The sequence below is a fragment of the Sphingomonas kyeonggiensis genome (assembly GCF_014204495.1).
Lineage (GTDB): Bacteria > Pseudomonadota > Alphaproteobacteria > Sphingomonadales > Sphingomonadaceae > Sphingomonas > Sphingomonas kyeonggiensis_A.
Genome location: NZ_JACHLN010000002.1, coordinates 1,365,500 through 1,421,433, shown reverse-complemented (window position 1 = coordinate 1,421,433; position 55,934 = coordinate 1,365,500). Strand labels below are relative to the sequence as shown.

The 55,934-nt window shown below is 66.6% G+C and carries 56 protein-coding genes (2 of these 56 running past the window's edge); 22 read left to right on the top strand and 34 right to left on the bottom strand.

From position 1 onward, the window contains the following. The 7 genes in view from HNP52_RS14290 to HNP52_RS14260 are tightly spaced (at most 28 nt apart) and all read left to right on the top strand, a layout consistent with a single transcriptional unit that may run on beyond the window. A protein-coding gene (locus HNP52_RS14290; protein ID WP_184168170.1) for a glycosyltransferase family 10 domain-containing protein crosses the window boundary here: on the top strand, nt 1-735 show its 3' portion. The gene continues 270 nt to the left of window position 1, outside the view; the window shows 735 of its 1,005 coding nt (coding positions 271-1,005); the start codon falls outside the window, past its left edge; its stop codon occupies nt 733-735. 2 nt (nt 736-737) lie between these two features. Next, nucleotides 738-1,739 (top strand): glycosyltransferase, encoded by a 1,002-nt coding sequence (locus HNP52_RS14285; protein ID WP_260396156.1) that lies wholly within the window; start codon nt 738-740, stop codon nt 1,737-1,739. A gap of 28 nt (nt 1,740-1,767) precedes the next feature. After that, nucleotides 1,768-2,895 (top strand): EpsG family protein, encoded by a 1,128-nt coding sequence (locus tag HNP52_RS14280; protein ID WP_184168166.1) that lies wholly within the window; start codon nt 1,768-1,770, stop codon nt 2,893-2,895. Next, entirely contained in the window at nt 2,895-4,202 is a 1,308-nt protein-coding gene (locus tag HNP52_RS14275) for a glycosyltransferase family 4 protein (RefSeq protein ID WP_184168164.1), read from the top strand. Before HNP52_RS14280 ends, HNP52_RS14275 begins: the two co-directional genes overlap by 1 nt. Beyond that, entirely contained in the window at nt 4,203-5,702 is a 1,500-nt protein-coding gene (locus HNP52_RS14270) for a lipid II flippase MurJ (RefSeq protein WP_184168162.1), read from the top strand. It begins immediately after the preceding gene. Nucleotide 5,703: 1 nt separating this feature from the next. Beyond that, on the top strand, nt 5,704-6,756 hold the full coding sequence (locus HNP52_RS14265; protein ID WP_184168160.1) for a hypothetical protein: 1,053 nt from the start codon (nt 5,704-5,706) through the stop codon (nt 6,754-6,756). Then, complete coding sequence (locus HNP52_RS14260; protein WP_311768471.1) at nt 6,753-7,886, top strand: DUF1972 domain-containing protein; 1,134 nt, start codon at nt 6,753-6,755, stop codon at nt 7,884-7,886. Before HNP52_RS14265 ends, HNP52_RS14260 begins: the two co-directional genes overlap by 4 nt. Nucleotides 7,887-7,960: 74 nt before the next feature. Here HNP52_RS14260 and HNP52_RS14255 read toward each other — a convergent pair whose 3' ends face one another. The 5 genes from HNP52_RS14255 to HNP52_RS14235 all read right to left on the bottom strand — a co-directional run bounded on the left by HNP52_RS14255 (nt 7,961) and on the right by HNP52_RS14235 (nt 12,042). After that, the gene (locus HNP52_RS14255) at nt 7,961-8,635 is read right to left on the bottom strand and encodes an FkbM family methyltransferase (protein WP_184168156.1); all 675 of its coding nucleotides are present in this window, start codon (nt 8,633-8,635) and stop codon (nt 7,961-7,963) included. Between the two features lie 27 nt (nt 8,636-8,662). Continuing rightward, on the bottom strand, nt 8,663-9,856 hold the full coding sequence (locus HNP52_RS14250; protein ID WP_184168154.1) for a sugar transferase: 1,194 nt from the start codon (nt 9,854-9,856) through the stop codon (nt 8,663-8,665). A 170-nt stretch (nt 9,857-10,026) separates the two neighbouring features. After that, nucleotides 10,027-10,758, bottom strand: coding sequence for a class I SAM-dependent methyltransferase (locus tag HNP52_RS14245; RefSeq protein ID WP_184168152.1), 732 nt, complete (start codon nt 10,756-10,758; stop codon nt 10,027-10,029). A gap of 155 nt (nt 10,759-10,913) precedes the next feature. Next, nucleotides 10,914-11,687, bottom strand: coding sequence for a metallophosphoesterase family protein (locus HNP52_RS14240; protein WP_260396092.1), 774 nt, complete (start codon nt 11,685-11,687; stop codon nt 10,914-10,916). 121 nt (nt 11,688-11,808) lie between these two features. Further along, entirely contained in the window at nt 11,809-12,042 is a 234-nt protein-coding gene (locus HNP52_RS14235; RefSeq protein ID WP_184168150.1) for a hypothetical protein, read from the bottom strand. 426 nt (nt 12,043-12,468) lie between these two features. Between HNP52_RS14235 and HNP52_RS14230 the strand changes: the two genes are divergently transcribed. Beyond that, nucleotides 12,469-13,515 (top strand): M48 family metallopeptidase, encoded by a 1,047-nt coding sequence (locus HNP52_RS14230; RefSeq protein ID WP_184168147.1) that lies wholly within the window; start codon nt 12,469-12,471, stop codon nt 13,513-13,515. Nucleotides 13,516-13,519: 4 nt separating this feature from the next. On the opposite strand, the gene wecC is transcribed toward HNP52_RS14230, so the two are convergent. Further along, complete coding sequence (gene wecC / locus HNP52_RS14225) at nt 13,520-14,815, bottom strand: UDP-N-acetyl-D-mannosamine dehydrogenase (RefSeq protein ID WP_184168145.1); 1,296 nt, start codon at nt 14,813-14,815, stop codon at nt 13,520-13,522. Then, entirely contained in the window at nt 14,799-15,935 is a 1,137-nt protein-coding gene (wecB, locus tag HNP52_RS14220; RefSeq protein ID WP_184168143.1) for a non-hydrolyzing UDP-N-acetylglucosamine 2-epimerase, read from the bottom strand. The genes wecC and wecB overlap by 17 nt, the downstream gene beginning before the upstream one ends. 114 nt (nt 15,936-16,049) lie before the next feature. Between wecB and galU the strand changes: the two genes are divergently transcribed. Then, a complete protein-coding gene (gene galU, locus HNP52_RS14215) occupies nt 16,050-16,922 on the top strand; it encodes a UTP--glucose-1-phosphate uridylyltransferase GalU (RefSeq protein WP_184168141.1) in 873 nt (290 codons plus the stop codon). A 10-nt stretch (nt 16,923-16,932) separates the two neighbouring features. Here the strand turns inward: galU and HNP52_RS14210 are convergent, their stop codons facing one another. The 10 genes from HNP52_RS14210 to HNP52_RS14165 form a co-directional block, all read right to left on the bottom strand. Beyond that, nucleotides 16,933-18,279 (bottom strand): nucleotide sugar dehydrogenase, encoded by a 1,347-nt coding sequence (locus HNP52_RS14210; RefSeq protein WP_184168139.1) that lies wholly within the window; start codon nt 18,277-18,279, stop codon nt 16,933-16,935. Nucleotides 18,280-18,331: 52 nt separating this feature from the next. Further along, nucleotides 18,332-19,330 (bottom strand): NAD-dependent epimerase/dehydratase family protein, encoded by a 999-nt coding sequence (locus HNP52_RS14205; protein ID WP_184168137.1) that lies wholly within the window; start codon nt 19,328-19,330, stop codon nt 18,332-18,334. Between the two features lie 160 nt (nt 19,331-19,490). Further along, complete coding sequence (locus HNP52_RS14200) at nt 19,491-20,246, bottom strand: molybdopterin-synthase adenylyltransferase MoeB (RefSeq protein WP_184168136.1); 756 nt, start codon at nt 20,244-20,246, stop codon at nt 19,491-19,493. After that, nucleotides 20,243-20,608, bottom strand: coding sequence for a hypothetical protein (locus tag HNP52_RS14195; protein WP_184168135.1), 366 nt, complete (start codon nt 20,606-20,608; stop codon nt 20,243-20,245). Before HNP52_RS14195 ends, HNP52_RS14200 begins: the two co-directional genes overlap by 4 nt. After that, nucleotides 20,605-21,051, bottom strand: coding sequence for a dUTP diphosphatase (dut, locus tag HNP52_RS14190; RefSeq protein ID WP_184168134.1), 447 nt, complete (start codon nt 21,049-21,051; stop codon nt 20,605-20,607). The genes HNP52_RS14195 and dut overlap by 4 nt, the downstream gene beginning before the upstream one ends. Further along, nucleotides 21,051-21,857: an alpha/beta hydrolase gene (locus HNP52_RS14185; protein ID WP_184168133.1), complete on the bottom strand. Its 807-nt coding sequence runs from the start codon at nt 21,855-21,857 to the stop codon at nt 21,051-21,053. The genes dut and HNP52_RS14185 overlap by 1 nt, the downstream gene beginning before the upstream one ends. Beyond that, nucleotides 21,847-23,031: a bifunctional phosphopantothenoylcysteine decarboxylase/phosphopantothenate--cysteine ligase CoaBC gene (gene coaBC, locus HNP52_RS14180; protein ID WP_184168132.1), complete on the bottom strand. Its 1,185-nt coding sequence runs from the start codon at nt 23,029-23,031 to the stop codon at nt 21,847-21,849. The genes HNP52_RS14185 and coaBC overlap by 11 nt, the downstream gene beginning before the upstream one ends. Beyond that, complete coding sequence (locus tag HNP52_RS14175; protein ID WP_184168131.1) at nt 23,028-24,143, bottom strand: hypothetical protein; 1,116 nt, start codon at nt 24,141-24,143, stop codon at nt 23,028-23,030. Before HNP52_RS14175 ends, coaBC begins: the two co-directional genes overlap by 4 nt. Continuing rightward, nucleotides 24,140-25,675 (bottom strand): 2-polyprenylphenol 6-hydroxylase, encoded by a 1,536-nt coding sequence (gene ubiB / locus HNP52_RS14170; protein ID WP_184168129.1) that lies wholly within the window; start codon nt 25,673-25,675, stop codon nt 24,140-24,142. Before ubiB ends, HNP52_RS14175 begins: the two co-directional genes overlap by 4 nt. Nucleotides 25,676-25,790: 115 nt before the next feature. Continuing rightward, nucleotides 25,791-26,522, bottom strand: a complete 732-nt coding sequence (locus tag HNP52_RS14165; RefSeq protein WP_184168127.1) for a class I SAM-dependent methyltransferase — start codon at nt 26,520-26,522, stop codon at nt 25,791-25,793. 178 nt (nt 26,523-26,700) lie between these two features. Here HNP52_RS14165 and mutM point away from each other — a divergent pair, with 178 nt between their 5' ends. The 3 genes from mutM (at nt 26,701) to dnaA (ending at nt 29,705) form a co-directional block, all read left to right on the top strand. Continuing rightward, entirely contained in the window at nt 26,701-27,510 is an 810-nt protein-coding gene (mutM, locus tag HNP52_RS14160; protein ID WP_184168125.1) for a bifunctional DNA-formamidopyrimidine glycosylase/DNA-(apurinic or apyrimidinic site) lyase, read from the top strand. A 119-nt stretch (nt 27,511-27,629) separates the two neighbouring features. Then, nucleotides 27,630-27,893, top strand: coding sequence for a 30S ribosomal protein S20 (rpsT, locus tag HNP52_RS14155; protein ID WP_183994207.1), 264 nt, complete (start codon nt 27,630-27,632; stop codon nt 27,891-27,893). Nucleotides 27,894-28,349: 456 nt separating this feature from the next. Beyond that, nucleotides 28,350-29,705: a chromosomal replication initiator protein DnaA gene (gene dnaA / locus HNP52_RS14150; protein WP_221416290.1), complete on the top strand. Its 1,356-nt coding sequence runs from the start codon at nt 28,350-28,352 to the stop codon at nt 29,703-29,705. Between the two features lie 164 nt (nt 29,706-29,869). Here the strand turns inward: dnaA and HNP52_RS14145 are convergent, their stop codons facing one another. From HNP52_RS14145 to secB, 5 genes are all read right to left on the bottom strand, one after another. Further along, nucleotides 29,870-30,127 (bottom strand): hypothetical protein, encoded by a 258-nt coding sequence (locus tag HNP52_RS14145; RefSeq protein ID WP_184168121.1) that lies wholly within the window; start codon nt 30,125-30,127, stop codon nt 29,870-29,872. 91 nt (nt 30,128-30,218) lie between these two features. Further along, the gene (locus HNP52_RS14140) at nt 30,219-31,265 is read right to left on the bottom strand and encodes a CAP domain-containing protein (protein ID WP_184168119.1); all 1,047 of its coding nucleotides are present in this window, start codon (nt 31,263-31,265) and stop codon (nt 30,219-30,221) included. 275 nt (nt 31,266-31,540) lie between these two features. After that, complete coding sequence (gene trpS / locus HNP52_RS14135) at nt 31,541-32,530, bottom strand: tryptophan--tRNA ligase (RefSeq protein WP_184168117.1); 990 nt, start codon at nt 32,528-32,530, stop codon at nt 31,541-31,543. A 294-nt stretch (nt 32,531-32,824) separates the two neighbouring features. Next, entirely contained in the window at nt 32,825-34,393 is a 1,569-nt protein-coding gene (gene murJ, locus HNP52_RS14130; RefSeq protein WP_184168115.1) for a murein biosynthesis integral membrane protein MurJ, read from the bottom strand. A gap of 154 nt (nt 34,394-34,547) precedes the next feature. Further along, nucleotides 34,548-35,060 (bottom strand): protein-export chaperone SecB, encoded by a 513-nt coding sequence (gene secB, locus HNP52_RS14125; protein WP_184168113.1) that lies wholly within the window; start codon nt 35,058-35,060, stop codon nt 34,548-34,550. Between the two features lie 184 nt (nt 35,061-35,244). On the opposite strand from secB, the gene HNP52_RS14120 reads away from it, so the two are divergent. The 4 genes from HNP52_RS14120 to HNP52_RS14105 all read left to right on the top strand — a co-directional run bounded on the left by HNP52_RS14120 (nt 35,245) and on the right by HNP52_RS14105 (nt 39,525). Continuing rightward, a complete protein-coding gene (locus tag HNP52_RS14120) occupies nt 35,245-35,865 on the top strand; it encodes a Tim44/TimA family putative adaptor protein (RefSeq protein ID WP_409372630.1) in 621 nt (206 codons plus the stop codon). An 11-nt stretch (nt 35,866-35,876) separates the two neighbouring features. Next, nucleotides 35,877-37,205: a murein transglycosylase A gene (locus tag HNP52_RS14115; protein ID WP_184168109.1), complete on the top strand. Its 1,329-nt coding sequence runs from the start codon at nt 35,877-35,879 to the stop codon at nt 37,203-37,205. Then, on the top strand, nt 37,202-37,768 hold the full coding sequence (locus HNP52_RS14110; RefSeq protein ID WP_184168107.1) for a Smr/MutS family protein: 567 nt from the start codon (nt 37,202-37,204) through the stop codon (nt 37,766-37,768). Before HNP52_RS14115 ends, HNP52_RS14110 begins: the two co-directional genes overlap by 4 nt. A gap of 80 nt (nt 37,769-37,848) precedes the next feature. Then, nucleotides 37,849-39,525: an EAL domain-containing protein gene (locus HNP52_RS14105; protein ID WP_184168105.1), complete on the top strand. Its 1,677-nt coding sequence runs from the start codon at nt 37,849-37,851 to the stop codon at nt 39,523-39,525. Between the two features lie 405 nt (nt 39,526-39,930). Here the strand turns inward: HNP52_RS14105 and dapE are convergent, their stop codons facing one another. Then, nucleotides 39,931-41,061, bottom strand: a complete 1,131-nt coding sequence (dapE, locus tag HNP52_RS14100) for a succinyl-diaminopimelate desuccinylase (protein ID WP_184168103.1) — start codon at nt 41,059-41,061, stop codon at nt 39,931-39,933. 14 nt (nt 41,062-41,075) lie between these two features. Here dapE and HNP52_RS14095 point away from each other — a divergent pair, with 14 nt between their 5' ends. Beyond that, the gene (locus HNP52_RS14095) at nt 41,076-41,522 is read left to right on the top strand and encodes a cupin domain-containing protein (RefSeq protein WP_184168101.1); all 447 of its coding nucleotides are present in this window, start codon (nt 41,076-41,078) and stop codon (nt 41,520-41,522) included. Here the strand turns inward: HNP52_RS14095 and HNP52_RS14090 are convergent. After that, on the bottom strand, nt 41,519-42,133 hold the full coding sequence (locus HNP52_RS14090; RefSeq protein ID WP_184168099.1) for a glycoside hydrolase family 19 protein: 615 nt from the start codon (nt 42,131-42,133) through the stop codon (nt 41,519-41,521). The two genes, HNP52_RS14095 and HNP52_RS14090, sit on opposite strands and share 4 nt — an antisense overlap. 87 nt (nt 42,134-42,220) lie before the next feature. Further along, nucleotides 42,221-42,883 carry a glutathione S-transferase family protein gene (locus tag HNP52_RS14085; RefSeq protein ID WP_184168097.1) on the bottom strand — a complete coding sequence of 221 codons (663 nt, stop codon included), beginning with the start codon at nt 42,881-42,883 and terminating at the stop codon, nt 42,221-42,223. 127 nt (nt 42,884-43,010) lie between these two features. On the opposite strand from HNP52_RS14085, the gene HNP52_RS14080 reads away from it, so the two are divergent. The 3 genes from HNP52_RS14080 to HNP52_RS14070 all read left to right on the top strand — a co-directional run bounded on the left by HNP52_RS14080 (nt 43,011) and on the right by HNP52_RS14070 (nt 46,779). Then, complete coding sequence (locus tag HNP52_RS14080) at nt 43,011-44,975, top strand: S9 family peptidase (protein ID WP_184168095.1); 1,965 nt, start codon at nt 43,011-43,013, stop codon at nt 44,973-44,975. A gap of 80 nt (nt 44,976-45,055) precedes the next feature. Beyond that, nucleotides 45,056-45,499 (top strand): MarR family winged helix-turn-helix transcriptional regulator, encoded by a 444-nt coding sequence (locus tag HNP52_RS14075; protein ID WP_184168093.1) that lies wholly within the window; start codon nt 45,056-45,058, stop codon nt 45,497-45,499. Continuing rightward, on the top strand, nt 45,496-46,779 hold the full coding sequence (locus tag HNP52_RS14070; RefSeq protein ID WP_184168091.1) for an MFS transporter: 1,284 nt from the start codon (nt 45,496-45,498) through the stop codon (nt 46,777-46,779). The genes HNP52_RS14075 and HNP52_RS14070 overlap by 4 nt, the downstream gene beginning before the upstream one ends. On the opposite strand, the gene HNP52_RS14065 is transcribed toward HNP52_RS14070, so the two are convergent. From HNP52_RS14065 to HNP52_RS14025, 9 genes are all read right to left on the bottom strand, one after another. Beyond that, the gene (locus tag HNP52_RS14065; protein ID WP_184168089.1) at nt 46,776-48,368 is read right to left on the bottom strand and encodes a methyl-accepting chemotaxis protein; all 1,593 of its coding nucleotides are present in this window, start codon (nt 48,366-48,368) and stop codon (nt 46,776-46,778) included. The two genes, HNP52_RS14070 and HNP52_RS14065, sit on opposite strands and share 4 nt — an antisense overlap. A 37-nt stretch (nt 48,369-48,405) precedes the next feature. Further along, nucleotides 48,406-49,539 carry an acyltransferase family protein gene (locus HNP52_RS14060; protein ID WP_184168087.1) on the bottom strand — a complete coding sequence of 378 codons (1,134 nt, stop codon included), beginning with the start codon at nt 49,537-49,539 and terminating at the stop codon, nt 48,406-48,408. A gap of 281 nt (nt 49,540-49,820) precedes the next feature. After that, nucleotides 49,821-50,159 (bottom strand): gamma-glutamylcyclotransferase family protein, encoded by a 339-nt coding sequence (locus HNP52_RS14055; RefSeq protein ID WP_184168085.1) that lies wholly within the window; start codon nt 50,157-50,159, stop codon nt 49,821-49,823. A 13-nt stretch (nt 50,160-50,172) separates the two neighbouring features. Continuing rightward, a complete protein-coding gene (gene yihA / locus HNP52_RS14050) occupies nt 50,173-50,790 on the bottom strand; it encodes a ribosome biogenesis GTP-binding protein YihA/YsxC (protein ID WP_221416431.1) in 618 nt (205 codons plus the stop codon). A gap of 17 nt (nt 50,791-50,807) precedes the next feature. Continuing rightward, entirely contained in the window at nt 50,808-52,520 is a 1,713-nt protein-coding gene (gene yidC, locus HNP52_RS14045; RefSeq protein WP_184168081.1) for a membrane protein insertase YidC, read from the bottom strand. Between the two features lie 22 nt (nt 52,521-52,542). Then, on the bottom strand, nt 52,543-52,755 hold the full coding sequence (yidD, locus tag HNP52_RS14040) for a membrane protein insertion efficiency factor YidD (protein ID WP_184168079.1): 213 nt from the start codon (nt 52,753-52,755) through the stop codon (nt 52,543-52,545). A gap of 49 nt (nt 52,756-52,804) precedes the next feature. Beyond that, nucleotides 52,805-53,128 carry a ribonuclease P protein component gene (rnpA, locus tag HNP52_RS14035; protein ID WP_184168362.1) on the bottom strand — a complete coding sequence of 108 codons (324 nt, stop codon included), beginning with the start codon at nt 53,126-53,128 and terminating at the stop codon, nt 52,805-52,807. Between the two features lie 26 nt (nt 53,129-53,154). After that, nucleotides 53,155-53,289 carry a 50S ribosomal protein L34 gene (gene rpmH, locus HNP52_RS14030; RefSeq protein ID WP_086128886.1) on the bottom strand — a complete coding sequence of 45 codons (135 nt, stop codon included), beginning with the start codon at nt 53,287-53,289 and terminating at the stop codon, nt 53,155-53,157. A gap of 87 nt (nt 53,290-53,376) precedes the next feature. Beyond that, nucleotides 53,377-53,700, bottom strand: coding sequence for a hypothetical protein (locus HNP52_RS14025; protein ID WP_184168077.1), 324 nt, complete (start codon nt 53,698-53,700; stop codon nt 53,377-53,379). A gap of 82 nt (nt 53,701-53,782) precedes the next feature. On the opposite strand from HNP52_RS14025, the gene HNP52_RS14020 reads away from it, so the two are divergent. Both HNP52_RS14020 and HNP52_RS14015 read left to right on the top strand, forming a co-directional pair. Continuing rightward, nucleotides 53,783-55,444: a glycoside hydrolase family 18 protein gene (locus HNP52_RS14020; RefSeq protein ID WP_184168075.1), complete on the top strand. Its 1,662-nt coding sequence runs from the start codon at nt 53,783-53,785 to the stop codon at nt 55,442-55,444. Nucleotides 55,445-55,523: 79 nt separating this feature from the next. Next, on the top strand, nt 55,524-55,934 hold the start of the coding sequence (locus HNP52_RS14015) for a YifB family Mg chelatase-like AAA ATPase (protein ID WP_184168073.1). 1,098 nt of this gene lie beyond the right edge of the window; only the first 411 of its 1,509 coding nucleotides appear in the window; the start codon lies at nt 55,524-55,526; its stop codon lies off the right edge, out of view.

Here is a 55,934-nt window from a genome sequence, read left to right as displayed (position 1 = left end):
GGGCGCCACCCCGATGCGGTGCGCATCCAGCACTTCAACAACTGGCATTTCGGCTACAACGGCAGCGAGCAGAGCTATCGCTACGACCACGCGGCGCTCCGGGCGCTGCCGATACCGGAGAAGACGCGCGACATCTCGGTCGTGACGTCGAACCTTTCCTACCTGCCCAACCATTTCAAGCGGTTGCACCTGATCGAGCGGTTCCGGCAGCGCTTCGGCGAGCGCATCGACTTTTTCGGCCGCCCGCACCGGTTCGTCGAGTACAAGGACGAAGCGCTGCTGCCCTATCGCTTCCACCTCTGCTTCGAGAACAGCGGCGTGCCGGGGCTCTGGACGGAGAAGATCGCCGATCCGATCCTGGGTTATGCGGTGCCCATCTATGCCGGCGCCCCCGATATCGAGAAATTCTTCCCGGGTGCGGTGATCCGGCTCGATCTGGACGATCCGGCCGCGGCGGAGGCCGTGGTGGCGAACGTGCTCGACCATGCCGAGGAAATCTACCAGACGCGCCTGCCGGCGCTGATCGAGGCACGCCGGCGCCTGATCGAGGAGCATGATCTCACGGCCTTGATCCTGGCGGAGCTGGGCCGCGTCCAGGATGCGCCGCCACGCGCGGTGCGGCTTGCGCCGCCCCAGGCCTTCGCCGATTTCAATTGGCGGGAACTGGGCTCGAGGATGCACCGACGCATGCGGACGCTCGCGACGCGGGCCGCATATCGCCTACGGGGCTGGTGACCATGCCGGAAGGACACAGCCCAGCACCGCAGCGCACGCCGGGGCTGTCGTTCGTGGTCCCGGTCTACCGCGTCGAGGAGTTCATCGCCGCATGCGTGGAAAGCATCATCCGTGAGCCGGAGTTCGCCGATCGGTGCGAGCTGATCCTGGTCGACGACGGGAGCCCCGATGACAGCATCCGCATCGCGCGGGCGATCTGTGGGACGCTGCCGAACGTCACGATCATAACCCAGGAGAACAAGGGGCTCAGCGAAGCGCGGAATACCGGCATACGCGCCGCCCGGGGTGACTATATCTGGTTCGTCGACAGCGATGACGAGGTGCTGCCCGGCGCGGCCGGCCAGATCCTCCATCGCGCAGCGGACGGCGTCGACATGCTGGCCCTGAATTTCGAGACGATCGGCGGCACGCTGGTGCGCGGCGTGTTCAGCGAGAATTGCGAGCAGGCGATCCCGGGCACCGATTTCCTGATGAGCGGCAATCCGCCGATGCCCGTGCAATTCTATGTCTTCCGGCGGGGATTGCTGGCCGAGCATGACCTCTGGTTCGAACCCGGCATCTATCACGAGGATGCACTGTTCACGCCCCAGGCGATGCTCTGCGCCGGGAAACTGCTGAGGATCGAGCGGCCGGCCTATCTCTATCGGATGCGCCCCGGCTCGATCATGGCGGCGAGCAATCCGGTGAAGCATGTCCGCGACATGATCCATATCGTGCTGAAGCTGCGCGGGGTGGCGATGCGGGCGGACGTCGGACGGGCGGGCCGCCAGGCCATCGAGCGACAGATCGGATTTGCGGTCAGCGGCGTGCGATATTATTGGCGCAGGACTAGTGGAGTGGAGCGGCGGGGCGTGAAGCGGGTTCCCGAATTCGTGCAAGCGGTGACCGCGAGTTCGAGCGGCTTCACCGCGAAGCACCTCGGCGTGGCCGTGCTGTTCCTTCCACTGATGAGCGTTCAATGGATTCTCGCCCGGCTGAAGCGGGCGGGCGGCAAGTTGGCGTGACCGCGGCAGCGCTGCCTGGGATTGAGACATGACGCTCGCATATATTGTTTATTTCGGCCTTATCATCTCCCTGGCGCTCGTCTGGCAGTTGCCGCGATGGTACGCGACGACGAGCGGAGGCTTCTCCCAGTCGGGCGCCAATATCGCGTCCCTGATTACCGTCGTGCTGGTCACGGTGGTGATCGGTTTCCGCTACGCGGTGGGCGGCGACTTCTTCGGCTATATCGATTATTACACCTACACCACCATGTACGACACGCCGTCGACGGTGTATTTCGAGCCGGGGTTCCTTTATCTAATCCAGTTCCTGAAGCTCTTTTCGTTCCCGCCCCAGGCGATCATCGCCGCCACCACCTGCGTCCAGTGCATTCTGCTGGTGGCCTGGCTTCGCAAGCGGGTCGATCTCGCGGCGCTCGTGATCTTCTATATTTTCTCCACGCTGCTGATCTTCGAGGTCAACAGCACGATCCGGCAGGGCGTGGCATTCTTCGCGATCCTGGTCGCGCTCGACGCGATCAATCGCCGCAACCTGTTTCTCTTCGGCGCGATGATCTTCCTGGCGTTTCTGTTTCACCGCAGCGCCATCGTCTTCTTTCCGATCGGACTGATGCTCTGGCGCGTCTCGCTGCCACCCGTCTCGCTGCAACTGGGCGGGCTGATGCTCGCCTATTTCATGACCCAGCTGTTCTCGGACCAGGTGATCTTCCTGTTCTCCTATCTCGCCCCGATGCTGGACTATACCTCCTATGGCAGGACCTCCCGATCGGACCTGCTGCTGACGGGGGGCTATGATTCCTATGGTATCGCGGCGTTCTTCTGGATGATCGTCGATATCATCCTGATCCTGTTCTCCCGCAGGACGGCGGCGCGCTGGGCCGATCAGGGCTATGCCCGCTATCACTATCTCTTCCTGGTCGCTGCGATCCTGACGCCGGTGAATACCAGCTGGGGCTTCATTCCGTTCGCGCGCGCGCTGTTCTACTTCAACGGCATGCGCGCGATCTGCCTGGCGTTCCTGACCGCGGACCTCCTGTCGCGCAGGTCGCTTCGGGATGCGAGCTTCGCCGCCGCGCTGCTGGTGATGTTCACGGCGTGGCTGGTCGTCGGCATCGCGCGCGGCGCCGCCTGGGCTTCGCCCTATCAGTTCGCCTTCTGATGCAAGGCCTGGCCGAAACCAGTCCCGATGATCCGCCGCCGCGCCGGCGCGTGCTGCTGCTGGCCTATATGATCTCGCCGCGGCGGGGATCGGAATATTCGGTGACCTGGAATCACATCCAGGCGATGAAGAAATGGTGCGACATCACCCTGCTGTACGGCACGTCGGGGCCGCATATGGGCGATGACGACGATATGGCCGCGGTGCGCGACGTGCTCGACAAGGATGTCGACTATGTCTTCGTCCAGCCTCCGCGACTGGCGTCGATCCTGAACCGGTTCAACCGCAAGGGATTCCTCCTCTACAGCTTCTACCTGGCCTATGCGGTGTGGCATCGCGAGGCGGGCAGGGTAGCCAGGCGCCTTTGCGCCGAGCGCGATTTCGACCTGGTCCATTATCTCGGGCCGATCGGCTATCGCGAGCCGGGGCATCTGTGGAAGCTGGACAAGCCCTATGTCTGGGGCCCGATCGGCGGCGCCACGAATTTCCCCTGGCAGCTGCGCCGCGCGATGCCGGCGAGCGGGCTGGCCAAGCTCTCGCTGCGGGCGATGGTCAACGGTTTCCAGCTCCGCTTCAGCGGGCGGGTTCGCAAGGCGCTCAAGCGCGCCGATTTCCTGTTCACCGCCACGAGCGAGAACCAGGCGATATTCAAGCGGATACACGGCGTATCCAGCCGCTACATGCCCGAGAACGGCATCGTGGGGCCGTTGACGCTGGATACCGGCAAGTTCCCGGCAAAGCCGATCCGTGTTGCCTGGATCGGCAGCATCGAGGCGCGCAAGGGGCTGCCGATCCTGCTCGGCGCGATCGGGCAGCTGAAGGATCGCCACGCCTATCATTTCGACATCATCGGGGATGGCCCGATGAAGGCGTCGATGCAGGAAGCCGCGCTCCAGGCGGGTATCGACGACGTGATCACCTGGCACGGCCAGATCCCGCGGGAGACGGTGTCCGAGCTGTTCCGCAGCGCGCATCTGCACGTCGTGACCGGGCTCAACGAGGGCAATCCGACCACCATCTGGGAAGCGATGGAGAATTGCGTCCCGCTGATGGCCCTGGACCATTGCGGCATGCACGACACCGTCGGCGGCGGCTATGGGATCAAGCTGCCGGTCGAGAGCCTTGATGCGATCGAGCGCAACATGGCGGAAGCGCTGGAGGCGCTGGCGGAGCGCCCGGAGAGGCTCCGCGAGATGGCCGAGGCCTGTGCCCGCGAATGCACCGTGTTCCGCTGGGACAGCCGCGAGAAGGTGATCCTGGAGGCCTATGAGGCGGCGATCGCAACCTATCATGCCAAGGGGCGCTAGATGGCGGTCCAGCTGGATTTCGTCGGCCTGATCACGGTACGCGGGCTGAAGCTTGGCGTCGGCCTGATCACCATCTTCGTGTTCGCCCGGATTTTCGGCGTAAGCGCCATGTACGACGCCTGGGTCTGGTCGCTGGGCCTGGTGAACGCGATCAGCCTGATGGTGTTCGGCCCCTTCGTCGAGACCTTCCGGGCCACCTATGCGAAGTTCCAGCACGGCGAAGGGCAGGCGGCCGCCGACAAGTACATAGCGTCGGTCAGCGTCGGCGTGGTCGTGGGCGCGCTGGTGATCGGCCTCGGCCTGGTGGCGCTGCTGAGCCTGTCGGACGACATGTTCGGGCTCGCGTCCACCGGCGGCCTGACCGGGGACGCGACCAGGTTCGTATTGCTGCTGCTGCCGGGTCTGGTGCTTTCCCAGCTGGTCGCGGTGCTCACCGCCTATATGAATTGCGTCGGCGTGGTCTATCGGCCGGAAATCGCCGGAACGCTCGGGGGCGCGATCGGCACTGCCTTCATCGTGCTCTTTCCGCGACTGCCGGCGGTGGAGCTGCTCCTCGTCTCCTATTATCTGGGGGTCCTCGCGCCGCTCGCCGTCTCGTTCGATTTCCTTCGCACGGTGGTTTCCCGGCTGCGGCAGCTGAAATGGAGCGAGCTGCGCTTCTATGTCAGGGCGGCCACGCTGGTCGCGCTACCGCTGTTCGTGCCCTATCTGCTGGGGCAGGCGAGCGGGCTGCTGGAGCGCCAATATGCGGCGCTCGCCGGCGTCGGCGGATTGTCGGTCCTCAGCTATGCGCTGTTCGCCCGCTCGACGCTGCAGGCGGTGTTCACCAGCGCGCTGGCATCACTCGCGCTGCCCCAGCTCTCCCATGCGTTCCAGCGCGACGGAGAGGCGGCGTTTCGCGGCGTCACCGACATATGGGTGCGGCAGTGCCTGCTGGTGGGCGGGGCCGCGGTGGTGTTCCTCTACGGCTTTTCGGACATCGCCGTGACGGTTCTGTTCGGGAAGCACGGGCTGAGCAATTCCGCGCTGGCGCTCGCGCCGCTCCTGCGCTGGTACGCGCCCGCGCTGGTCTCGGTGATCCTGTACCTGCTGGGCGGGGTGAGCCTGCTCGCGGCGGGGAAGGGGAAGTCCTATGCCTTTGCCGGGTCGCTCGGGCAGGTGGTCTCGATGGCGATGGTCGTCGGCTTCTTCCCGCGGCTCGGCCTGGTCGCGCTGCCGCTCGCCCTGTGCGTGTCGCATGCCATCGCGGCGGCCCTGATGTTCCGTGCGGCGGGGCGCGGGGCGTTGCGGGACCTCGGCGTGCTCGCGCTTCCCCGGCTCGCGGTGATGGCCCTGGCCGCGATCGGCCTGCGCGAGATCGACCTGTTGCTTGCCCTGGATGCCCAGGCGCTGACCGTCAGGATCGTGTTCTCCGGTGTGGTCTTCGTCCTGCTGGCGGGTATTGTCTGGTTCGTCGAGCATCGGATGTTCGCCTCCGGAACCGCTGCGGCGGAGTCCTGACATGCGCGCCGCGATGCCGCCCGTGACTCTGCTCAACCCGTTCGATGCCTATGCGGGCTCGCAGCGCGTGGCCACGCAGCTGTTTGCCGCGTTCGAGGCGCTGGGCGCCAGGGTCCGGGTGCAGCTGGGCTTTGGCGGCCATGGCTTCGTCTCGGACCTGTCGGGCGTGCGCGCGGACCTGGTTTGCGGCTCGGTGCGGGTGCGCAAGCTGCTCTTCCCGCTATGGTCGCTCGCCGTGGCGCCGCTGCTGCTGCTGCGCGTGCTGCGCGGGGAACGGATCTGGGGCAACACCATCTATGCGCTGCCGCCGGCGATGCTCGCGGCGATGGTCCGGCCGCGGCAGGTTTTCCTGCACCTGCATGAGCTGACCTTTCCCGGTGTCTTCCGGCCGCTGCTCCGGCTGGCGATGCGCCGGGGCGTGCGGGTGATGTGCGTTTCCCATGTCCATGCCTCCGGGCTGGGCATCGACGCGACGATCCTTGCCAATCCCGTGGCGGTGCCGGCCGTGCTGCCGGCTTCGGCGCGCGATCGGTTCCTGTACATCGGCACGACGGCGCCGATGAAGGGGTTTGACCTCTATCTCGACGTCGCGGCGCGGCTGGGCGGGACGGGTCTGCGGCCCGTTGCCTATCTGGCCGATCTCGAGCGGCACGACGCCGGGCTGCTGGCGAAGGCCCGCGCGCTTGGCGTGGCGGTGCATTTCGGCGAAACCGCGCCATCGACCTTGTTCGCCGACGGTTTCCTGACCCTGCTGGCCACCGATCCCGGACTGTGGGTGGAGACCTTCTCGCTTGTAGCGGTCGAATCCTGCGCGTTCATGGTGCCGGTGGGAGGTGCGGGAGCCGAGGTGCTCGACGAAGTGCTGGGCCCGGCGCTGGCGTTCAACGTCGCATCCCGGGATCCGGCGGAGATCGCCGCGCGGATCACGGCGCTGGCCGGAGACCCGGCGCGACAAGCCGAACTGCGCGCCGCCTGCGAGGTCCGGCGCGGGCTTTACACCATGGGCCGTTTCCGCGAGGCGCTGCGCGTGATTTTGCAGGGGGGAAGAGCGTGAATAGGGCACGGGCGCGCCGATCGAGGCGCGTTTCTCTGGTTGGCACGGTGGGCGTTCCCGGCCGCTATGGCGGCTTCGAGACGCTGGCCGAGCAATTGTGCCGGCATATCGAGCCTGGCCGGATGACATTCGCGGTCTATTGCGAGCGCAAGGTCTATAGCGAGGACCTGTCGGAGGATTTCTGCGGCCATAGGCGGGTGTTCATCCCGCTGCGGGCCAATGGCCCCATGAGCATGTTGTACGATGCAGCCGCGCTGCTGCACGCGCGCTTCGTCGAGCGCAGCCCGGTCGTGTTCCTGTTCGGCTATTCCGGCAGCTGGATCCTCCCGCTGCTGCGCCTCCTGTCGCCTTCCACCTGCTACATCACCAATGTCGACGGCATGGAATGGCGGCGCGACAAATTCTCCGCCTCCTCGAAGCTGTTGCTGAAGGGGCTCGAATATTTCGCGGCCGTCTTCAGCCAGAAGATCATTGCAGACAATTCGGCGCTCGCGGAGATCTTCGAGGCGCGATACCGGCGCAAGGCGGCGGTGATTGCCTATGGCGGCGATCACACGGTCCTGCCCGAGGCGCCGGTGCCTGCCGATGCCGCGCCGCTCGATGCGCCGCAGGGGGTATATTATCTCGCGGTCGCGCGCATCGAGCCCGAGAACAACACGGAAATGATCCTGGAGGCTTGCGACAAAGCGGGCGCGGGCCTGGTGTTCATCGGGAACTGGAACGGAAGCGACTATGGCCGCCGGTTGCGGGAGCGCTTCGGCGCCAGCACGCACCTGCGGCTGCTCGACCCCATCTATGACCAACGGGTGCTGGAGCGCTACCGGCGCGGCGCGATCGGCTATATCCACGGGCATAGCGTGGGCGGGACCAATCCGTCGCTGGTCGAGGCGCTGTTTCACACGGACAGGCTGCTCAGCTTCGATTGTGCCTTCAATCGGGCCACGCTCAGCAATGCGGGCAGCTATTTTGCCGATGCCGGGCAGCTGGCGGGGGCGCTTGCCGGCGAAGCGGTCGTGTCGATCGATGCGCAGGCGCTGGCGGCGCTGCGTGACACCTATCGCTGGGGTATCATCGCGGACCGGTACTTCCAGCTGGCCAGCGAAGGCCTGGGCGCGGATAGCCAAGCCTGAAACGCCGATGGCGCAGCCGGGCAGGCTGCGCCATCGCGGATACCGCAAGCGGCTGTCGATACCCGACGCCGGGTTCAGCCCGGCTTTCGCTCCCAGCCTTCCCAGACGAAGCGATAGCACCACTGCTCGTCATGGGTTTCCGCCAGCTTTGCGCGAATGGCGTCGCGCATCGCATCATAGTCGCCGACGGTATGAAACTGGATCTGCAGGAAGCGGATGCGGGGCAGCCAGCCCGCCTCGATGAGCGCGGGCAGCACGGCAAATTCGCCGCCCTCGATATTGAGCTTGAGCAGGTCGATATGATCGAGCCCGAGCGCATCCAGCGCGGCGGGGGCCGAGCGGAGTTCGCAATTGATGTGTGAATCCGATTTCTCGAGGCTGACGAAGCTGGAGGCATCGCCATCGTCGGTGATCGCGAAGGTGCCGTCCTTGTCGCTCAGGCCATAGCGATGGGCGTGCAGCTTCGGCTTTCCGGAGAAGCGCTCGACGCAGGTGGCGTGGAGCGACGGCACCGGTTCGAAGACATGCACGGTCGAGCCATAGCGTTCGTGGATGTCGAGCGCCCATTGGCCGATATAGCCGCCCAGATCCACGACGATGCTGTCTTCATCGAGCGGATAGTCCAGGCGAAGCGTCGTATCGCCCTTGTCGCGGAACCAGCGCTTTGCCTCCAGAAGGGGGCCATCGCGAAGTACTTCCCGGCGATAGAGATTCTTGAGGCCGCGGGCCACACGTCGAAAAGTGATCATCTTCAAGCCTTTAGTCTGATCGAATGGCTAGCGCGCACCAGTGCCGGTGAACATGGTGTGGACGGTTCTGAGGATGATCAGGATGTCCAGCCAGAGCGAAAAGTTCTTCACATAATAGAAGTCGAGGTTGAGCTTTTCCTTGATGGCCTCAACCTCGGAGACGTGACCCTGGTTGATCTGCGCCCAGCCGGTAACACCCGGCTTGATGATGTGGCGATAGTGGTAGAACGGGATTTCCTTCTCGTACCAGCTTGTCAGCTCGGCCGCTTCCGGGCGCGGGCCGATCAGGCTCATCTCGCCACGGACGATGTTGATCAGCTGCGGCAGTTCATCCAGGCGGCTCTTGCGCAGAAAGGCGCCGAGCCGGGTGATCCGGGGGTCATTGGCCTGGGTCATCGCCCGCCGGCGTGCCTCCTCGTCGCTCGAAGCGGCAGTCGCAATGCGCATCGTGCGGAACTTGTAGATCGTGAACGGGCGGGCGCGGAAACCCGTCCTGCACTGGCGGAAAAGGGCCGGGCCAGGGGAGTCCAGCCGGATCAGCACGGCAATCAGCAGCATCGCCGGGGACAGCACGATCAGCATGCAGAGGGCCGCGAGGATATCGACCGTCGCCTTGATCTTGAAGAAGACGTCGTTCGGGTTCAGCGAGCCCAGGGTGTTCTCGGACAGATGATCGACTTCGACCCGGCCAGTGAGCTGCTCGATCGCCTGCTTCACATGATAGACGGGAGCGCCCTGGAGCACGAAGGACGTGATCCGGCTATCCCATGCGGCGCTATGGTCGGCGCTCAGATCGACGACCACGCCGTGCAGGGGCGGGGTGGGGGCGTCCGGCGTCTCGATATGATGCCAGGTTACCGAGCCGAGCTGCGGGAGCCGGTTCGTCCTGCCGCCCGGGATCACGCCGAAGCAAACCCTGCGACGTCGCCGCACGATCAGGTGGATGAGCGTGAAAATCACCGATGTCAGCACATAGCTGATGGCGAACTGGACGCGGCTGTAGTCCAGGCGAAGGACCACGAGCATCGTGGCCAGCATGGCGAAGGTGAAGGAGACGCTCGCCACGATATATCCGCCGGCGGTAATGCCGGGAAACACATGCAGCCGCCGATAGCCGAGATAGCCGAGTACGAGGGCCAGCGTTCCGCCCGCCGCGGTGTTGAACTGGTTCGGCGACGTCACCGCCGCGCCAAACCAATATTGCCGGAGCACCACAGGCACCAGGATGGCAATGAGGAAAGCCAGGGCAACCTGGTACCGTGTTCGACCCAGCGTCTGGGAAACGGAGCGGGTCGCTAGGCGCCCTCTGTCGACATTCATCGCTGCCCCTCTCGTACTGGGCTACTCTGTACTGGACTATTTTGTCTGGATGTCGGCGTCTGCCGTTCAGATCAAGCGTGCGTGCGCAAGGCGGCGGCGATGTCCTCGGCATGCCACACACCGATCGCGCGCCCTGGAGATACGAAGCTGTCGTCAATGACATGGGCCGGCGTCGGAAAGCCGAAGGGACGACGGGTAAGGTTCAGAAGCCGGAAGTCGCCGGTGTCGACGTCGCGGTTGAAGCCGGTGGAGCCGTCCGTGGTCAGCAGAATGAACTTGCGCGGCTTGCTCAGGATATTCTGCAGTGCGCGCCGGGCATCGGCGAAGCTCAGGTGGAACAGCATTTCGCGGCACAGCACCGCATCCGCATCGGGCAGGGTGCCGCTGATCGCGTCCAGGCAATGGAATTCGCGGCGGTCCGAGCTGAAATTCGCCGTGTTGCTCTCGATCACCGCGGGGACGATGTCGGCACCGATATAGCGCTGCGACAGGCTGACTTCGCGCATCCAGGTGAAATCGCCGCAGCCGATGTCCAGCAGCGTCTCGGCGCCAAGCGTGTCGAGAATCCGAGGGAGTTCGGTCCGGATATTCTGCGTCGCCTGCAGGCTGGATCCGGCGCCGGAGCCGGGGGCATCGTCATTGCCGACCTGCCAGACGCCCGACGCGTAGATTTCGGAGAACCGTTCGCGGATATTGCCGGAGCCGAGATGGGAGGGGCGGCGCCCAAGGCCGACCAGTCGCAACCCGTGACGGACGATTTCCTTCAAAGTCTGGATACGGAAATTGGCCGGAACGTCAGTCATTTGCCCTCCAGTGCGAACATGCCCCACTTTGCACAGCGAGGTCGCCGGGGCGACCTTTTAGAGGAGATGAACGGAAGATTCCCGTGCTCTTGCGCGCACGTCCAGTCAAGTCGGCTTGGTCGCCCGCGCCGCCGGAGCGGGCAACCGGGTGGCAATCAGGTCTGCAGCAGCCAGCGCTCTTCGCCTTCGAGGCCGAGCGCGGTCAGGTGGCCTGAATCATAGGCGCCGGTGTCTATCGCGATCCGGTTGGAGCGGAACTGCGCCTCCGGAACGATCGTGTGCCCGTGGACGACGGTTTTCTCCAGGGCGCCCTTGTGGTCTAGGAAGCTGTCCCGGATCCAGCGCAGGTCCTTTACCCGCTGTTTTTCCAGCGGAAGGTTCGGATTTACCCCGGCGTGCACGAAGACATAGTCGCCGGCGATGATCATGTCCTCGAAGCTTTCGAGAAAGCGGACATGGGCTTCGGGGACCCTGGCCTTCAGGATCTCGAGGAGCTCGACATGGCTCGCCGGCGCATATTCCTCTTCGGAGATGCCGTAGCTGAGCACGGTGGCCTTGCCGCCCACGCGCAGATGGAATTTCAGGATCTCGATGCTGCCCTCAAGGGCGCCAAGAAACAGTTCCTCGTGATTTCCGAGCAAGAACCGGGAATTCGGCAGGCGCTCCCGGAGCGCCATAAGGGCGTCGATCACGCCGGCGGAATCGGGGCCTCGATCGATCAGGTCCCCAATGAAGACCAGCGTCGTGGTGGCGGGGGCGCGCTGGCGGTCATCCTCCTCGATGCGTGCGAGCAATTCGTTGAGGAGATCCAGGCGACCGTGAATGTCGCCGATCGCGTAATAGCGCTCTCCCGAGGGGAGGGCGGAGTTCCCTTTGGCAGGGCGCTTGAAGAGGGATAAGCCGAACGCCATACCGACTTGCAAACTCAAATAACCCGTTCGCTCTCATGCCTTGGCGAGATCAACGCGCCACGCGTGCGACGGGCAAATAAAAAGTGGCGACCCCGAGGGATCGCCACTTGAAACTCGGTCAGCTGACCGACCGACAATCCTACGGGCTGTCGGGCGTGTCGTCGCTGTCGGCGAGAACCACGGCGCCGCCGATGATGGCGACGGTGGCGAGAACGCCGATCAGAACGGCCGGGGCCAGCTCGCTCTTCTTGCTGGTCGAGGTCGAGGCGCGAACGCCCGACAGCGACAGCTTCGAAGCGCTCGTCGGAGCGGCCAGAACAGGAGCAGTCGCCATCGACGCGATAGCGGCCGCCGTAAGAAGCTTAGTGAACACTCTTTTTCTCCCTCTTTCGAGCTCTGGTGCTCTCGTCGGGCAGTCCTATGCCATAGGACCAAACCCGTCGCAACACCTCAAACTTTGGCAACGGCGAGAAAGTTCCCGACGTGACCCTTTGGCAACACAGGTCCGGTTGATCCGGATCACTTCCGTTACCCAGGCGACCCGCACCAAGTGGTTACGCAGCCGTCCTTAACGCGCTGCACCAATATAGCCAAGGGGGTTAATGAAGTGTCTTCGCCGAAATGGCCTTGTTTCGTGATGGTTAGGAGGGCTTTTTTGTGACTGATCTGTTGCAGAAGGCCGGTCCGGGTTCGAGTTGCGGTGCAAAAACACCGTGGTGCGTAGCGAATCGGGCGGTGAGGTCGCGAATGGGCGTGCCGGGGTTTGTCGATGGGGCGGGCGGCGCGTAGGATGGCTGGAATGAAGCCCGTATCATCCGCGTTCCGCCACCTCGCTCATGCCTGCCGCCGCGGCTCTCCGGCCATCGTCCTGCCGTTGCTTTTCCTGCCCCTGTCGACGCGCGCGGACGATGCCGCCCTGTTCGAGGGAGTGCGCGGGGCCGACATGCGTATCGCGGCGATAGGCTGGCGGCTCGCCGTGGCCAATGCGCGGCTGTGCGACCGGATCGAGCCCGGCACCGGCATGCAGCTTCACGTGCTCGACCAATATGGGGGAGCGCAGCGCGAGGCCGCTGCCCGGCATTTCGGTTTCGCCACGCCGGTCGCGGTCGAAGGAGTCCTGCCCGGCAGCCCGGCGGAGCAGGCCGGGCTGCGCGCCGACGATTCGCTCGTCCGGGTCGGTGCGGTCGAGATCGCGAAACTGTCCGGCAAGGCTGGCAAGGCCGATCGGCTGGATGCCGCGCATCTCGCAATCGCCGCACTGCCCGTCGATGCGCCGATCGAGGTAGAGGCGCTTCGAGCCGGTCGCCCGATCCATGTGACGATTCGCCCGATCCGCGCCTGCAACAGCCGATTCGAGATGACCGATGACTTCAACGCGGCCAGCACCGGCACGGCGGTGCAGGTTGGGGCCGGCTTTCTCGAGGGCTATCCCGACGAGCAGATCGCCGTGGTGGTCGCGCATGAATTCGCGCACAACATCCTGCGCCACCGTGACCGGTTGATTGCCCGCGGCGTCGATTACGGCCTGCTTTCCGGCTTCGGCGCGAACGTGAAGTATTTCCGCCAGACCGAAGTCCAGGCGGATCTCCTTTCGGTCTACCTGCTGGCCAATGCCGGCTATCCGCTGGGCGCGACGACGGCCTTCTGGAAGCGCTTCGGCCCGAGCAAGGCCGGCGGCATATTGCGCAGCCGCTCGCATCCGGCCTGGCGGGACCGGGTCGCCACGTTCGAGGCGGAGATTGCCAAGGCCGAGACCATTTCAGCCCGGCCGGTCGTGCCCCCGATCCTCGGGGAACGCGACAAGCCCTTGGACGGCGACTGGCAGTCGATCCTGGTGCGGAACTAGCGCTTCAGCTCGCCAGGCGGAGCGGTTCGCCCGAGACGGCGCGCGGCTGGTCGGGCCAGATCCCGCGCGTGTCGTAGACCAGCTTGTCGGCGCGCTCGTCGAGCGGGACCGACTTGAACACGTCGTGATCGACCAGCACCACGAAGATACCGCAGCTCTCGATCGCGCTGTCGATGTCGATCAGCCCCGCGCCGGTGCCGTCGAACGCCTTGGGCAGCGCGTCGGCATAGGGTTCGACGATCTGGATGCGATCACCGAAGCGCTGGGCGAGCGCCGCCGCGACCTTGAGCGCGGGGCTCTCGCGGAAATCATCGATGTTCGCCTTGAACGCGAGGCCCAGGCACGCGACCTGGGCATGCGGGTTGGACTCGAGCATCGCTGCGGCATGGCCGATGACATAGTCGGTCTTGCCGTCATTCACTTCGCGGGCGGTGCGGATCAGCGGAGTCTGCTCGGGCGCGGCGCTGACCAGGAACCAGGGATCGACCGCGATGCAGTGGCCGCCCACGCCGGGACCGGGCGACAGGATGTTGACGCGCGGATGGCGGTTGGCGAGGCGGATCACTTCCCACACATCGACGCCCATCTTCTCGGCAACGAGGCTCAGCTCGTTGGCGAAGGCGATGTTGACGTCGCGGAAGGCGTTCTCGGTGAGCTTGGTCATCTCCGCGGCCTTGGCCGTGGTGGTGACGCAGGCACCACGCACGAAGCGGCGGTAGAATTGCAGCGCCTTGCGGGCGCAGCGCGGCGTGATGCCGCCGATGACGCGGTCATTGTCGATCAGCTCTACCAGGATGCGGCCGGGCAGCACGCGCTCGGGGCAATAGGCGATGGCGACATCGGCGCTGCCGGTGCAGTGGCCGGGAATCTTGAGGTCGGGGCGCAGCTGGGCGAGCAACTCGGCGACCTTCTCGGTGGTGCCCACCGGCGAGGTCGATTCGAGGATCACGACGTCGCCGGCCTTGAGCGTGATCGCGACATTGGTCGCGGCCTTGAGCACATAGCCGATATCGGGCGCATGGTTCTCGCCGAACGGGGTGGGGACGGCGATGACGAAGACATCGGCCTCTTCCACCTGGAGCGAGGCACGCAGGCTGCCGCGCGCGACGACGCCCGAGACCAGGCCGTCCAGGTCGATCTCCTCGATATGGACCTTGCCCGAGTTCACCGTGTCGACCACCGACTGGTGGACGTCGACGCCCAGCACCTTAGCGCCGGTGCGCGCGATCACCGCTGCCGTGGGAAGCCCGATATAGCCCAGGCCGAGAACACAGACCTTGAGCTCAGAATCCGAAACCATGTGCGACGATCCCCGCAATCCGCTCAGAGGCATGGCCGTCGCCGAACGGATTGTGGGCGCGGGCCATGGCCGAATAGGCGGAGGGTACGTCGAGGAGGGTTGAGATTTCGGAAACGATACGCTCCGGGCTGGTGCCGACCAGCTTGGCGGTGCCCGCGACGACCCCTTCCGGACGCTCGGTGGTCTCGCGCATCACCAGCACCGGCTTGCCGAGCGCAGGGGCTTCCTCCTGCACGCCGCCCGAATCGCTGAGCACGACGTCGCAGAGCTCGAGCGCGCGGATGAAGTGCGGATAGTCGAGCGGCTCGATGCGCGCGACATTCGGCCGGTCGCCCAGTACCTTGTCCATCGCGGCAACCACATTGGGATTGGGGTGCATCGGGAACAGGATCGCGGTGTCGTCGCGGTCGGCGATGCGGCCAAGCGCCCGGGCGATGTCCTCCATGCCGCCGCCGAAATTCTCGCGGCGGTGCGTGGTGACGAGGACGATCCGCTTGCCGGCGAAACGCGCGGCGATTGGATCGAGTCCGGCGGCCAGCGCCGGCTCGGCTTCGATCCGGGCGCGGGTGGCGAGCAGCGCGTCGATCACCGTGTTGCCGGTGACATGGATCGTCGCGGGGTCGATATTCTCGCGGCGCAGCGCCTCGGCAGCGGTCTCGGTCGGGGCGAAATGCTGGTCGGCGATCGGCGCGACGATGCGGCGGTTCACTTCCTCGGGCCAGGGCTGGTAGATGTCGCCCGAGCGCAGGCCCGCCTCGACATGGCTCACCGGCACCTTGCGGTAATAGCCCGCCAGCGCGCCGACCATCGCAGTGGCGGTATCGCCCTGCACGATCACCCGGTCCGGCTTCTCGTCGTCCATCACCTTGCCGAGGCCGGTGAGCAGCCGTGCGGTGAGCTGGTCGAGCGACTGGCCCGGTTCCATCAGGTCGAGGTCGATGTCCGGCGTCAGGCCCGCGATCGACAGCACCTGGTCGAGCAGCCCGCGATGCTGGGCGGTGACGCAGGTGCGTACGTCCAGCCCGGGCACATCCGCCAGCGCGCGGACCACGGGAAAGAGCTTGATCGCTTCGGGACGCGTGCCGAAGATCAGGAGAACGCGCTTGCTGGTACCGGTCATGCGCATTCTCCTATCGCCGATCCCGTCACCATCAGGTTACGGTCGCGGACATAATTGCGAAAGCTTATAGCCATCGCTATGGGCGCCCGACTGATCTGAAAAGGCATTTCCCGAATGACCATCAAGCCGTTGCGCAAGGCCGTGTTTCCCGTGGGCGGCCTCGGTACGCGTTTCCTGCCCGCCACCAAGGCGATGCCGAAGGAAATGCTGCCGGTGGTCGATCGTCCGTTGATCCAGTACGCGGTCGACGAGGCCCTGGAAGCCGGCATCGAGCAGATGATCTTCGTCACCGGCCGCGGCAAGAGCGCGATCGAGGACCATTTCGACATCGCCTATGAGCTTGAGACGACCATGTCGGCACGCGGCAAGTCGCTCGAGATCCTCGATGCCACCCGGCTCAAGCCCGGCGCGGTCGCCTATGTCCGCCAGCAGGAGCCGATGGGCCTGGGCCATGCCGTGTGGTGTGCCCGCGACATCGTCGGCGACGAGCCCTTCGCGGTGCTGCTCGCCGATGATTTCATGCTCGGCAAGCCGGGCTGCCTCAAGCAGATGGTCGATGCCTATAACAAGGTGGGCGGCAACCTGATCTGCGCCGAGATCGTGCCGGACGACCAGACGCATCGCTACGGCATCATCACGCCGGGCGCGCAGGACGGGGCGCTGACCGAAGTGAAGGGCCTGGTCGAGAAGCCGGCCCCGGGCACGGCTCCGTCCAACCTGTCGGTGATCGGCCGCTACATCCTGCAGCCCGAGGTGATGCGGGTGCTGGAGAAGCAGGGCAAGGGTGCCGGCGGCGAGATCCAGCTGACCGATGCGATGGCCCAGATGATCGGTGACCAGCGCTTCCACGGCGTCACCTTCGCGGGCACCCGCTATGATTGCGGCGACAAGGCCGGCTTCATCCAGGCGAACATCGCGGTGGCGCTGGAGCGCGAGGACATCGCGCCGGCGATCCGCGAGTTCATGGCGAGCCGCTGCCCGGGCTGAGCCTGGGGGCTCAGGCGCGGACGACCTTCTCCGAAACCACACCCGCCTTGCCACAGGCATTGCGGGTGTCGATCACCAGCTTCGCGGCGTCGACCAGTGCGGCATAATCCACTGCGTCATGGTCGGTGGCGATCAGCACCGCGTCATAGGTCGCGATCTCGGCTTCGTCCCACGCCACGCTGTCGCGGAAGTTGAGCGTCGGGTGCTCGCGGGTGTTGTCGATCTGGGCGACATACGGGTCGAAGAAGTCGGCGGTGGCACCGCGTGCCTCGATCATCTCCATCAGGCGGAGCGATGGGCTCTCGCGGATGTCCTCGACATTCTTCTTGTAGGCGACCCCCATCACCAGGATGCGGGCACCGCGCAGGCCGCGGCCGAAGCGCGCGTCCAGCGTGTCCGCCATCACGCGGACGACATGCTGCGGCATGTCCGCGTTGATCTGGCCGGCCAGCTCAATGAACTTGGTGTGCTGGTTATACTCGCGCGCCTTCCAGGTGAGGTAGAAGGGGTCGATCGGAATGCAGTGCCCACCCAGGCCCGGGCCGGGATAAAAGGGCATGAAGCCGAACGGCTTCGACTTCGCCGCGTCGATCACTTCCCACACGTCGATGTCCATCGCGGTGAAGATGAGCTTGAGCTCATTGACCAGCGCGATGTTGACGGCGCGGAACACATTCTCGGTGATCTTCACCGCTTCGGCGGTGGCGGCCGACGAGACCTGGATCGCCTGGGGCACGATGTGGCGATAGACACCCAGCGCCAGGTCCGCCGAGACCGTATCGTCGGCGCCGACCACCTTCGGGATCTTGGTGGTCGAGAAGGTCGGGTTGCCCGGGTCCTCGCGCTCGGGCGAATAGGCGAGGAAGAAGTCCTTGCCCGCGATCAGCCCCTCGGCCTCGAGGATCGGCTGCATCACTTCCCTGGTGGTACCCGGATAGGTGGTCGATTCGAGGATGACGAGCTGGCCGCGGCGCAGCGTCTTCGCGATCGCCTGCGTGGTCAGCTCGACATATTTCAGGTCGGGCTCGAGATGGCGCGTGAGCGGCGTCGGCACGCAGATGAGCACCACATCGGCTTCGTCCAGCCGGCTCAGGTCGGCAGTGGCGCGCAGCTTCTCGTTCGCGACGAGTGGCGCGATGCGGGCGCCGTCGATATGCTTGATATAGCTCTCACCGGCTTCGAGCGCGTCGATCTTCGCCTGGTCGACGTCGAAGGCGAGGACCGGGCAGCCCGCCTCGCCAAAGGCAACGGCGAGCGGCAGGCCGACATAGCCCATGCCGATCACGCCGATGATCGCAGTGCCGCTTTCGATCCGCGCCTGCAGCTTCAAGCCATGGGCGGGCCATTCGATGCTCATAGAAACCCCGTGAAGTACGCTCTGTCGCGCCCTTCATGCCTCCGTAGGGGTTTCAGTTTCGATAATGCTCCAGATACCAATCCACGAATGCCGGCACGCCGGCGCTCGGCGGGGTGGTGGGGGCATAGCCGGTCAGCGTCTTGAGCAGCGCATGCGACGCCTCGGTCGCGGGCACGTCGCCCTGCTGCATCGGCATGAAATTCTTGATCGCTTCCTTGCCCAGCGCGCGCTCGATCTCGCCGATATAGTCCATCAGCTGGGTTTGCTGGCCGGCGCCGATGTTGACGACGCGGAACGGGGCCACGGGGGAGAGGCTGTCGCCTTCCACCGGCGTGTCGCCCGGCACGGCCTCGGTCAGCCGGACGATCGATTCGGCCAGATCCTCCACATAGGTGAAGTCGCGGACCATGTTGCCGTTGTTGTAGATGTCGATCGGTTCGCCCGAGAGGATGCCCTTGGTGAACTTGAACAGCGCCATGTCCGGCCGGCCCCACGGGCCATAGACCGTGAAGAAGCGGAAGAACGTCATCGGCGTCTTGAACAGGTGCGCATAGCTGTGCCCCATCAGCTCGGTCGCGCCCTTGGTGGCGGCGTAGAAGCTGAGCGGCGTCGCGGTGCGCTGCGTCTCGGTGAACGGCATGTCGGTGTTCGCGCCATAGACCGAGCTGGTCGAGGCGGCGAGCAGGTGCTTGGTCTTGTGCTGGCGGGCCAGCTCCAGCACGTTGAAGCTGCCGATCAGGTTCGCCGTGACATAGGATTCCGGGCTGTCGATCGAGTGGCGCACACCGGCCTGGGCGGCGAGGTGGATCACCACATCGGGCTGGAACTCGGCCCATTGTTCGCCGAACGCGCCCATATCGTCGATCGAGACGCGGGCGACCTTGAAGTTCGGGTGGTTCGACAGGATGTCGTTGCGCGCTTCCTTGAGCGCCGGATCGTAATAGGCGCTGAAATTGTCCACGCCGAGCACGGTCGCGCCGCGCTGGAGGAGCTTGCTGGCCGTGTGGAAGCCGATGAAGCCGGCTGAGCCGGTTACCAGGACGCGCGTCATGAGCAGGGCAGGTGCCTCAAGGGCGCGGCGAAGTCCAGTTTCGAGCTCATAGTTCGTCATCCCCGCGAAGGCGGGGATCCAGGGTTACTCGGCCCTGCGGGTCCTGCTTGGCTCTGGATCCCCGCCTTCGCGGGGATGACGGGTGGGGTCTATGTCACTTCTAGCCACAAGCCGGACAGCCCGGATCCTTCGGCAGCGTCAGCGTGCGGAAGCGGAAGGCCAGGGCGTCGACCAGCAGCAGCTTGCCCGCAATCTCCTCGCCAAAGGGCGCGATGGCGCGGACCACTTCCAGTGCGGCGAGGCTGCCCATCACTCCGGTCAGCGCGCCGAGCACGCCCTGTTCGGCGCAGCTGATGCCCGGGCGCTCGGGATCATGGCCGACGAAGCAGCGATAGCAGGGCTTGTCGGGCTCCCAGCCGCGGAACACGCCGAGCTGTCCCTCGAATTCGGAGACGGCGGCGGAGACGAGGGGCACGCGGTTGCGCAGCGCCGCGTCGGCAACCCCGAGGCGGGTGGCGAAATTGTCGCAGCCGTCCAGGATCACGTCCGGCGCGAATTCGGCGATCAGCGCATCGGCATTGCGCGCGTCGATACGCTGCTGGAAGCCGGTGAACACCACTTCCGGGTTGAGCGCCGCGACCCGGGCGCGAGCGGCCTCGACCTTGGGGCGATCGACGTCGCTGGTGGCATAGAGCGTCTGGCGCTGGAGGTTGGAGAGCGAGACAAGGTCGTCGTCCACCGCCCCGAGCGTGCCGATCCCAGCGGCCGCCAGATACTCGATCGCCGGCGATCCGATCCCGCCCGCGCCGATCACCAGCACCCGCGCCGCCTTCAGCCGCATCTGCCCGCCGCCGCCGATCTCGCGCAGCACGATATGGCGGGCGTAGCGCTCCAGCTCCGTGTCGGAGAGTGTCATTTGGTCAGGGTGAAGCTGATGGTCGTGCGATACCATTGCTCGGTCGCGCCGGGGCGGGGGAGCAGGTTGTTGCGCGCGAAGCCGGCCGCGAGTGCTGCGGCATATTGCTCGACCGAGGGGCAGGCGATGGCGCGCGGCACGGTGGTGCGGATATTGCCGCCTTCATCGACCAGCACGGCGATCGAGACTTCGACCGTGCCCGGCTTGGCGAGCACGCATTTGCGCAGCTTCACTTCGCGCTGGACGAAGGTCTGCATCTCGGCGGTGATGATCGGGGGTGCGCGCCAGGGCAGGGGCGGCAGGGCGTCCCAGTCGATCGGCGCCGTCTGGAGCGCCGCAGCAAGAAGAACCGTCGCTATCACGTGCCCGTCGATCCGAAGCCCCCGATGCCTCGCGCCGTTTCGTCGAGCGTCCCCACCTCCTCGAGCTCCGCATGCTGAACCGGCGCGGGCACGAGTTGTGCGATACGGTCTCCGCGCGCGACGGTGAATGCCGCGTCACCGAGATTGGCAAGGATCACCTTAACCTCGCCGCGATAGTCGCTGTCGATCGTGCCGGGCGTGTTGAGGCAGGTGATGCCGTGCTTGAGCGCCAGGCCCGAGCGCGGGCGCACCTGGACTTCGTAGCCGACCGGGATCGCCATCGCGAAGCCGGTCGCCACCGCATGGCGCGCGCCGGGGGCCAGGACCAGGTCCTCGGCCGCGACCACGTCCATCCCGGCGGCGCCCGCCGTGGCATAGGCGGGGAGCGGCAGGCCCTCGCCATGCGGCAGGCGCTGAAGGGCAATGCGGATCGGAGCGAGCATCAAGATTTTCCTGGAAGCGCGGCGGCAAGGCGCTGGAGCGCGGAGATCACTTCGGGATCGCTCAGCAGCTCATGGTCCTTGCCGGGGATGATACGGAAATCGGTGGCGATGCCGCGCAGCGACAGCGCCTCGGCATAGGTGCGCGAGAAGCGCACCGGCGTGGTCTTGTCGTCGCCGCCGACCAGCACCGCGGCGCGCAGCGAGGGCTGCATGCCGCCGACCAGCTTGACCGGGTCTAGGCTGGTGACCGGCGCGTCCCAGAGCGGCGTCGGCGACACGGTCTTCATGTGCTTGCGCCACTCGGGCAGCGCGCAGGGGCAGGAGACCAGGACGATGCCGTCGACCAGCCCGGGGTGCGTCGCGGCGAGATCGGCGGCGATCGCGGCGCCGCCCGAATGGCCGACCACGACCGTGCGCGCCTGGCCATAGCGACGCTGCAGGTGGCGGATCGTCGCGGCAACCGCGTTGATCCGATCGGGCGTGTAGTTGTCGCCCGTGGTCTGGCCGCGCTCGCCGGGCGAGACATGCCCCTGCGGGTCCTCATAGCCCGGGCGGAGCAGCGCGACGGCGATGCTCTGCGGCACCGCGGCGGCGGCGCTGCGGGCAAAGGCATAGTGATAGTCGGGCTTGGTCGTCGGGGCGTCGCCGTGCAGCACGACGATCAGCGTGCGCACCTGCTTGGCGGGCGTGTTGCCGAAGCTCTGGCGGTACAGGCCCGGCCCCGGTTCCGGCGCGCCAAGGCGCTCGCCCGGCGTGCAGGCGGCCAGGCTCGCGCCGAGCAGCAACAGGGCAAGGCTAGAGCGCATCGGCAATCCGCTGCGCGAGACGGCGGGCGACTTCGTCCTTGGGCAGTCTTTCCCAGCTTTCGACACCGTCGGCGGTGACGAGATGAACAGCATTGGCTTCACCGCCCATCACATCGCCGGAAACATCGTTGGCGACAATCCAGTCTGCGCCCTTGCGAGTCCTTTTCGCGGCAGCATGTTCGAGCACCTGTTCGGTCTCGGCGGCGAAGCCCACCACCAGCCCCGGCCGGCGCGGGCTGGCGCCGAGCATCGCGAGGATGTCGGGATTCTCGGCAAGCTCGAGCCGGGGCGGGCTGCCGCCCTGCTTCTTGAGCTTCTGTTCGGCGCGCTCGACATGCCAGTCACCCACCGCCGCGACCATTATCGCGGCGTCGGCGGGCAGCGCCTGGGCGACGGCATTGGCCATTTCCTGCGCGGTCTCGACATCGATGCGGGTGACGCCCGGCGGCGTGGCAAGCGTGACGGGTCCCGAAACCAGCGTGACCTTCGCTCCCAAGGCGGCGAGCGCTCCGGCAATCGCATAGCCCTGCTTCCCCGAGGAGCGATTGGCGATGTAGCGCACCGGATCGATCGGCTCATGGGTGGGGCCGGCGGTGACGAGGACATGCTTGCCGGCGAGCGGACGAGGCGCACCAGATTTAGGTTCTGAGAACTCCTGGATCGCGCGCAGGATCGCCTCGGGCTCGGGCAGCCGGCCGGGGCCGTACTCGCCGCAGGCCATCGGCCCTTCGTCGGGCTCCAGCACCGTGACGCCGTCGCCGCGCAGCGTCGCGACATTGCGGCGGGTCGCGGCGTGCTGCCACATCCGCACGTTCATCGCCGGCGCGGCCAGCACCGGCTTGTCGGTTGCGAGCAGCAGCGTGGTCGCCAGATCGTCGGCGATCCCTGCCGCCATCTTGGCCATCAGGTCGGCGGTTGCCGGCGCCACCACCACCAGGTCCGCTTCGCGGCTGAGCTGGATATGCCCCATCTCGGCCTCGTCCTTGAGGTCGAACAGGTTGGTATAGACCTGGTTCTCGGACAGAGCCGCTAGCGTCATCGGCGTGACGAAATGCTGCCCGCCCTCGGTGAGCACGCACTTCACCGCGATCCCGGCCTTGCGGCACAGCCGGATCAGCTCGCACGCCTTGTAGGCCGCGATGCCGCCGCCGACGATCAGGAGGATCTTCTTCATCTTGTGACCTTTGTCACGGTGATCCTGCGCCTGTCGAGCGCCTGGCGGAACAGGTCGCGCAGGGCGTCAGGCACAAAGGCGAGGCCGATCAGCGAGAGCGGGGCGACCATCAGTCCCCAATAGAAGGTATCGGGCCGCGCGAACAGGGCCAGCGCCACGCCGTATGCCGCGAGCGTCAGGAACACCCGTCCGGCGGCCTGGTCCTTCCATGCCGCCCAGCCGAACAGCGAGCACGTGAACAGCAGCACGCCCAGCGCCATCGGGAAGAGCTGCAGCGCGGTCGACAACACCATCGCCTTGGCGAAGAAGCCATAGCCGTGCAGTCCCGACCAGCCCGGCGAGGCCGGATCGGCGGCATTGGTCACCTGGCCCACCGCATGTGCATGGAAGCCGACCGCGACCGCCAGGCAGGCCAGTGCCACGCCCCAGCCGATCGCCTCGCGCCTTTGCCCCTCGAACCAGGCGGTGACGAGCATCACGATCGCGTAGAGCGCGGCCAGCTCGCGCACCAGCATGGCCAGCAGGCCGATCGCCACCGCTTCCACCCAGCGCCCCTGACGCCGGATGCCGAGCGACAGGGCGATCAGCAGCCCCGCCCATATCTCGTGGAACGCCCAGAGGTCGGTCTGGACGAACGCCATCAGCCCGCCGGCGAGCAGGGCGAGGCCGATCAGCACTGGCGGCCAGCGCGTCATCCCGCTCCGCAGCTTCATGCCCCACACGGCAAAGACCGAGGCGACCAGCACGAAGAGCAGCGCCAGCATGCCGACACGCGGTACATGCGCCTCGACCATCGCCAGCCCGGGCAGGCGGAAGGTGACGAAGGGGCGCAGCGGATAATTGCCCGCCCGCAGCGCGTCGGCGGTCACTTCGTAATAATCGCCGCCGTGCCGCACGCCGGCGACGATGCTCTCATAGAGCACCACGTCGCTCTGGTCGTCGGCGCGCTTCGCCGGATCGCCGCTCACCGGCGGCGGCCCGACCGTGACCAGCGCGGTCAGCGACAGCAGCAGGAACAGCGCGAGGATGCCGAGCGCGATCCGGGCGCGGGGACGGGCCAGCGCGGCGAAGCGCGTCGGTTCCGCCAGCCACTGGATCGCGGGCAGCTTCACGACAGCAGGTACATCATCGCCGCCGCGCCGACCGCGCCGGAGAACACTGCCACCAGCGCATAGCGCCAGCCGCCAACCACGCGGATCCGCTCGATCTCCTTGAGTGGCGGCGCGGGCGGGGCGCCGCCCGGTGCCGGGAAGCGCAGCTCGATGTTGCGGATCAGGTCGGGCAGGCGGGCGAGGGTGCGGATATCCTCGACCAGCCGGTCGGCGATCTTGGCTTCCGGGCCCAGCTCGGTGCGGATCCATTCGCGGACGAACGGCGCCGAGACGTCCCACAGGTTGATGTCGGGATCGAGCCCGCGCGCCACGCCCTCGACCATCACCATCGTCTTCTGGAGAAGCAGAAGGTGCGGCTGGGTCTGCATGTCGAAATCGCGGGTGATCGAGAACAGGCCGTCGAGCATCGCGCCCATCGACATGTCCTTCACCGCCAGCCCGCGCATCGGCTCGCCGACCGCGCGCAGCGCCGTCGCGAACTCTGCGACATTATGGTGCGGCGGCACATAGCCCGCCTCGAAATGGATCTCGGCGACGCGCTTGTAGTTGCCGGTGATCAGTCCGTAGAGGATCTCGGCCAGCCAGACCCGGGCGCGCCGGTCGATCCGGCCCATGATGCCGAAGTCGATCGCGGCGATGCGGCCATCGGGGAGGGCGAAGAGGTTCCCCTGGTGCATGTCGGCGTGGAAGAAGCCCTCGGCGATCGCCTGGCGCAGGAACGCCTTGATCAGCCGGCTGGCGAGCGCGCTGGTATCGTGCCCGGCCTCGATCAGGCGCTGGCGGTGTGACAGCTTGATGCCGTCGATCCATTCCAGCGTCATCACCTTGCCGGTGGTGCGCTGCCAGTCGATCTGCGGGACCATGAAGTCCGGCTCGGCCTGCATGCCCTCGGCGAGTTCCGATGCAGAAGCAGCTTCGCGGCGCAGGTCGAGCTCGCGCGCGGTCCAGCGCTTGAAGGTCTCGATCACCAGGCGCGGGCGCAGGCGTGAAGCCTCGCCGCCCATGCTCTCCACCTGGGCGGCCGCCCATTCATAGGTGTCGATCGCCTTTGCGAACTCGGTCTCGATGCCCGGGCGCAGCACCTTCACGGCGACCTGGCGGCCGTCGGTGGTGATCGCTCGGTGGACCTGCGCGATCGAAGCGGCGCCGACCGGGTTCTCGTCGAATTCGGCGAAGAAGGTATCGAGCGGCCGGCCGAAGCTGCCCTCGATCCGCTGGCGGATCACCGGGAAGGGCAGTGGCGGCAGCGCGTCCTGCAGGCGCAGCAGGTCGTTCGCCGCCTCGTCGCCGACCAGGTCGGGTCGGGTGGCGAGCGTCTGGCCGAGCTTGATCGCGGCGGGGCCGATTGCCTGGAAGGCATCGGCATAATGCGGCACCTTGGGCACGCGCGCGCCGAAGCGGGCGATGCGCGCCACGCGGCGCACCGGCTTGGGCGTATGCGGATCCTGCTCGATACCGCGCAGCGCGCCATGACGCGCCAGGATGCGGCCCCATTTCAGCAGGCGCCAGAGATGAACGGCGGGTGCGGTCATGCGGGGAAACCGTCATCCCGGCGGAAGCCGGGATCTCGGGCCACAAGCCGTTCGCGCTGCCGCATGAGATCCCGGCTTTCGCCGGGATGACGGAAATCGGTGAAGGGCACTGGCCTCAAATCTTCCAGCCGCTGTGGATCGCGACCAGCCCGCCGAGCAGCGGCTCGACCTTGGTCTGGGTGAAGCCCGCCTCGCGGATCATCCGCTCGAACTCGGGCATCTTCGGGAAGCGGCGGATCGATTCGATCAGATAGCGATAGCTTTCCGCGTCGCCCGCCAGCATCTGGCCGAGCTTCGGGACCAGCTTGTGCGAATAGGCGTCATAGACTTCGGAGAAGCCCGGCCACTCGGTGGTCGAGAACTCCAGCACGAACAGCCGCCCGCCGCGCTTGAGCACGCGGTGCGCCTCGCGCAGCGCCTTGGGGATGTCGGTCACGTTCCGGATGCCGAACGCGATCGTATAGGCGTCGAAGAACTTGTCGGGCCATTGCAGCGTCTCGGCATTGGCCTCGCTCCACACCAGCCCGTCGATCCCGCGCTCGGCGGCGCGCTCGACGCCGACGGCGAGCATCTCGGGATTGATGTCCGCCACCGTGATCGCTGCGCCCGAAGGCGCCATGCGGAAGGCGATGTCGCCGGTGCCCCCGGCCATGTCGAGGATATGCTCGCCTTCGCGCGGCTTCACCCGGCGGACGAACTTGTCCTTCCACAACCGGTGAAGCCCGCCCGACATGGCGTCGTTCATCAGGTCGTATTTCGCCGCGACGCTGGAGAAGACCTCGCCGACGCGGCGGGTCTTTTCCTCGGGGGCCACATCCTCGTAGCCGAAGGAGACGGTGTCGGTCATGCGACGGGCTCTAGCGGGGCTTTCTGCGCGCGTCATCCCCACTCCCACCTTATCCTCCACGCCATCGTCATCCCCGCGAAGGCGGGGATCCAGAGTCCCGAAGGGCATCGCTCGGTTACCCTGGATTCCCGCCTTCGCGGGGATGACGAAATGGGGCTAGGCGCGGTAGAGAGCCCCCATGCCAGAACTCCCCGAAGTAGAGACGACCGTTCGCGGGCTGGAGCCCGTGCTCAAGGGCGAGACGATCCAGCGCGTCACCCTCCATCGCGGCGATCTGCGCCGGCCGTTCCCCGAAGGGCTCGGCCAGAGGCTCACCGGAGCGACAGTCACCGGCATGGGCCGGCGCGCCAAATATGGGCTGATCGAGACGAATCGCGGCGACACGCTGATCTTCCACCTCGGCATGTCCGGGCGCTGGCGGATCGATCCGGCCGAGATCGGCAAGCATGATCACATGGTGCTGGAGACGCAGCACCACCGCCTCGCGCTCAACGATCCCCGGCGATTCGGCTCGGTCGACCTGGTGCCGACCGCGGAGGTGGCGGCATGGGCGCCCTTCATGGCGCTGGGGCCCGAGCCGCTGGGCCCTGACTTCAACGCCGCGCATCTGGCGCGCGTCTTCAAGGACAGGATCGCGCCGGTAAAGGCGCTGCTGCTCGATCAGCGCGTCGTGGCGGGGTTGGGCAATATCTATGTGTGCGAGGCGCTCTATATCGCCCGCATCGCGCCCACCCGCGAAGGCGGCTCGATCTCGAAGGTCAGGCTGGAAAAGCTGGTCGCGGCGATTCGCGACGTGCTCGAAAGCGCGATCCGCGCCGGCGGCTCGACGATTCGCGACTATGCCCGGCCGGACGGCGAGCTCGGCTATTTCGCCAAGGAGTGGCGCGTCTACGGGCGGGAAGGGGAGCCGTGCGACTGCGGCGGGCTGGTCGAGCGGCGAATCGATTCGGGTCGATCGACCTTCTGGTGCCCCGCCTGCCAGAAGTGACCGCTATGTCCTTATGCGGTTGACCCGAATCGCAGGTGCCGCTAAGGGGCCCGTCTTTCCGGGCGTGGACGGCATTCGTCTCCGGGCCCAAAACATTTTACGAGCAGGAACGACACGGCATGGCGAATACGCCGCAAGCGAAGAAGCGTATCCGGCGCAATGCGCGCCGCGCGGAGATCAACGGCACCCGCGTGAGCCGTATCCGCACCTTCGTGAAGAAGGTCGAGTCGGCCCTTGAAGCCGGCGACAAGACTGCGGCCGCTGCCGCGCTCGCCGCTGCGCAGCCGGAAATGGCGCGCGGCGTTGCCAAGGGCGTGCTCCACAAGAACACGGCCTCGCGCAAGTTCGCGCGTCTGAACAAGCGCGTCGAAGCGCTGGCATAATCGTCACTTTTCCGTAACAAAGCCCCGCGGGACACCAGTTCCGCGGGGTTTTTGTCGTGTTCGACAGAGGCTTGCGGAACGAATCGTGGTTAGCACCCTGGAACCCTACGATTCGCGCGAGTCGCGGTGTCTTCGACTTGCAATAATTTGAAGGCGCTATTCTTTTCAGATAGTTAGTGGCCATGGGCACGGTTTTCCGTGGGTTACGGCGAGTCAACAAAACTATTTCAGTATCTTTACACCGGACCCCCTTGCTCGACTCAGAAAGGGGTACCTACAACAGACCTCCCAGGCGGGTTCTCGCCAGGGTGTAGTCGAAGCCTGCCGCACAGGGACCGGGGATGTCCGGTGTCGGGGGGCCTCATGTCGGAGCGAATTTGCGCACGGGAAGCAGGGCTTCCCGCGAAGGAGGGGTGCGTCACGGTGACTCAGGTTCAGGCCTTGGAACGGGACGGAATGGAAGCAGCGGTTGCCAAGGCTTGGTCGCATGTGCGCGCGAATCTGCGTCGCTCGGCGGGCCAGCGTCTGTTCGACCAATGGCTGAAGCCGGTTGTCCTGATCGAGGGCAGCGATGCCGAGATCGTGCGCCTTGGGCTGCCGTCGGCGTTCATGACCCAGTGGGTCCGCAATCACTATGCCGAGCGCCTGCTGCTCGAGTTCCGCGGCCAGATTCCGGCCGTGCGCAGCGTGTCGATCGAGACGCTGGCCGAGGAGCCGAAGCGCGTGCTCAGCGCGGCGCCGGTGGCTCCGGTCGCCGATTCGGCTCCCGTGGCGGCCGCCGCGATCGAGCGCCCGCAGTTCGACCAGCGCTTCACGTTCGAGCGATTCGTGATCGACGCGACGAATCGCGTCGCCTGCAACGCCGCCAAGGCGATGGCGCAGCCGGGCTCGCCGCAGTTCAGCCCGCTCTACCTCCATGCCGGCACGGGCCAGGGCAAGACGCACCTGATGCACGCGATCGGCCATGCCTTCCTCGCCGCGAATCCGGATGCGACCGCGATCTACGTGACCGCCGAGCGCTTCATGTTCGAGTTCGTCCAGGCGCTGCGCAACAAGGACACGCACGCGTTCAAGGCGCGGCTGCGCTCGGTCGATCTGCTGATGATCGACGACCTGCAGTTCATCGGCGGCAAGGACGCGACGCAGCAGGAATTCTTCCACACCGTCAATGAGTTCATGTCGTCGGGCAAGCGCCTGGTGATCGCCGCGGACCGTGCGCCCCAGGCGCTCGAGGGCTTCGAGCCGCGTCTCGCCGGCCGTCTCGGCTCGGGCCTGGTCGCCGACATCAAGCCGGCCGAGCTCGAGCTGCGCCGCGCGATCGTCGGCCGCAAGCTGCTCGAGATGCCCGCCGTCTCGATGCCGCATGAGGTGATGGACCTGCTCGCCGCGCGAATCACCACCAACATCCGCGAGCTCGAAGGCGCGCTCAACCGCCTCGTCGCCTATGCCCAGCTCAACAACGAAGTCATCACGATCGACTTCGCGACCAACGTGCTCGGCGAAGTGCTGCGTTCGGCCCAGCGCCGGATCACCATCGACGAGATCCAGCGCGCGGTCTCGGCGCATTTCGAGGTCAAGCAGATCGACCTGATCTCCGAGCGCCGCGCCGTCGCGATCGCCCGGCCGCGCCAGATCGCGATGTACCTCGCCAAGCGCCTGACCACGCGCTCGCTGCCGGAGATCGGCCGCAAGTTCGGCAACCGCGATCACTCGACGGTGATCCACGCGGTCAAGCGAATCGAGGACCTGCGCGCCAAGGACGTGGAGATCGACACCGCCGTGCGCACGCTGATGCGCACGCTGGAGGGCTAAAGGGATAACTTCCCGCCTCTTTCAGGGGCGGGCGGGGTGGAGGAGCTGAGAGCGGGGCAACGCAGATCGGTCACGCCTCCACCCTTCAAAACGAAAAGGCCGGGGCCCGCAGGGGCTCCGGCCTTTTTGTCTAGACATAATGGAGCGGCCCGCGCCCCATCCGTTCACCAGCAGATCGTCTGCCCGATTCGCGGATCATAGACGCAACCGCCTTCGCCGCTCTCGAGCAGCGGGCAATATTCGCTGTAATAGGTCACGCACTCGCCATAGCTGGCGAAGCCGCGCGCCTGGTAGCTGGTGCAGGTGACCGAAGGCGGGTTGGCGCATTCGAGGTTCGGGCGCGCCTGGAGCGGCTGGGCGAGGACGGCCTGGAAACCGGCGGCGGCGGCAAGCGAAAGCGAGAAACCGATCTTGTTGCGCATGAGTGCCTCCCTGTCGTGGAAGGCGCAGGCTAGGTCGCGGCGCCGGGGCGACCTAGCCGATCTGCAACGGATATGGCGGTTTCGCGCCCGCTCAGGGCACGATCCGGAAATAATAGCTGTAGTTGCGCGCCGCGCCGCTCACCGTGACGTTGCTGATCGTCACGTCATAGGTGGTGTTGGCGGCGAGCCCGGCGACGCTCCATTGCAGGCTGTTGGGCAGGCCGTACCCGTCATTGTCCCACGATATGTTCGACACGGTCAGCGCCGCGCCGCCGCGCACCCGCACGCTGATCGTCGCGCCGGCATAGCTCACCGACTGATTCGCGCCGAAGTTCGAGCTCTTGTTGGCGATCACCCCGAACGAGAGCAGCGCCCCGGTCTCGAAATAGCGCGCCGGATAATCCTGGAAGGGATAGGCGACAAAGTCGGGCAGCGGCCCGGCGGTGTTCTGGGTGGTGTTGATCACCTTGATCGAGGCGCCGTCGGCCCGGTTGTTGGTCTGCCACACCCCGGCGGTGCGGCCATAGGCGATCGTCGACAGGAACGGATAGAGCAGCCAGCGGCGATGGCCGATATTGTTCGCCACCACATTGTTGGTGTCGATCAGCCAGCCGGCCAGCAGGTCGGCATCCTGCGAATAGCGCAGCCCACCGGTGCCCAGATAGATGTTGCTCTGCCCGGCGGCGGTGGCGCCGGCGGCGGTGTAGCAGTTCCAGCTGGTCGGCGGATTGTGGCTGAGCTGGCCGTTCGCGGCCATCATCAGCGCCGATTGCTGCACGGCCGGCTCGTCGGCGGTGCTGTAGGTGACCGCCGGCAGGTTGTGCAGCCCGCGGACATAGTTGAGCGCCGCCAGCACCCGCTGGCCGACCTCGGGCTTAAGCGTCCCGGCCTGGCAGGCGGCGATATTGGGCGGGCTGCTGTAGAGCTGCGCGACCGAGGTCAGGAAATCCGAACCCGTCGCCGGCTCGCTGCCGGTCGGCGTCGGGGTGGCGGAGGGGGTAGGGGTAGGCGAGCTGGTCGGGCTCGGCGTCGGTGTTGGCGTCGGCGTGACGACGGTGCCGCCGCCTCCGCCACCGGAGCCGCCGCTGCAGCCGGCGATCGCGCTCCCGAGGAGCAGCACGGGAATCAGTCTACGCATCAGGCACTCTCCGCGCACAGAAACCCGGTGGTACCCATAACTGTTCCCTCCCCGAAGTCCGGTGATGTCCGGGGGAGTAGCAGTTCAGTCCGTATAGGCAGTTAACATTCCCCTCCCTGCAAGGGAGGGGCAAGGGGTGGGTTAGCGGAGGCCGGGCTCGATGCCCGGCCTCCGCTGTTCAAGGCTATCGTCTCGTTGAGCTCGCTGCGCTCGCAACCCACCCCCAACCCCTCCCTTGCAGGGAGGGGAGTGAAAAGGCGCGAGAGTCGCCCGTCCTAGACCTGCAGCCCGACCGCCTTCTGCGCCGCCAGCAGTGTGGGTGCCGCCAGCTCGCTCGCCCGCGCCGCGCCCCTGGCGAGCTGCGCGCCCACCGCCGCGCGGTCGCCGAGCAGCTGGTTGAGCCGCTCGCGCACCGGCGACAGCACCGAGATGGCGAGGTCGGCCAGCGCCGGCTTGAACGCGCCGAAACCCTGGCCGGCGAACTCGGCCACCACCGATTGCGGATCGCGGTCCGACAAGGCGGCGAAGATCGTCACCAGGTTCTTCGCCTCGGGCCGCTCCGCCAGTGCCTCGAACGAATCGGGCAGCGGCTCCGGATCGGTCTTCGCCTTCTTGAACTTCTGCGCGATCGTGTCGTCATCGTCGGACAGGTTGATCCGCGACAGGTCCGAGGGATCGGACTTGCTCATCTTCGCGCTGCCGTCGCGCAGGGACATGATCCGCGGCGCCGCCTTGGAGATGAACGGCTCGGGCAGCGGGAACAGCTCGACTTCATAGTCGGTGTTGAACTTGGTCGCGATATCGCGCGCCAGCTCGAGATGCTGCTTCTGGTCCTCGCCCACGGGCACGTGCGTCGCCTTGTAGACCAGCACGTCCGCCGCCTGGAGCACCGGATAGGTGAACAGGCCGACGCTCGCGCCCTCGCGATTCTTGCCGGCCTTGTCCTTCCATTGGGTCATGCGGTTCAGCCAGCCCATGCGCGCGGTGCCGTTGAGGATCCAGCACAGCTCGGCATGCGCGGGCACGCGCGCCTGGTTGAACAGGATCGCGCGATCGTCGATGCCCGACGCCATCAGCGTCGCGGCCATCTCGATCGTCGAATTGGCTAGCTCGTGCGGCGAGATGTTGCCCGTCAGTGCATGGAGATCGGCGAGGAAGAACAGGCATTCTCCCTGGTCCTGCATCGCCACCCAGTTCTTGATCGCCCCCAGATAGTTGCCGAGGTGCAGATTGCCGGTGGTCTGAATGCCGGAAACGACGCGCATTGAATATTCCTTCCACGCCCGGGCTGACCGTTCGGCCTTTGGACGGGCCGCGGGTCCGAGACGGCGGGGACGCAGCCGCACGATGATGTCAGGGACGGGGGCGCTGTAGCGGCTGGGGTGGGCGAGGGGTAGGGCTTTGTCGGCCTCTCCGCCGCCATTCTCCGTTCCCCGGCGAAAGGGTGGCGCGCGCTCTCTTCTCCGTCATCCCCGCAAAGGCGGGGATCCAGGGTAACAGAGCGATGTCCTTGGCGACTCTGGATCCCCGCCTTCGCGGGGATGACGAAAATAGGAAGGTTACGCCCGCCGCCGCCGCACCAGCGCCTTCAGATCCGAAACCCGGAAGGCCCGCGTCACGAAGCACGCGACGAAATAGATCGCCACGCCCGCGCCCACCAGCACCACCAGTGCCGCGTAGCGCTGCCACAGGAACCCGCTCAGCCAGGGATCGAGCAGTCCCTCGAAGCCGAAGATCGCCGCGCCCATCAGTACCGCCGCCAGTGCCAGCCGCGGCAGCCGGCGCTTCAGCTGCGTGTCCGCCACGAAATGCCCGCGCTTCCTGAGCGCCGCATAGAGCAGCCAGACATTGACGGTGGAGGAAAGCGCCGTCGCCAGCGGCGGTCCGATATGGCCGATCGAAGGGATAAGCGCGAGGTTGGCGACGATGTTCACCACCACCGAGATCATGGCGAAGCGCACCGGCGTCTTCGTGTCCTGCCGGGCATAGAAGCCCGGGGTCAGCACCTTGACCAGCACATAGCTGGGCAGGCCGATCGAGAAGCCGGCCAGCGCCCAGGCGCATTTCACCGTGTCGTCGGCGGTGAAGTGACCGTACTGGAACAGCCCGCGCACGATCGGCTCGGCGGCGACGATCAGCGCGACCATTGCGGGCAGGGTCAGGAACAGCGCCAGCTCCATGCCGCGATTCTGCGTCTCCATCGCCTCGGCGTCCTTGCCGGCGCCGAGAAGCCGCGAGACGGTCGGCAGCAGGATGGTGCCCAGGCCGATGCCGATCATGCCGAGCGGCAGCTGGTTGAGCCGGTCGGCATAATAGATGAACGAGATCGAGCCTTCGCCGAGCAGATAGCCCGAAAGCGCGGTCGAGATGACCAGGTTGAGCTGCACCGCGCCGGCGCCGAGCGCGGCCGGCAGGATCAGCTTCATCAGCCTTTTCACCTCGGGATCTAGCCGGGGCAGGCGGGGGCGCAGCGACACGCCGGCGGCGCGGCAGGCGAACCACAGCCACAGCAGCTGGACCACGCCGCCCAGCGGCACCGCGATCGCCTGCGCGCGCGCCGTCTGCTCGGGCGTGCCGTGGAAGACGAACAGCGCCGTCACCATCGCGATGTTGAGCAGGATCGGCGCCGCGGCGTTGACCCAGAATTTGTCGAGCGAATTGAGGATGCCGCCCAGCAGCGAGGCCAGGCAGATCAGCATCAGGTAGGGGATGGTGATCCGGCTCAGCTCGACCGCGAAGGCGAACTGGTCGTGCGTCGGCGCCTGCTTGTGGAAGCCGCCCGAGAGCAGCGCGGTGAGCGGCCAGGCGGCGGCGAGCATCACCACCGTCATCAGCGCCAGGATGGCGAACAGCACCGCCAGGGTGCGCTCGGCGAACTCGAAGGCCGGCCCGCGCTCGCCGTTATGCTCGGCGAGCTTGCGGTTGAACATCGGGATGAAGGCCGAGGAGAAGGCACCTTCCGCGAAGAAGGCGCGGAACATGTTGGGCAGCCGGAAGGCGACCAGGAACGCGTCCGACGCGAAATTGGCGCCGACATAGCGTGCCTGCAACGAATCGCGCACCAGCGCGAGCACGCGGCTCGCCAGCGTAAGCCCACCGACCGAGCCCAGGGTGCGCGCGAGCTTCACTGCGTCCCCGTCATCCCCGCGAAAGCGGGAACCCATCTCGGAGAGAAGCCGCAACCGACCGCGGCTGTGAAACGGGACAGCGTGGGAGCTGGGCCCCCGCTTTCGCGGGGGTGACGGTCAAAGGTCACGAGGCCCAGTCTCCCAGACTATCGGATCAGGCTTCGCCTGCCACTTCGCCGGTCAGGCCGCCTTCGTTCACGGCGCGCTGCTGCAGGTAGATGCCGCCGAAATCGATCGGCTCAAGCATCAGCGGCGGGAAGCCGCCGTCGCGCACCGCGTCGGCCAGCACGCGGCGGGCGAACGGGAAGAGCAGGCGGGGAGCCTCGCCGAGCAGGAAGGCGTCGAGCGCTTCGCCCTCGGGCACGTTGCGGATGCCGAACAGGCCGGCATAGGCCAGGTCGACGATGAACGCGGTCTGGCTCTCGGCGGTCGCGCGCACTTCGATCTTGAGCACGACTTCGAACACTTCGTCGGCAACCTTGCCCGAGCCGATGTTGAACTGCACGTCGATCGCCGGAGCCGTCTGGCTCTGGAAGATGGCCGGCGCATTCGGGTTCTCGAACGAGAAGTCCTTCACATACTGCGACAGCAGGCCGGCGGCCGGGGTGGTGTCCACACCGTTGGCTGCGGGCTCGCCGAATTCGGCGATCGTGTCGTTCTCGGCCATTTCAACTACCTCTTTATCCGGAAAGTTTCACGCTGTTGAAGCGTTGGATCGGTTGCGCGCCTAGCAGGCGGGCGCACGTGTTTCAATTCCCACGGATTGCCCGGATTTGAAACGCGCGCCGCTTAGGCCTATGTTAACCGGCGAAGCGTTTGGAGGCGTAGTGTACACGATAATCTTGTTCGCAATGGTGGCCGGGTTCCTGGCACTCCGACTCTATGCCGTGCTTGGCAAGCGCACCGGTCATGAGCAGGCGCTGCCCAAGCCCAGCGAAGAGCGCGTGGCGGTGCCGCCGGCGCAGCGCACCATCGATCAGGCGCCCGAAGCACGCGACATCAATCCGCGCGTGATCGAGACGGGTGCCGAGAGCGGGCTCAAGGCCGTGATCGCCGCCGATTCCAGCTTCGACGTCGCCCAGTTCATCGATGGCGCCAAGAGCGCGTACAAGATGATCCTCGAGGCCTTCTGGAAGGGCGACGAGGATACGCTGGCCTGGCTGGTCGAGGACGATGTCCGCGCCGGCTTCTCGCAGGCGATCGCCGATCGCAAGGCCGCCGGCCATGTGCTGGAGAATCGCCTGGTCGCGATCGAACGCGCGATGATCTCGGACGCCGTGGTCGAGGGCAAGAGCGCCCGCATCACCGTGCGCTTCGATGCCGATATCGCCGCGGTCACCCGCGACGCCGACGGCAATGTCATCGCCGGCTCGCTGAGCGATGCGGTCGAGACGCACGACATCTGGACGTTCGCCCGGAGTCTCCGCAGCAACGATCCCAATTGGAAGCTCGTCGAAACCGACGAAGCCTGAGGGGGCAGCACATGCGTATCTGGGGGGGAGTCGCGCTCGCGGCGTTGTTGGGCGCCTGCTCGGGTGGCGTGGTGCCGCATTCGGTCGAGCCGGGCTATGCGCCGCCGCCGTCCCGCGAAGTCCCGCGCGAGCGTCCGCGTGACAGTGGCCGCGTGGCCGAGCCGCATGGCAATCCCGCCGTCCGCCAGCCGATCCCGGCCGTGCCGCTCGCCGCCTATCCGGCGCCGGCCGCGCCCGCCGGCACGCTGACCGCGGCTTCGGCCGGGCTGATCCCGGGGCCGGCCTTCGATTCGCTGCCGCTGAGCGACGACGCGGCGGCGCGCGCGCTGGTCGCGTTCCGGCTGAGCTGCCCGTCGCTGGTGCGTCGCACCGATGTCAGCGGACTTACCCAGGGCCGTGACTGGCAACCCGCCTGCGACGCCGCGAAAACCTGGCCCGAACGCGATTCCCGCGCCTTCTTCTCTCGGTGGTTCGAATCCGTCCAAATAGCCGACGGGCGGGCACAAGCGACCGGCTATTACGAGCCTGAGATCGCCGGCACGAAGCATCATCGCTCGGGCTATGGCGTGCCGGTCTATGCCAAGCCGGACGATATCATCGAAGTCGATCTCGGCCAGTTCTCGAATGACATGAAGGGCAAGAAGATCCGCGGCCGTGTCGCGGGCAAGACCTTCATCCCCTATTACGACCGCAAGGAGATCGACCAGGGGGCGCTGGAAGGGCGCGGGCTGGAGATCGCCTGGGCGGCGGATCCGATCGAGCTGTTCTTCCTCCAGATCCAGGGTTCGGGCCGCCTGCGCGGGCCGGACGGGCAGGTGATGCGGATCGGTTTCGCGGGGCAGAACGGCCGCGAATATGTCGGCATCGGCGCGCTGATGCGCGACCGCGGCCTGCTCCAGCCGGGCAAGGCCTCGATGCAGGGCATCATGGAATATCTGCGCACCCATCCCGAGGAGGGGCGCGAGATCATGTGGGAGAACAAGAGCTATGTGTTCTTCCAGGAGCTGAAGGGCGCCGGGCCCAATGGTTCGCTGGGCCTGCCCGTCACCGGGCAGGTGAGCGCCGCGGTCGATCCCAAGTTCATCCCGCTGGGTGCGCCGGTGTTCCTCTCGATGGACCGGGCCGAGGCCAATGGCCTGTGGATCGCGCAGGATACCGGCGGGGCGATCAAGGGGCCGAACCGGGTCGATACCTTCTGGGGCGCGGGTGATGATGCGCGCGCGATCGCGGGCGGGATGAACTCGCGTGGCACGGCCTGGCTGCTGCTGCCGCTGGGCACCCTCAGCCGGCTCGGTGGTGCGCCGATCGCCGGGGCGCCGACGCCGACCCGCCAGCGGTGAGGCGCCTCGCGCCCGAGGAAGCGGCGCTGTGGAAACGGGTGATCGCCAGCGTCACCCCGCTTGCGGCACGTCCGGTCAAGTCGGTCGAGGCGCTCGATAAACCGACGACGCCGGCACCCCTGCCGGTGCCAGGCGCGCCCAAGGTGAAGGGACGGGTGCCGCCACTGCGCCCGCCAGTGCCGACGCCACCGCCGGCGCGCAGGGTGGCGGCCAATACCCTCGACGCGTCCTGGGATCGCCGCCTGTCGCGCGGCCTGGTCTCGCCCGAATCGACGGTCGACCTGCACGGACACACGCTATCCTCGGCCTATGACCGGCTCGATTTCGGGCTGGAGGTCGCGATCGGGCGGGGGGACCGCGTGCTGCTGCTCGTCACCGGCAAGCCGCCGCGCCCGGAATCCGAGCGCCCGCATGCCCGCGGCGCGATCCGCGCGGCGGTGGGCGACTGGCTCGCCTCGTCGCGCCATTCCGATCGTATCGCTGCCGTAAGAACCGCGCATCCGCGCCACGGCGGGGCCGGTGCGCTCTACATCGTGCTGCGCCGCCCCCGGGAAAATTCTTAACTTCTGTCTGGCATGTTTCCGGGGGTCGAGGTCGGGATTCGCCGGTCTCCGAGGGATTCCTGGGGGGAAGAGCGAGCGCAGTGGAAGGATTTTCGCTCAAGAGCCGTGCGATAGCCTTCGCGATGTGCGCCGGTGCGGTGGCGTTCATCCTTGCGCTGGCTGCTGCCTCCACCCCCGGCATGATCACCGTCGAGACCGCCGGTCGCGCGCTGATCGCCGCGATCGTTTGCGGCGTGATGTGCTGGGCCTCGGCCGAGCGCAGCATCGCCTCCACCGCCGAAGCCATCGACGCCGCGATCGAGCGCCTCCAGGGCGCCGCCAATGGCGACCTCCAGAGCGGCATTCCGCCGCAAGTGCATGAATCGGTACCGACCCTGGCGCGCGCCATGGACGGACTGTTCCGCCAGCTCCACGCCAATCTGGAAAGCGTCCAGCGGCTCGCGATGTTCGATCCGGTGACGTCGCTGCCCAATCGCACCAATTTCCGTCGCACGGCCGAGCGCATGCTCGCGGATCTGCCGCCGGGCGCGGTCGCGGTTCTGTTCTTCATCGATCTCGATCGCTTCAAGCATGTCAACGACACGCTGGGCCACGCCACGGGCGATGCGCTGCTCGGCATGGTCGCCAATCGCCTGCGTGCCGTCGCCGATCGCTTCGCCGCCGAAGCCGATGCACGTCCGCCGCTGATCGGCCGGCTGGCCGGCGACGAGTTCACCATGTTCTTCCCGGCGCTGCGCAATGTGCGGGAAGCCGAGCGGATCGGCCGCGGCATCCTCTACGCGCTGTCCGAACCGTTCGACCTGGCCGACCAGGAAGTGTCGATCGGTGCTTCGATCGGCATCGCGCTGCGCCCGGAGCACGGCACGACGCTGCACGACCTGATGCGCGCCGCCGATGCCGCTATGTACCATGCCAAGGCGATGGGCCGTGGCCGCGCCGAACATTTCACCGAGATCCTCGCCGCCGAGATCGCCGAGCGCGCGCGTCTCGAGAGCGACCTGCGCGAAGCGGTCGACAAGGACCAGTTCACGCTCGTCTACCAGCCCCAGGTCTCCGCCACGGATGGCCGTATCGTCGCCGCCGAGGCGTTGCTGCGCTGGCGCCATCCGGACGGGCTCAAGATGCCCGGTGCCTTCATCCAGCGCGCCGAGGAGACCGGCCTGATCGTCGAGATCGGCGAGTGGGTGGTGGAGAGCGTTGCCGAGACCATTTCGCGTTGGGGCCGCCTCGGCATCCAGCAGCGCATGGCGGTGAACATCAGTCCGCGGCAGCTCGATCATGCCAGCTTCTTCCGGATGCTGCGCGAGGCGATGCTGGCGGCCAATGCGCCGGCCAACCTGCTCGAGCTCGAGATCACCGAGACGCTGGCGATGCACTGCTCGAGCGAAGTGCTTGAGGCGATCGCGCTGCTGCGCCACGACGGCGCGACCATCGCCATCGACGATTTCGGCACCGGCTATTCGAACATCGCGCGCCTGCGCAGGCTGCCGATCGACCGGATCAAGCTCGATCGCAGCCTGATCGAGCATGTCGCCGACAGCGCCGAGGCGCGGACCATCGCCCAGGCGGTGATCGGCCTGATCCATGGCCTGAACTGCGAAGCGGTGGCCGAGGGCATCGAGACCGAGGACCAGGCGACCGTGCTGCGTGTCATCGGCTGTGACGTGCTCCAGGGCTATGCGGTGGCGACGCCGATGGAGGAGGAAGCCTTCCTCGAATGGGCACGCGGCGTGGAGCCGCAGCGCATCGCGGGCTAAATCCCCGGGCTATCGATATTCGGAACGAGACCCAGCTGTTCCCTGGCGAAGGCCGGGGCCCAGTTGCAATGTCGGTCGAGAGGCTCCCTCGCCATCGACAGGTCGCCGAGCCTGGACCCCGGCCTTCGCCGGGGAGCTAAAAGGCCTTGCTTCCCGACAGCTCCATACCGCTTGCAATGTAGGATTTCGCATGCTGGCCTCGCGCGGCCGGGCTTGCACCGGCCGCTTCTTGAGACTGTTGGGAAAATAGGATCACGCGCTCGCAACATTGTTGCGAGATGCGTTCGGTTTGCGGCAACTGTGTCAATTTCAGGTGCCGCAAAACCCGCTCTTGGCCTGTACTTTTGTGTACTTTCGCGATTCGGCGCGGAAGCGGTGTAGGAGGTCCGCGCCGGATCGCCGCGCCTAGGCGAACGCCCGCTTCAATATCTCCGCATAGACCTCGGTCAGCGCCTCCAGGTCGGGCAGCGCCACGGCTTCGTCGAGCTTGTGCATCGTCGCATTGAGCAGGCCGAACTCCACCACTGGGCAGAGCTTCGACAGGAAGCGCGCGTCGGAAGTGCCGCCGGTGGTCGAAAGCTCCGGGACCACTCCCAGCTTCGCCTCGATCGCGCCGGCGACCAGCGTGGAGAGCTCGCCCGGCTCGGTGAGGAAGGCCTCGCCATAGACGCGGCCCTTGACGATGCCCAGGGGGGCGTGGCGCTGCACGATCTCCTCGATCCGCGCGATCAGGTCGGGGCCATATTGCTGGTCGTTGAAGCGGATGCTGACCCGCGCCTTCGCTTCGCCGGGAATGACGTTGGTGGCGGGATTGCCCACGGTCAGGTCGATGATCTCGATGTTCGAGGGCTGGAACCAGGCATTGCCCTCGTCCAGCACGATCGCGTCAATCTCGGCCAGCGCGCGGACGAGCCGCGGGACCGGGTTGTCGGCGAGGTGTGGGTAGGCGACGTGTCCCTGCCGGCCCGGCACGATGATGTCGATCACCGTTGAGCCTCGGCGGCCGATCTTGATCATGTCGCCGAGGCGGTGCTGCGAGGTCGGCTCGCCGACCAGGCAGAGGTCGGGCAACAGGCCGCGCTCGGCCATCCGCTCGATCAGGCGCGGCGTGCCGAAGGTCGCGGGGCCTTCCTCGTCGCCGGTGATGATCAGCGTGGTCACGCCGCTTTCGACTTGCGCCGCAGCGGCGACGAAAGCGGCGATCGCGCCCTTCATGTCCACCGCGCCGCGGCCGTAAAGCAAGTCGCCACGGATTTCGGGCTCGAAGGCGCCGCTGGTCCAGCCCTGGCCCGGCGGCACCACGTCGAGATGGCCGGCAAAGGCGAAGTGGCGACCGCTGGTGCCGCGCACCGCGAGCAGGTTCTCCACCGGCCCGTCCGGCGCCTCGCCCTCGATGAAGCGCTCGACCTTGAAGCCGAGGGGGAGGAGGGCTGCCTCCAGCACATCGAACACGCTGCCCCGCGCGGGGGTAACGCTCTCGGCTGCGATCAGGGCCTTGGTCAGTTCGATTGCGTCGGGCAAGATGGTCTCCGGCATTGGTGGAGGCGACATTGCCCAAGCTCGATCTCGATACAATCCCGCAGACCAATGCGACAGGCTATCCGGCCGAATTTGCCGGGCCGGTGCAGGGGCGCTGGTATCGCCGGCTGGCGCCTGCCAGCGGGATCAGCGATTTCGGGTTCAGTCATGTCACGCTGGAGCCGGGTGCCTGGTCTGCCCAGCGGCACTGGCACGAGGGCGAGGACGAGTTCGTCGTGATGCTCGCCGGCGAAGCGGTCCTGGTCGACGATGCCGGCGAGACGCGGATGCTGCCCGGTGATATCGCGGCCTTCGCCAAGGGCGACGGCAATGGCCACGTCCTGCAGAACCGCGGCGACGCACCTTGCATCTATGTCGCGGTGGGCAGGCCATCGGCGAGCGACTGCCACTATCCCGACATCGACATGCATTTGCCTGCCGGGCAAGGGTTCCAGCGAAAGGATGGCTCCTCCTTCTAGAGGATCAGCGCCTTCATCTTGGCATAGCGGCTCTTGCGGTCTTCCCAGCCGTTTGGATCCTTGGTGGAGGTCGGGTTTCCGCGGTTGATGCCGTTGGAGACGGCCTTGAGGTTATCCTTGTCAGCCCATTCGTTGAGGCTGCAATTGTCCCAATAGGCGCAGAAGGCGAGCAGGCCGAGCGACCAGACCTCCAGCAGCTCGGGATTGCTCTCCAGGTCGATGCCCAGCTTGCGGCCATAGAGGCGATAATTGGCGCGGCCGGTGAGCTGGCCGGGGCCGCGGCCGAGATAGCGCAGGCCGTCACCCGGCTGATCGTTGCCCAGCGCCGTGTTCATCTCGTACTTCTTCTGGGCGGCCGTCGGGCCCCAGATCTCGCGATTGTACAGGAAGCCGCCGCTCTCATGCGCGCACTGCGCCATGAAATGGGCCAGGCGCAGGCCGTTCTCGACCAGGCCATAGGTGCGGAAATGGACATTCGCGGCGAGCCCCAGCTCGGGCGCGATCTTCGCCGGTGCACCGGCCTTGGCGAACAGCGCCGCAAGCGTGCCACGTCCGAGCGCACCATCGGCGGTCACGCCCAGCCGCTCCTGCAGCTTCTTCACATCGAACATGGATTATTCCCCCCGGTTGATCCCTGCGACCCGGTGGAAATTTGTTGGGGAAGCCTGCGCGCAGCGAGGGCGCTGCGCAAGAGAGGATCAGACCGGATCGGCTTCGAATTGCTGGATCACCCACTCTTCCTCCTGCGCGCCGGCGATCCAGTCCTGCATGAAGGGATGCTGGAGCACCGCGTTCATATAGGCCGGGGCGAAGCGGGCGACCGGGAGCGAATAGGTGACCAGCCGGGTCACGACGGGCGCGAACATGATGTCCGCCGCGCCGAACTCGCCGAACAGGAACTGGCCTTCACCGCCGAAACGGGCGCGGGCCTGGGCCCAGAGCTCCATGATCCGGCCGATATCCTGGATCACGTCGGCGTCGGGGGTCTTGGGCGGATAGACCTGGCGGATGTTCATGCTGTGCTTGCGGCGCAGCGCCGCGAAGCTGGAATGCATCTCGGCCGCCATCGAGCGGGCCATGGCGCGCGCCGCGGGCTCGGTCGGCCAGAACATCGTGTTGCCGGTCTTGTCGTTGAGATACTCGACGATCGCCAGGCTGTCCCACACCACGGCGTCGCCGTCCCACAGGATCGGCACCTTGCCCGAGGATGGAGCGAACTCGTCGCCCTCGCGGCGCTTCTCCCAGGCGTCGTCGTACAGCGGCACTACCACCTCCTCGAAGGGGAGGCCCGCTTGCTTGCAGGCGAGCCAGCCGCGCAGCGACCAGGAGGAATAGGCCTTGTTGCCGATATAGAGCTTCATGCGGCCGGGATAGCGGGCAGGTGCGCCGGGGGCAATCGTCGGGCGCGGACCAGTCGAAACGGTGTCATCGCTGTCTTGCCAATGTAACGAAATCCTTCGAATGATTTGCGGGGATTAGGGGGGATTCATGCGTAGCTGTCTGCTCGTGTCGTCCGCATTGGCGGCGTTCGTTCTCGGTATCGGCGTTTCCGAAGGTGCTTCCGCGCAGACGGCGTCCGCCGCCGCACCGGCCACGGCTTCACCGCCCCGCGTTGTTCGCTACGATACCGAGGTTTTCGCCGAGCTGCCTGCGGTCGAGGCGCCCGTGCTTTCGCCCAAGGGCGACAAGGTGGCGGCCCGCATCGCGGTGAACGGCGTCCAGTATTTCGGCGTCTTCTCGGTCGAAGGCGGCAAGCCGGCGATCATTGCGCTGGGGGATACCGATCTCAACTGGTGGAAATGGGTGAACGACGAGTGGCTCGTCGTTGGCATCGGCCAGACCGTGCCGGTCGAGGACGAGGAATGGTACCTCACCCGCGCCTATGGCGTGCGTGCCGACGGCACCAAGCTGGTGAAGCTCAACAAGGAAACGGCCGGCCAGAATGCGTCGGACCTGATCTGGGTAGCGCGCGACGGCACGCCGCGCATCCTGCTCGGCTCGCAGAACTCGATCTATGGCAGCCAGCCGGACTTCTGGCCGCGGGTTGACGAGATCGACGTCACCAATGGCCGGGCCCGGCGCGTCCAGCCCGGCATGGCCGGGGTGTGGGACTGGTACGCCGATGGCAATGGCGTGGTCCGCATGGGCTATGGCCTCTCCGACGACGGCCGCAAGCGCCGGCTCTATTATCGCCAGCAGCGCGGCGAGAATTTCAAGGTGATCGACAAGGCTACTTCGATCCATGATTCGATCGAGATGCCGACCTTGTTCCTCAGCGATCCGACAAAGGCGCTGATCATCGGCGACGATGCGGACGGGTTCTCGTCGCTATACGAATATGACCTGACCAAGCTGGAGCGCGGCAAGCAGCTGTTCGCCTCGAAGGGCTATGACATCGACGGCATCCGGATCGATGGCACCGGCTTCGGCTATCTCGGCATCGACGTGACGCGCGACAAGCCGGGCATGGTGTGGACCGATCCCTCGATGGTCGCGCTGCAGGCGAAGCTCGACGGGATGATCAAGGGCGGCTCGCCCGAGATCGTCTCGATGAATCGCGATCGGAGCGTCGTGGTCGTCCGGGCCGGCTCGGCCTCGGCGCCGGGCGGCTATTTCCTGTATCGCGCGGCGGACGGCTCGATGACGTCGATCGGGAGCGTCAACAACACGATCGGCATGCGGCTGCTCCATCGCGTGAAGACGATCCGCTACAAGGCGCGGGACGGGCTGGAGATCCCGGCGGTGCTGACGCTGCCGGTGGGCGATCCGCACAACGCGCCGCTGATCGTCATGCCGCACGGTGGCCCTTATGCCCGCGATACCGAGGAATGGGACTGGTGGGCCCAGTTCATGGCGGATCGCGGCTATGTGGTGATCCAGCCCAATTATCGCGGTTCCTCGGGTTATGGCACCAAGTTCACCCGCAAGGGCCAGGGGCAATGGGGCCTGGCGATGCAGGACGATCTGGACGACGCGGTGACCGCGCTCGCGGCGCAGGGCATCGCCGATCCCAAGCGGGTCTGCATGGTCGGCGCTTCCTATGGCGGCTATGCGGCCATGCGTGCGGCGCAGCGGGACGGTTCGCGCTATCGGTGTGCGGTATCCTATGCCGGCGTCTCGGACCTGAACCGCATGCTGCGCTTCAACGGCAATTTCCTGGGCTCTGGTGCCCGGCAGGACTGGCTGCGGCAGCAGGTGGGGGATCTCAAGGGCGTTTCACCGCTCAACTTCCCCGAGCAATTCTCCACGCCGATCCTGATCGTGCATGGCAAGGAGGATAAAAGAGTACCCGTCTCGCAATCGCGGCTGATGGCCAAGCGCTTGAAAGAGGCCGGGAAGAATGTAACCTATATCGAACAGCCGGAGGGCGACCACCACTTCACCCGTGAAGCGGACCGATTGCAGTTCCTGAAGGCGCTCGAGGCGTTCCTGGCGAAATACAACCCGATCTGAGATTGCTGCATATGCATGATGTGTACGCATGATGCATATGCAGCGTTGTGAAAGTTGATTGATGCATATACACGATGTGTATGCATCAAGATTCGTTGCCCTCGGCCTGTGCCTGCACGCTGCTGCGCAAGGCCTCCCGCGTCATCGGCCGTGTCTATGACGAGGCGCTGGCCAGTCATGGCATGTCCATCGGCCAGTTCGCCATCCTGCGGCATATCTCGCGGGGCGAACCCCTGGCGCTCAGTCGGCTGGCCGAGCAGCTCGAGATGGATCGCAGCTCGCTCTACCGGGCGCTGACCCCGCTGGAGAAGCGGGGCTGGGTGCGGACGGCCGCCGGGGAAGGCCGCAGCAAATGCGCCTCGCTCACCTCCGAGGGCAGGGCGGCAATGCATGCCGCCGAGCCCGACTGGAGCGCGATCCAGCACCGCGTGGAGGATGAGGCCGGTGCAGCGCTCTGGAAGGTGCTGCGGGCCGGGCTCGAAAGCTTCACCCAGAGCGTCGAGCGTGCAGGAGGGCGGGCATGATCGCGCTGCTTTCCCGCATGCCCTTCGGCACGCGCGGCTATGCCGGCATTGTCGCGGCGATCACCTTTGTCGCGCTGCTTGTCTCCGCCGGGCTGCGATCGGCACCCGGGGTGATGATGTTGCCGCTGGAGCAGCATTTCGGCTGGGACCGCGCGACGATTTCCGCCGCCGCCGCTATTGGCATCTTCCTCTACGGGCTGGTCGGCCCCTTCGCCGCGGCGCTGATGCTCAGCGTCGGGATCAAGCGGACCATGCTGGGCGGTCTTGCGCTGATGTCCGTGGCGACGTTTGCCAGCCTCTGGATGTCCGAACCCTGGCAATATGTGCTGAGCTGGGGCGTGGTTTCGGGGGTGGGCAGCGGCGCCGTCGCTTCCGTGCTGGGCGCTGCGGTGGTCAATCGCTGGTTCGCGACGCGCCAGGGTCTGGTGATGGGCATGCTGACCGCGAGCACCGCCACCGGCGCGCTGGTTTTCCTGCCGCTGCTCGCCTGGCTGGCCGAGGGCGGAGCGTGGCGGCCGGTCGCGCTTGCCGTGTCGATCGCGGCGGCGGCGGTGATCCCGTTCGTCCTGCTGTTCATGCCCGAGCATCCGCAGGATGTCGGCGTGCGGCGCTTCGGTGAGACCGATGCCAGCGCGCCGCCGCCGCCGATGAAGCAGGCCGCGACGCCGGGGCTCGCCTTCACCGCGCTGTTTCGTGCTTCGAAGAGCACGACCTTCTGGCTGCTGTTCGGTACCTTCTTCGTCTGCGGGCTCACCACCAATGGGCTGGTCGGCACCCATCTGATCGCATTCTGCGGTGACCATGGCATCGCGCCGGTTCAGGCCGCCGGGCTGCTCAGCCTGATGGGTCTTTTCGATCTGTTCGGCACCACCGCCTCGGGCTGGCTGACCGACCGCTACGATCCGCGCAAGCTGCTGTTCGTCTATTACGGGCTGCGCGGCCTCTCGCTGCTGGCGCTGCCCTTCCTTGATTTCAGCGCATCAAGCCTGTTGCTCTTCGCGATCTTCTACGGGCTCGACTGGATAGCGACGGTGCCGCCGACGGTGAAGCTGGCCAATGTCCATTTCGGCGAGCGGGATGCACCGATCGTGTTCGGCTGGGTGATGGTCGGCCACCAGATCGGTGCGGCGACAGCAGCGTTCGGGGCGGGGGCGGTGCGAGCCTGGACGGGCACCTATACGCCGGCCTTCCTGGTAGCGGGGGCGTTCGGCCTCGTTGCGGCGGTGGCGATCCTGGCGGCGCGGGCGGAGAAGCCGCAGCCGGGACTGGCGCTGGCTTAGGCCGCCCTCAGCGTCTCGAGGAAGCTGCGCATCTCGCCGAGCAGGCGGCGGGCCTGGCCGACCAGCTCGTCGGTTGCGGCATCCATCTCCGCCGTCGTGCGGGCTGCGGCATCGGTCGCGGCTTCGGCGTTGGCGGCGCCGGTCTGGAGATCGGCGGTGAGCGCGGCTGCGGTGCCGGCATAGCTCTGGATCGAACGGATCACGTCGCCCTGGTTGGCTATCGCCTGGCCGACGGCATCGCCGACCTCGCCGATCCGATCGAAGCTTTCGCGCATCTCGCCGACGATCGAGGTGGTCGCATGGACCGCGCCGATCATGCGCTCGAGCTGGGCGCGGATGTCGCCGGTGGCGGTGGCGGTCTGGGCGGCGAGGCTCTTCACCTCCTGCGCGACGATCGCGAAGCCGCGACCCGCTTCGCCGGCGCGGGCGGCCTCGATACTGGCGTTCAGGGCGAGCAGGTTGGTGCGTGCCGCGATCTCGGCGATCATGTCGGCAATGCTGCCGACGCTGGCACTATGCTCGGCGAGCGTGCCGAAGCGCGCATCGGCGGAGCGGGAGAGGGCGTGGAGGTGCGCCGTCGTCTCGCTCTGCGCCGCAATGCTGGCTTCCACGGTGGCGAGGGTACGGCTGAGATTGGCCGATTCCTCGAACAGCGTGGCGGCGCCGGTGTCGGCGCGGACGGCGCGGCCGGCGACGCCGCGGATCTCGTCGCGGGTCGTCATGGTGGTGCCGACGAGCCCTTCGGCCGAGACACGGGTCTGCTCGGCGGCGGCGGCGAGCTCGCTGATCGCGGCGATGAACTGGCTTTCGAAGCGATCCGCGATGCGGGCGATCTCGGCGCGGCGGTCGCGTTCGGCATCGACCTGGGCGCGGTGGCGGGTCTCGGCGGCGGCGGCGACTTGCTGCAGTTCCTCCTGCTGCGCCGTGGCGCGGAGCAGGTCGCGCTCGCTGGCGGCGCGGGCCAGTGCCTCGCCCTGGGCGAACTGCTCGCTGACAAGAGCCGCCTGGCCGATCACGGTGCGGGCGAGCAGGGCGACGAACACCGCCAGGAAGACGAACACGCCGGCCGGGATATTGGCGAAGATGGCGTAGAGCGCGCAGATCACCACCGCGATGCCCAGCCAGGCGAGGCTGGCGGGCGGGAGCGGGGCATAGCGCAGTGCGCCGATCGCGACGACGCCGGCAAGCGCGGTGGTGGTGACGATCAGCTCCTGGCTGGTCGCGCCCAGGCCGATCGTGGCGAGGAACAGGAACCAGCCGAGCGAGACCGCAGCCGCCTCGATCACCGTGGCGCGGAGCGTGGCGGCGGGATCGTCTACCCGCCAGTCGCTGCGCTTGCCGTCGCGCCAGCGGACCAGCACGGCGACATTGATCGCGAGATGGAGCGCCAGTGCCGCAATGTGCCAGGCCATGAAGCCATTGGCGTGGATCATCACTGCCAGGGTGATGCTGACAAAGACGCTGGCGATGAAGGAAACGGGGTAGCCGCGCTGGATGGCGATGCTGTGGGCGCGCATCAGCGTGGGCGGCAGCACCGCCCATTTGTCCCAGACCGCGCCTTTGAGCGCGTTTCCGTCCAGCTCTCCCATCCGGCCAGCAAATAGCCGGACATGGTTACCATCGCGTTTACAGTCGCAGATGGATGCCGCGACGGTGAAGCGGGATGAGCAGGGCGAGCACCACCAGCAGCATCCCCAATGCGAACAGGAAGGAGGCGAGGAGCAGGTTGCCGGGCAGCAGCGCCGCCAATCCCTCCCATGCCCAGGCCTGGAAGCCCGAGCGCATCGCGGCGAGCGAGAGCAGCAGCGACAGGAGATAGCCGAGGATCGCGTTCATCCCCAGCACGTCGAGCGGCCAGAGCATCGTGCGGACCGCAGCGCTGCGCGCGGCGACGATGCAGGCGGCGAAGATGATGCCCGACAGGCCCGAGGTGAGCAGCGCGAAGCTGCTGGTCCACAGCTTCTTGTTGAGCGGGAAGGCGAAGGACAGGGCATAGCCCAGCGCGGCAAGTGCGATGCCGGCGATCAGGATGCGCAGCGTCGCGCGTTCCGGCGCGGCCTTCCAGAGCAGGGCCGCGAGCATGCCGAGCAGGACGTTGACCAGGGCGGGCAGGGTGGAGAGCAGCCCTTCCGGATCATAGACGATGTTGCCCGCCGCATCGGTGCCGAAGCGATACATGTGGTGGGTGGTGACCGTGATCCGATCGATATAGCCGGCCAGATTGCCGGCGGGGCTGAGGTCGCCGGCGGCATAGCCGGGGGCGGGGACGAAGGCCAGCAACGCCCAATAGCCGATGAGCAGGACAAGGCTGGCGATGCCGATGGCCGCAGCGCCGAGATGGGCGCGGCCGTCGGCGTGCTTGCGGGCGGTGAGGATCGCCAGCGTGGCGGCTAGGCCGTAGCAAAGGCCGAGCCGGGGGAGGACGCCGAACACCCGGAAATCCGCCAGGCCCGGCCGCGCCAGCATCTGCCAGGCCCAGCCTATCAGGATTAGCAGCAGCGTTCGCCGCGCGACGCGGCCCCACAGCTTGCCATCGACCTTGCGGGGGAAGGAAAGCCCGAGCGCCACGCCCATCGCGCAGAGAAAGGCGGGGAAGACAAGGTCGGTCGGGGTGAAGCCATGCCACTCGGCATGATCGAGCGGCCACCAGACATGGTCCCAGCTGCCCGGCGTGTTGACGATGACCATGCAGGCCACGGTCAGCCCGCGGAACAGGTCGAGCCCGCCGAGCCGTGCGGGTGCGCTGCGCGCGTCGTTCATTGGCGATCCCCTCCGGTTGCGAAGACTGTGGCGCGCTTGGCGGGCGAGGTCAAAAGGGGCGTCCTACACAAGGGGCGGGCGCGACTCGCCAAAGTACACAAAGTACAGGCCAGGAGCGGGTTTGCGCGGTCCGAATTTTGACCTCCTCGGCGGAAACGCGACGCATCTCGCAACAAGATTGCGCGGCCGCGATCCTATTTTTCCAACAAGGTGAAAGAGTGGCGCGGAGCTTCCGGTCGCTCGAACAATCAGGCCCGATCCTACATTGCAAGCAGGGCCGCTCAGGCCTTCACATAGACCCAGGCAGTGGCGCCGCTTGCGAGGGGAGCCTCGACGCGGACATAGTTCTCGCTCTCATAGACATCCGCTGCCGCCAGCTCGTCCGACGTCAGGCGGAAGACCTTGCCGGGGATCGGCGGCGCATCGGCATCGGGAACGAGGGCGAGATGGACCTCGATGCCGCTGGCTTCCAGCACGTCGGGATCGCGGATCGTGATCTCGATCTGCCTGTAGCCATGGAGCACATCGTCGCTGCCCTCGAGCAGCCGGCCGAACTGGCTGAGCTGCACGCTCTCCAGCTGGAGCGTGCCGTAGGAGAAGAGCAGGGCGCCGTCGGTCATCTGGCGCCGCGGCTCAACCGATCGCTTCCAGCACCGCCGCGCGCAATTCGGGGATGCCCATGCCCTTTTCGGACGAGGTAGCGATGATGTCCGGATGCGCGGCAGGGCGCTTGCGGGCTTCGGCCTCGGTGCGGGCGAAGACGTCGGCGAGCTCGGTCGCCTTGATCTTGTCCGCCTTGGTCAGGACGATGCGGTAGCTCACCGCCGCCGTGTCGAGCATGTCGAGGATGTCGTTGTCGACCTCCTTGATGCCGTGACGCGCGTCGATCAGCACCAGCGCGCGCTTGAGCACGTCGCGCCCGCGCAGGAAGTCGTTCACCAGGTAGCGCCACTGGCGGACCATGTCCTTGGGCGCCTTGGCGAAGCCATAGCCGGGCATGTCGACCAGGCGGAACTTCAGCGGCTCGCCCACGTCGAAGAAGTTCAGCTCCTGCGTGCGCCCCGGGGTGTTCGAGGTGCGCGCAAGGCTGTTCCGGTTCGTGAGCGCGTTGATCAGCGACGACTTGCCCACGTTCGACCGGCCGGCGAACGCGACCTCGGGCACCACCGGATTGGGGAGGTGCTCGAGCTTCGGTGCCGATTTGAGGAACGTGATCGGGCCGGCGAAGGTCTTCCGCGCAGCCTCGATCATGTCGTCGTCGAACGCGCTCACTTGGCGGGTGCTTCCTTCTTCATCGACTGCTTGAGCACCGGGTGGCGCGAGTAGAGCCACTGCTGCTGCAGGATGGTGATCACGTTCGAGGTGATCCAGTAGACCTGCAGGCCGACCGCGAACGGCGCCATCAGGAACATCAGCATCCACGGCATGATCGCGAACACCTGCTTCTGGACCTCGTCCATCGGCGCCGGGTTGAACTTCATCTGGAAGTACATCGACACGCCCAGCAGCACCGGGATCACGCCGATCGCCGGGAAGGACGGCGGGGTGAAGTGCAGATAGCCGAACAGGTTGAGGATCGTCGCCGGGTCCGGGGCCGAAAGGTCCCTGATCCAGAAGACAAAGGGCTGGTGGCGCATTTCGATCGTCAGCAGCAGCACCTTGTACAGCGCGAACATGATCGGGATCTGGAGCAGGATCGGGAGGCAGCCCGCCAGCGGGTTCACCTTCTCTTCCTTGTAGAGCTTCATGATCTCCTGCTGCTGGCGCTGCTTGTCGTCCTTGTAGCGTTCCTGCAGCGCCTTCATCTTCGGCTGGATGACGCGCATGCGCGCCATCGATTCGAACTGCTTGTGCGCGATCGGGAAGAGCAGGCCGCGGATGGTGATCGTCAGCAGGATGATCGCCACGCCGAAATTGCCGACCAGGCGGAACAGCCAGTCGAGATAGTAGAAGATCGGCTGCTCGATCATGCCGAACCAGCCCCAGTCGATCGCGCGGTCGAACTGCACGATGCCGAGCTTGGACTGATAGGCTTCGAGCTGCTTCACTTCCTTCGCGCCGGCGAAGAAGCGGCTCGAGTAGCTGACCTGCTTGCCGGGCGCGAGGTTGAGCGGCTCGGCGAGACTGTAATCGGCCTGGTAGGTCTGCTTGGCGGTGCCGCGCTGCTGGAGCGAGACGGGCACGCGCTGATCGGGGACGAGCGCGGTCAGCCAGTAATGGTCGCTATAGCCGACCCAGCCGCCGGTGGTGGAGAGCTGGGTGGGCGTGCTCTCGATATCGCCCCAGTTGATGTACTTGGCGGCGCCCTGCGCGACGGCGATCGGGCCGACATGGGCGGCCCACTGGTCGACGTCCTTGGAACGCTCGGCGCGCGAGACGAGCGCGAACGGGGTGACCGAGACCGGCGCCTGGCCGACATTCGCGACCGTCTGGCGGATCGTGAACATGTAATCCTGGTCGACCGAGAGATCGATGCGGAAGACCTGGCCGGTGGCGGTCTTGCTGGTCAGCGTCACCGGGGTGGTGGGGGTCAGCTTGGTGCCGCTCGCCTGCCACACGGTGTTCTGGTCCGGCGCCTGGACGCCGGCGCCCTGCCAGCCGAACTGGGCGAAATAGGCACCCTGCGCGCCGCTCGGCGAGAGCAGGCGGATCGGCGGGGAGTTCTTGGCCGTGGTCTCGGCGTAACCGAGGAGGACCAGGTCGTCGATCCGGGCGCCCTTGAGGTTGATCGAGCCCTTCAGCGACGGCGTCTCGATCGCGATGCGCGGGCCGTCGGCCAGCACGATCGCGCGGTCGCGCAGCGCGGCGGGCGAATCGATGCCCGGCGTGGCGCCCGGCTTCGCAACCTGCTTGCCGTTCACCATCTGGGTGGAGGCCGCCTGCTGCTGCGGGAAGAACCAGTGCATGATCGCGGGCCACGCGAACAGCAGGAGTGCCGCGATTACCGCGAACAGCAGGAAATTCTTCTGGTCATCCTTCACGAACGATTTCCTCGGAAAAACTCTATGGCACCGGATCGTAGCCGTGCCCGCCCCAGGGATGGCAGCGAGCGATCCGCCGGATGGCGAGCCAGCTGCCTTTCATTGCCCCATAGCGGCGAAGTGCCTCGATTGCATAGGCCGAACAGCTCGGCTGGTAACGGCAGGTTGGCGGAAGCACCGCCGAAGGGCCGATCTGCCAGGCGCGAGCGAGCAGGATCAGGAGCTTCGCCATCATGCGGATGTCTCTCCGCCTTCGCGAAGATGGAAGAGAGAGAGGTGGAAGCTCACCGCTTCACCTTGCCCAGCGCCTTGACCAGCTCGGCCTTGAGATCGTCGAACGGTCGCTCGATGCCGCTATGTCTGCCGATCAGCACATGATCGGCGCCGGGCAGGCCGGCTTCGGGCAGCACTTCGCGGACGAGCGCGCGGAACCGGCGCTTCATCCGGTTGCGGATCACCGCGTTGCCGACTTTCTTGGATACGGTAATGCCGACCCGCATGACCGGATCGGCATCGTCACGCGCGCGGACGATCAGGACAAAGCCGGGCATGGGAGCCCGCTTGCCTGCGTTCGCGGCGAGATAATCCTTGCGCTGGGTGAGCCGCACAAGGCCCACCCCCGCACCGTCGGCGATTACGCCGACAGCTTGTTGCGGCCGCGGGCGCGGCGGGCACGGATCACGTTGCGGCCGCCCGGGGTCGCCATGCGGCTGCGGAAGCCGTGCCGGCGCGCACGCACCAGGTTGCTCGGCTGAAAGGTCCGCTTCATCGCTCATCCTCAAGTATCTAGAACGTAAAAGGGCCACCACAGGGGCGGCCGCGTGTCGGGTGCCCATAGTGGGGCGATTTGCGTGAGTCAACGCGTTGTGTTCCGCAAACCGAGCAGTTCCGCTTCCGCGCGGGCGATTTCGGCCTCCTTTTCGCGCAAACGACGACGGCGGGCACTGCGCCGGCGCAGCGCCATGTCGGCATAATGCCCGAATCGCGGCCAGCGCTTCTTGGCCCGGCAGAAGACTTTCTGCGCGCGGGCCGAGTTCTGGAGGACGAGCACCAGGCCGGCGGCGAAGACGAAGAGCCCGCCCGGGCCGGGCAGGATGCCGACCACCGGCGATGCGGCGATCACCAGCAGCCCCGTGCCGAACAGGGCGGTGCGGAGGAAAGGGCTTCGTGCGCCTGCCATGAGGGGGAGGTGGGAAGTGTGTGTTGTATCTGCAAGACACGTTGGAACGGTTGATCCTGGATTAGCCTTGTTTCGTCGCCGCATGACCGGCCTTCATCGCGGCAACGTCGTTTCGTCGAACCTGCGGTGGGCATGTCGTGGCATGTTCCGCACGAACCGCATGCTCGCCCCGATGCTCCTCCTTTCCGCCTGCAGCGGCGGTGGAGGGGGCGGTGTCGTGTCGCCCGCGCCGACCCCGACACCCACCGCATCCACATCTCCATCGCCTTCTCCCACGCCGTCGCCCACGTCGGCGCTGAGCGTTCGGGTTGCGCCGAGCAGCTTCTCGCTGCCGACCGATGCGACCCGTCATTACGGTTGCCAGGTGACCGGATCGAACGACCAGAACTGCACCTGGACCGTGCAGGAAGCGAATGGCGGCACGGTCTCGGCGGCGGGGATCTATGCCGCGCCGGCGGTGCCGGGGGTCTATCACCTGGTCGCGAGAAGCGTGGCGGATCCGAATGCGACGGCGACCGCGACGATCACCGTGACCACGCCGGTCAACGACAGGCCCTGGGTCACCGGCTATTATCTCGGCTATTATTGGGACTGGAGCTATCCGCCCGACAAGGTGGACGTGACGGCGCTTACCCATCTGATGTTCGCCCGCGTCGCGCCGGGTAGCGGGACGCTGGGCGGGCAGGCGGGGCAGGTCGTCAAGGGCGCCGGCACCGCGCACGACGCCGGTCTCTCGCCGGATGGTGTCCGCAGCGTCGAGGACTATCTGGTCAAGCGGGCGCACGATGCCGGCAAGAAGGCGCTGCTCATGCTGGGCGGCGAGGGCGATGGCGACGGCTTCCTGCGCTCAAGTACCGACGCGGTCCGCCCGACCTTCGTACGCAACCTCGTCGATTACCTCGTGGCGCATGACTATGACGGGATCGACGTCGACTGGGAGGATCGGCTCGAAGGCAGCGCCGCGCTGGGGGTCACCGGCGAGGAAGCACGTCGGCGGGCGATCGCGCTGATTACCGGGCTGCGCGCCGAGGCCAACGCGCGGCCGCGCTACCAGAATGGGCGGCGCTTCCTGATCACCTTCCCGGGCTATCTCGTCTCGATCAACGACCTGCCGAAGGACGGCCCCCGCGAAGGCATGGTCGAGCAGTGGCAGGCGGACATCGCCAACCTCGTCGATCAATATAATGTGATGAGCTACGGCGTCGGCAGCGCCTGGAACCAGGCGGGGTGGTTCTCCTGGTTCTCCAGCCCGATCTATGGCGCCACCGGCACCACGCCGCGCGACCTGGAGACCAGCGTGCGGGCCTATGTGAAGACCGGGGTGCCGCGCAGCAAGATCGGCATCGGCATCGGCTTCTACGGCATCTATTACGGCCCGACGATCACCGGCCCGCGCCAGGATACCGAGCATAACAACATCTTCGAGATCCAGGATACGCCGCTGCGCTATTCCGAGCTGGTGCGCTGGGGCTATCTGAACCGGGGCACCTATAGCTGGGACGAGACCTCGCAGGTGGGCTATCGCAGCTATCCCGGCGGCTTCTCGCCCGCGGGCTCCGGGCTCAGCCAGGCCGGCTTCCTGAGCTATGAGGACGAGCTGTCGATCGCGGCGAAGGGGCTGTATGTGCGCCAGACCGGGCTGGGCGGGGCGATCATCTGGGCGATCAACTATGATCACATGCCCGACGGCACCAATCCGCTGCTGAGCGCGGTGAAGCGCAACTTCCGCACCAACGCGCCCTGATTGATCCGTTCCGGCCGCATCCCGGCGCGCAACCCGGCCAACCCCCGCTATCGTGCCGTCCGGTCGGGGGGAGGCGGGCTTGGTCGCGAGCGTTTCGACGGTTGCCTATCTGGGGCTGGAGGCCCGTGCGGTGGAGGTGCAGTGCAACCTCGTTGCCGGGCTTCCCAAGTTCGTGGTCGTCGGCCTGCCCGACAAGGCCGTGGCGGAGAGCCGCGAGCGGGTGCGTGCCGCGATGGCCGCGATCGGGCTGGCGCTGCCGCCCAAGCACATCATCCTCAACCTGTCGCCGGCCGACCTGCCCAAGGAAGGCTCGCATTTCGACCTGGCGGTAGCGCTGGCGCTGCTGGGGGCGATGGGCGTGGTCGATGCCGAGACGCTGTCGGGCTATGTCGTGGTCGGTGAGCTGGCGCTGGACGGGCGGATCGCGCCGAGCCCCGGCGTGTTGCTCGCAGCGCTGCATGCGGCCGAGACGGGCAAGGGGCTGGTCTGT

Coding starts and splice junctions, on each gene's coding strand:
- HNP52_RS14285 (WP_260396156.1), top strand. CDS start 738: ATGCCGGAAGGACACAGCCCAGCACCGCAGCGCACGCCGGGGCTGTCG.
- HNP52_RS14280 (WP_184168166.1), top strand. CDS start 1,768: ATGACGCTCGCATATATTGTTTATTTCGGCCTTATCATCTCCCTGGCG.
- HNP52_RS14275 (WP_184168164.1), top strand. CDS start 2,895: ATGCAAGGCCTGGCCGAAACCAGTCCCGATGATCCGCCGCCGCGCCGG.
- HNP52_RS14270 (WP_184168162.1), top strand. CDS start 4,203: ATGGCGGTCCAGCTGGATTTCGTCGGCCTGATCACGGTACGCGGGCTG.
- HNP52_RS14265 (WP_184168160.1), top strand. CDS start 5,704: ATGCGCGCCGCGATGCCGCCCGTGACTCTGCTCAACCCGTTCGATGCC.
- HNP52_RS14255 (WP_184168156.1), bottom strand. CDS start 8,635: ATGATCACTTTTCGACGTGTGGCCCGCGGCCTCAAGAATCTCTATCGC.
- HNP52_RS14245 (WP_184168152.1), bottom strand. CDS start 10,758: ATGACTGACGTTCCGGCCAATTTCCGTATCCAGACTTTGAAGGAAATC.
- HNP52_RS14230 (WP_184168147.1), top strand. CDS start 12,469: ATGAAGCCCGTATCATCCGCGTTCCGCCACCTCGCTCATGCCTGCCGC.
- wecC (WP_184168145.1), bottom strand. CDS start 14,815: ATGGTTTCGGATTCTGAGCTCAAGGTCTGTGTTCTCGGCCTGGGCTAT.
- wecB (WP_184168143.1), bottom strand. CDS start 15,935: ATGACCGGTACCAGCAAGCGCGTTCTCCTGATCTTCGGCACGCGTCCC.
- galU (WP_184168141.1), top strand. CDS start 16,050: ATGACCATCAAGCCGTTGCGCAAGGCCGTGTTTCCCGTGGGCGGCCTC.
- HNP52_RS14210 (WP_184168139.1), bottom strand. CDS start 18,279: ATGAGCATCGAATGGCCCGCCCATGGCTTGAAGCTGCAGGCGCGGATC.
- HNP52_RS14205 (WP_184168137.1), bottom strand. CDS start 19,330: ATGACGCGCGTCCTGGTAACCGGCTCAGCCGGCTTCATCGGCTTCCAC.
- HNP52_RS14200 (WP_184168136.1), bottom strand. CDS start 20,246: ATGACACTCTCCGACACGGAGCTGGAGCGCTACGCCCGCCATATCGTG.
- dut (WP_184168134.1), bottom strand. CDS start 21,051: ATGCTCGCTCCGATCCGCATTGCCCTTCAGCGCCTGCCGCATGGCGAG.
- HNP52_RS14185 (WP_184168133.1), bottom strand. CDS start 21,857: ATGCGCTCTAGCCTTGCCCTGTTGCTGCTCGGCGCGAGCCTGGCCGCC.
- coaBC (WP_184168132.1), bottom strand. CDS start 23,031: ATGAAGAAGATCCTCCTGATCGTCGGCGGCGGCATCGCGGCCTACAAG.
- ubiB (WP_184168129.1), bottom strand. CDS start 25,675: ATGACCGCACCCGCCGTTCATCTCTGGCGCCTGCTGAAATGGGGCCGC.
- HNP52_RS14165 (WP_184168127.1), bottom strand. CDS start 26,522: ATGACCGACACCGTCTCCTTCGGCTACGAGGATGTGGCCCCCGAGGAA.
- mutM (WP_184168125.1), top strand. CDS start 26,701: ATGCCAGAACTCCCCGAAGTAGAGACGACCGTTCGCGGGCTGGAGCCC.
- rpsT (WP_183994207.1), top strand. CDS start 27,630: ATGGCGAATACGCCGCAAGCGAAGAAGCGTATCCGGCGCAATGCGCGC.
- dnaA (WP_221416290.1), top strand. CDS start 28,350: ATGGAAGCAGCGGTTGCCAAGGCTTGGTCGCATGTGCGCGCGAATCTG.
- HNP52_RS14145 (WP_184168121.1), bottom strand. CDS start 30,127: ATGCGCAACAAGATCGGTTTCTCGCTTTCGCTTGCCGCCGCCGCCGGT.
- HNP52_RS14140 (WP_184168119.1), bottom strand. CDS start 31,265: ATGCGTAGACTGATTCCCGTGCTGCTCCTCGGGAGCGCGATCGCCGGC.
- trpS (WP_184168117.1), bottom strand. CDS start 32,530: ATGCGCGTCGTTTCCGGCATTCAGACCACCGGCAATCTGCACCTCGGC.
- secB (WP_184168113.1), bottom strand. CDS start 35,060: ATGGCCGAGAACGACACGATCGCCGAATTCGGCGAGCCCGCAGCCAAC.
- HNP52_RS14120 (WP_409372630.1), top strand. CDS start 35,245: ATGGTGGCCGGGTTCCTGGCACTCCGACTCTATGCCGTGCTTGGCAAG.
- HNP52_RS14115 (WP_184168109.1), top strand. CDS start 35,877: ATGCGTATCTGGGGGGGAGTCGCGCTCGCGGCGTTGTTGGGCGCCTGC.
- dapE (WP_184168103.1), bottom strand. CDS start 41,061: ATGCCGGAGACCATCTTGCCCGACGCAATCGAACTGACCAAGGCCCTG.
- HNP52_RS14090 (WP_184168099.1), bottom strand. CDS start 42,133: ATGTTCGATGTGAAGAAGCTGCAGGAGCGGCTGGGCGTGACCGCCGAT.
- HNP52_RS14085 (WP_184168097.1), bottom strand. CDS start 42,883: ATGAAGCTCTATATCGGCAACAAGGCCTATTCCTCCTGGTCGCTGCGC.
- HNP52_RS14080 (WP_184168095.1), top strand. CDS start 43,011: ATGCGTAGCTGTCTGCTCGTGTCGTCCGCATTGGCGGCGTTCGTTCTC.
- HNP52_RS14075 (WP_184168093.1), top strand. CDS start 45,056: ATGCATCAAGATTCGTTGCCCTCGGCCTGTGCCTGCACGCTGCTGCGC.
- HNP52_RS14070 (WP_184168091.1), top strand. CDS start 45,496: ATGATCGCGCTGCTTTCCCGCATGCCCTTCGGCACGCGCGGCTATGCC.
- HNP52_RS14065 (WP_184168089.1), bottom strand. CDS start 48,368: ATGGGAGAGCTGGACGGAAACGCGCTCAAAGGCGCGGTCTGGGACAAA.
- HNP52_RS14060 (WP_184168087.1), bottom strand. CDS start 49,539: ATGAACGACGCGCGCAGCGCACCCGCACGGCTCGGCGGGCTCGACCTG.
- HNP52_RS14055 (WP_184168085.1), bottom strand. CDS start 50,159: ATGACCGACGGCGCCCTGCTCTTCTCCTACGGCACGCTCCAGCTGGAG.
- yihA (WP_221416431.1), bottom strand. CDS start 50,790: ATGATCGAGGCTGCGCGGAAGACCTTCGCCGGCCCGATCACGTTCCTC.
- yidD (WP_184168079.1), bottom strand. CDS start 52,755: ATGATGGCGAAGCTCCTGATCCTGCTCGCTCGCGCCTGGCAGATCGGC.
- rpmH (WP_086128886.1), bottom strand. CDS start 53,289: ATGAAGCGGACCTTTCAGCCGAGCAACCTGGTGCGTGCGCGCCGGCAC.
- HNP52_RS14025 (WP_184168077.1), bottom strand. CDS start 53,700: ATGGCAGGCGCACGAAGCCCTTTCCTCCGCACCGCCCTGTTCGGCACG.
- HNP52_RS14020 (WP_184168075.1), top strand. CDS start 53,783: ATGACCGGCCTTCATCGCGGCAACGTCGTTTCGTCGAACCTGCGGTGG.